Here is a 50,640-nt window from a genome sequence, read left to right as displayed (position 1 = left end):
GGGGTGCACTTGATCTCCTGCAGCGCGAGCACGTCGACGTCCTCGCGCACCAGCCAGTCGACCACGCGGCCTACGCGGGTGCGGATGGAATTGACGTTCCACGTCGCGACACGCATGGATACAGACTAGGGACATGGCATCCCTCCAGGTCGGCTACGCCGCCATGCTCGAGCAGTTCGCCCCGTCCGAGGCGGTCGCGCTCTCGGCGTATGCGGAGGAGAACGGATTCCGCGGGGTCATGGCCGCGGACCACTTCCAGCCCTGGGTGCCGCAGCAGGGCCAGGCCTCATTCGTCTGGAACGTGCTCGCCGCCCTCGGCGAGCGGACGACGGGCGACTTCGGGCCGGGGGTGACCGCACCGACGTTCCGCCAGCACCCGGCGATCGTCGCGCAGGCGTCCGCGACCCTCTCCGAGATGTACCCCGGCCGCCACTGGCTCGGGCTCGGCTCGGGCGAGGCGCTCAACGAGCACGTCGTCGGCGGCTACTGGCCCGAGGCGCCGGAGCGTATCAACCGCATGTTCGAGGCCATCGAGATCATCCAGAAGCTCTTCAAGTCGGGCCTCACCGGCAAGGACGTCAAGCACGACGGCAAGTACTACAAGCTCGAGTCGACGCGGCTCTGGTCCATCGGCGCGGCCGCGCCGGAGATCCTCGTCGCCACCGCGGGGCCCGTGACCGCGAAGCGTGCCGGCAGGACCGTCGACGGGCTCATCACCGTGGGCGCGCCCCTCGAGAAGATCGGCGGGCTGTTCGAGAAGTTCGACGAGGGCCAGCGCGAGGCGGGCAAGGATCCGGCGCTCGCGCCGCGCTTCCTCCAGCTGCATCTCTCGTGGGCGCCGACCGACGAGGAGGCCCTCGCCAACGCGATGCGCGAGTGGCCCAACGGCGGCATGAAGTTCCCCAAGGCCGACATCCGTTCGCCGTACGACTTCGAGCAGATGGCCAAGCTCGTGCGCGCGGAGGACTTCGAGGGCCGCATGGTGATCTCATCCGATCCCGACGTGCACCGCGCCGCCATCCAGCAGTTCGTCGACCTCGGCTTCGACAGGGTCTACCTCCACAACGTGGGCCGCAACCAGCGCGAGTGGATCGACGTCTTCGGCCGCGACGTGCTGCCGAAGCTGCACCGGTAGGGCGCCGGCCGTGGGTGCTTCGCGGGGGGCGGTGAGCGCGTGGGCGCTCGACGGGATCCCCGAGATCGTGCCCGGCGATGCGCTGGCCGCGGTCATCGGCGACGCGCTCGCCGCGTCGGCGGAGGGGGTCGCGGCGGGGGACATCCTCGTCATCACCTCGAAGATCGTCTCCAAGGCCGAGGGCCGCATCGTGCACGCCGGCACCCGCGAGGACGCCATCACGGCCGAGACCGTCCGCGTCGTGGCGACCCGGCCGGGACCGGACGGATCGCTCGTGCGCATCGTCGAGAACCGGCTCGGCATCGTCGGCGCGGCGGCGGGCGTGGACGCCTCGAACACCGCGGCCGGGACGGTGCTGCTCCTGCCCCTCGACCCCGACGCCTCGGCGCGGGCGCTGTGCGCCGCGCTGCGGGCCAGGTTCGGCGTGCCGCTCGGCGTCCTCGTCTCGGACACCCTCGGCCGGGCCTGGCGCATCGGTCAGACCGACATCGCCATCGGTGCGGCGGGGATGGCCGTCGTCGACGACCTGCGCGGCTCCGTCGACTCCGCGGGCCGCGAGCTGCAGGTGACGATCCCGGTCGTCGCCGACGAGATCGCCGGACTCGGCGATCTGGTGAAAGGCAAGGCTTCGGGGCATCCTGTTGCTGTGGTGCGCGGAATGGGACGGCTCGTGACCGCGGAGGTCGACACCCCCGGTGCGCGCGCGCTGCCGCGCACCGGCGAGGCGGACATGTTCCGGCTCGGCACGGACGAGGCGTACGCGGCCGGCTTCGACGACGGCCGGGCAGTCGCCGGAGGCGGCGCATCGCGGCCAGGGCCCGGTTCAAGGCCCGGTTCCGACGCGCACCCTGCGGGTGCCGCTCAGCCGGCGGGCGGGTCGCGATGAGCTGGGTCGTCGTCATCCCGTTCAAGGGCGCTCCCGACGCGAAGAGCCGCCTCGCCGGGGCGTTCGAGGACGATGTCCGGGCACGCCTCGCACTCGGCTTCCTCTTCGACACCATCAGCGCGGCCCGCGAAGTCCCCGACGTCGCCGCCATCCTCGTCGTGAGCAACGAGCCCGGCCTCGACCGGGCGCTCGGCTCGAGCGAATGCGTCGCGCCGCACTCGTCGCTCGCCGGGGTCGAGGTTCTGCCCGACCCGGGCGACGGCCTCAACGCGGCGATCGCGTACGGAATCGACGAGTACCGCTCCGGCCCCCATGCGGCAGGCCACATCGCCGCCCTGCTCGGCGACCTGCCCGGGCTCACCGTGACCGAGCTCGCCGAGGCGCTCGCCCAGGCCGAGGCGCACCCGATGTCCTATGTGCCCGATCGCGCCGGAACCGGCACGACGATGATCACGCTCGCGCCGGGGGTCGATGCGGGGCCGTTGTTCGGGCCGGGCTCGGCGGCCGCGCACGCGGCTGCAGGATTCACCGCGCTCGACATCCCCGACGAGTCGGGGCTGCGCAACGACGTCGACTCAGTCGAGCACCTCGACCACGTCACCCCCGGCCGCTACACGAAGCCTCTGCTGCGCAAAAACTGACGCGTCGAAGCCGGCGTTGCGCTCCCGGAACTCGGCCGCGGTGCCCGGCCAGAGCAGGGTGAGACGACCGTGGTCGGTGTACCAGCTCGCGCACTCGCCCTGCACCCAGACGGTCCGCTCGGCGGCCTCGTCCAGGAGCTCGGTATAGGCGGCCTCCGCCTCGGGGGTGACGTCGAGGACGGAATCCGGATGCCCGCCCAGCCAGTCGAGCGCGCCGAGCACGTAGTCGAGCTGCGCCTCGATGACCTCGATCGACGAGTTGTGGCCGAGGCCGGCGTTGGGCCCGTCGAGCACGAACAGGTTGGGGAAGCCGGTGACGACGGTGGACGCGTGGCTCGTCATGCCGTGCGCCCAGTGGCCGGCGAGCGTGCCGTGGCGGCCGGTGACGCGCGTCGCGAACGGCGGCCTGGTCGTCTCGAAGCCGGTGGCGAGCACGAGGGCGTCGAGGTCGTAGCGGGCACCGGATTCCGCCACCGCGGTGCTGCCGTCGACCGCGGCGAGCGCACTCGGCTCGAGCACGACGCCCGGGCGCTGCAGGGCGGGGAAGTAGTCGTCGGAGAACACCGCGCGCTTGCAGCCGATCTCGTAGTCGGGGGTGAGGGCGGCGCGGAGCGCCGGGTCGGCGACCGAGGAGGCGAGGTGCGCTTCGGCCCGCTCGCGCAGCGCGGCGATCTGCGGCGAGCCTGCGATGCGTGCCGGGAAGAGCGCCTCGGCCTCGTCGAAGAGCGCTTGGCGATAGCCGGGCGAATCGAGTCCGCGCCGCGGCCCGGTGTCGAGACCACGGTGACGCGAGGCCCCGCTGGACCCCCGCGCGAACGCGGCCTGCTCCGCCGGGGTGAAGGCGTGGTCCTGCCGCGGCAGCACCCACGCCGGGTGGCGCTGGAAGACGACGAGCCGGCCCGCGCGGCCCGCGAGCTCGGGCACGAGCTGCACGGCGCTCGCGCCGGTGCCGACGACGCCGACGTGTAAGCCCTCGAGGGATTCGTCCTGCCAGCGCGCCGAATGGAAGGCGCGGCCCGGGAACGCGTCGAGGCCGGGGATGCCGGGCACCTGCGGCTCGCTGAGGCGGCCGACGGCCATGACGAGGACCCGGGCGGTGATCGACCCGCCGGTCGAGTGCACGGTCCAGTTGCCTTCGGACTCGACCCAGGCGGCCTTCACCAGCTCGTCGTGGAACCGGATGTGCCGCAGCAGCCCCTCCTCGCGGGCGGCCTCGCGCAGGTAGTCCTGGATCTCGGCCCCCGGCGCGAAGACCCGCGACCAGTCCGGCTTCGGGCGGAACGAGTACGAGTAGAGATGGGAGGGGATGTCGCAGGCCACGCCCGGGTAGACGTTGTCGCGCCAGGTGCCGCCGACGTCGCCGGCCCGCTCGAGGATGACGAAGTCGTCGAACCCGGCCCGCTTGAGCCGGATGCCCAGGCCGAGCCCCGCGAAGCCGGCTCCGACGATGACGAGTTCAGGCATAGCGCGTCGTCCGTTGCCGGACGGGCCGGCCTGCGGCGGCGGCGATGGCCGCGAACTCGGCGGGCGACACCCGGCCGATCGTGCCGCCGAGGTCATCGGCTCCGGCCTCGAGCAGGGGGAGCGCCGCCTCGATCCCGAGGCGCGGCCAGGTCGCCTGGATGTGGTCGATGGCGCCCGCGAGCATGATGCGCGCCATCGCCGTGACCTCGCGCGCCAGGGCGAGGTCACCGGCGGCCGACGGCGCGGGGAGGGGAATGAACTCGGTGAAGCCGCCGGTCTCGGCCTGAATCGTTCGCAGCACGCCCAGGTGCGCGGCACGATCCGCGCGCGTCTCGCCGGCGCCGAAGACCATCGTCGCGGTCGAGCGCAGGCCCGCCCGGTGCGCGGCGGTGACGATTTCGCGCCAGCCCGCAGCGCGAGGGCGCGTGCCCGGGATCGTGTCGACGCCGGCGTCGATCATCCGCCGCAGGAACTTCGGTACCGAGGTGCCCGTCTCGTCGGCGCCGCGGGCGATGTCCTCAGGGTTGAAGGCGTGCACGTGGATGCCCGGCCGCGCGGCCTTGAGGGCGCGCACCGCAGCGAGCGAGACCTCGGCGCCGAGCGGGGAGAACCCCTGGATGCAGACCTCGGTCGTTGCGCGGTCTCCATCGGCCCGCTCGGCGAGCCACTCGGCCGGCGGAGTCCCCCAATCCCAGTTCTCGTTGACGACGTACGTCACGACCTCGCCGACCCGTTCGGCGCGCACGGCATCCGCCACCCGCGTCACGTCGACGACGTCGACGGCGGCGAGGCCGTCGGCCCCGGCAAGAGCGGTGAGCCGCGATCCGAGGTCGCCCGCGAACCAGTCGGCGCCGGCATCCCGCGCCTCCCGCACATAGTGCGGGTGCGCCGTCAACCGCTCGCGCAGCAGGAATCCGGACTCCGCCGTCAGCCGCGCGAGCTCGTCGAGCTGCGGCCACGGCCGCTCGGGGTTGACGTGGTCGGGGGTGAGCGGCGAGACGCCGCCCCAGTCGTCGATGCCGGCGCGCAGCAGCAGGGCCAGCTCGCCCGGATCGGTGAGGTTCGGCGGAGCCTGCACGCGCAGCCCCGGCCCGAGCAGCACGCGCGTCACGGCGATGGCCGCGGCGTACTCCTCGGTCTCGAGGTCGGGCGCGGCGAGCATCGCGGTCGCAGGCTTGGCGCGGAAGTTCTGCACGATGACCTCCTGCAGATTGCCGTGCCGCTCGGCGATCTCGCGCAGCGCCATGATCGTGTCGACGCGCTCCGGCACCGACTCGCCGATGCCGAGCAGCAGCCCCGAGGTGAACGGGATGGCGAGCCGCCCGGCATCCTCGAGCACCTGCAGCCTCACCGCAGGGTCTTTGTCCGGCGAACCGAAGTGCGCCTCGCCGCGGTCCTCGTAGAGCCGCCGCGAGGTGGTCTCGAGCATCATGCCCATCGACGGTCCGACCGGCTTCAACGCCGCGAGCTCGTCGTAGGACATGACCCCCGGGTTGAGATGCGGCAGCAGGCCGGTCTCGGCGAGGATGCGACGGGCCATGTCGCCGACGTACTCGAGGGTCGACGCGTAGCCGCGCTCGGCGAGCCACTCGCGGGCGATCGGCCAGCGGTCCTCCGGGCGGTCGCCGAGGGTGAGCAGCGCCTCCTTGCAGCCGAGCGCCGCGCCCTCGCGGGCGATGCGCAGCACCTCGTCGGGCTCCAGGAACGGCGAGATGCCCGCCGCGGCCAGCTTTCCCGGGGATTGCACGAACACGCAGTAGTGGCAGCGGTCCCGGCACAGGTGGGTGAGGGGCAGGAAGACCTTGCGCGAGTAGGTGATGACGCCCGGCCGGCCGGCGTCGAGCAATCCGTTGTCGCGGATGCGGCCCGCGACGGCCAGCAGCCGGTCGAGGTCGGCACCGCGCGCGTCGAGCAGCGCCTCGGCGGCCTCGCGCGTCACCGCCGCGCCGGAAGCCCCCGCCTCGATGCTCGCCAGCGCGTCGTCGAGCCCGGCCGGGCGCGCGGGTGCGGCGGCGGGGGTGCGAAGCAGGAGCGGAACGGCCATAGCGATGCCTCGGGGTCGAAGAGTTCACGACATTGCCGGGGTCCCGCGGCCAGTACGTCCGCGTTGCCTCGACGGCCCAAGTCCAGGCCGGAGCTACGCAATCACCCTACGTCCGATTGCGCGGTCCGCTGGTGGCGCCGGAACGAGAGGCCGCTTTCCGGCACTACTGGCGACCCGCGGCGTCGAGTGCGGCGCCGGCGAGTGCGGTCGACGTCGCGGCATCTCGCATCCAGAGGGGCACGGCGGCCGAGCGGATGCCGAGGGCGTGGACCTGCGGTACAGCGGCGGCGTCCTCCTCGGCGACGAGCCAGGCGTCGAGCACTCCGCCCGTCGAGCGCGCGCCGTAATGCCCGGCGACGCCGAGCGCCGAGGTCTCGACGCCGATGGCGGCGAGGCAGGAATCCGCCATGCCGCGCACCGCGGCCCCGGCGATGATCGGCGAGACGCCGACGATCGGCGCCGGCGCCGCCGCCAGCGCCTCGCGCATGCCCGGCACGCCGAGGATCGTCCCGATCGACACCACGGGATTCGACGGCGCGAGGAGCACGAGGTCGGCTGCGGCGACCGCCGCGAGCACCTCGGGCGTCGGGCGGGCCGATTCGACGCCGACCTGGACGAACTCCCGGGCGGGGATCCCGGCGCGCAACCGGACCCACCACTCCTCGAAGTGCAGGAGGGCGTCGTCGCCGTCGATCGTCACCCGCACGTGGGTCTCGACCGGATCGTCGCTCATGGGCAGGAGCGTCGCCGGAAGCCCGGCCCCGGCGTGCCAGCGCGCCCCCAGCCGAGCCGTCGCCTCGGTCAGGGTCAGCCCATCGCGCAGCAGCGCGGTGCGCGCGATATGCGTGCCGAGGTCGAGGTCGCCGAGCGTGAACCACGGCCAGCCGACGCCGTACGCCGCGAGCTCGCCCGAGACCCGTGACGATTCGCCGGCGCGCCCCCAGCCGCGCTCGGCATCGTTGACCCCGGCGAGCGCGTACATGATCGAGTCGAGGTCGGGGCAGACGCGCAGTCCGGTGAGCCACATGTCGTCGCCGGTGTTGACGATCACCTTCACCGCGGGGCGGTCCGACGCATCGGGATGGCGCCGGGCCAGCTCGCCCACCAGCCCGCCGACGAACTTCGCCCCGCCGACCCCGCCGGCCAGCACCACGATGCTCTGCACAACGAGCCAGCCTAACGAGGCGCGCTCAGCGTTCCGCCACGTCGGCGAGGGCGGCGATGTGCGAGGCGTCGAGCGCGGCCCCGCCGACGCTGAGGCGCACGGCGGCGGGCCCGCCGCCGAGGTGGAAGGCGGCCCCCGCGGCGACGCGGATTCCGGCTGCGGCGAGCTTCACGACCGCATCGCGCTCGTCGGTGACTGGAAGCCACGCGTTGATGCCATCGGCGGGCGCGATCCGCACTCCGTGCTCGGCGAGCGCCTCGCGCAGCGCGCGCTGCCGCTCGGCGTAGAGGTCGCGCGCCCGCGCGACCTGTGCGATCGAATCCGGATCGGTGAGCAGGTCGTAGAGGATCGTCTGCAGCAGCCGCGACGTCCAGCCCGGCCCGAGGATGCGCCGCGCGATGAGCCGCTCGACGATCGGGCGCGGACCGCCGACTGCCGCGATGCGCAGGTCCGGTCCGTGCGACTTCGAGAAGCTGCGCACGTGGACGACCTGCCCGGGCAGCCATGTCGCGAGCGTGACGTCGGCGGCGATGGAGATGAGGCCTGAGTGATCGTCCTCGATGACGACGAGTCGGGCGCCGTTGCGGTGCGCGCGGATGACGGCGGCAAGCGCCTCCGCGCGCTCCGCGGTGAGCGAGGCGCCGGTCGGGTTGTGCGCGCGGGGCTGGATGACGATGGCGGAGAGCCCGCGGCTCAGTGCCGCCGAGAGGGAGGCGGGCAGGACGCCGTTCTCGTCGAGCTCGAGCGGGACGCGCTCGATGCCGTGGACGTCGAGGAGGTCGAACAGCGGAGGGAACCCCGGGCTCTCGACGGCGATGCGGTCGCCGAAGCGCGCGATCTCGTCGAGCAGGCGCGACAGTGCGTCGAGCGCGCCGTCGACGACCGTGAGCGCCTCGGGCGCGACCGGCCAGGATTCCCGCAGCAGCGCGTCGAGCTCGGGGATGACCGGCGGCAGCTGATAGCTGTCGGTGTCGGCGTGCTGCGGCATCCGGGCGATCGTCGCATCGAGCGAGGGCAGCAGCGCGGGGTCGGGGGTGCCCCGCGAGAGGTCGATGGCGGAGGGCCCTCCGTAGCCGGCGAGCTGCTGCATGCTGCGCGGCAGCCAGTTCGAGGACTGCTGCCTGACGAAGCTGCCGGCGCGCCCGCGCGAGACGATCATGCCGGCGCCGGAGAGCGCCTGCCAGGCATGGCTCACCGTCGCGGGCGAGACGCCGAGCGCGGCGGCGAGCGCGCGCACCGTCGGCAGGCGTTCGCCGGGTTCGAGGGTGCCGGCCGTGATCTGGCGCGCGATCTCGGCCGCGATGCCCTGCGGCGTCGCATCGTCGATGATCTCGGCGAGATCGGTCATGCCACCTGTAACCACTGCGCAATCCGCGGAAACGATCGAGAAATGTTTACGGCAAATGATAACAAAACCGAGAGGAAAAGAGGTCCCGCCTATGACCATCGTCAGAGCAGCCATCAGCCAGACCACGTGGACGGGCGACACGGCGTCCATGCTCGACAAGCACGAGGGCTTCGCGCGGGATGCCGCGGCGCAGGGCGCCCAGGTGGTCTGCTTCCAGGAGCTCTTCTACGGGCCCTACTTCGGCATCACCCAGGACCAGAAGTACTACCGCTACGCGGAATCCGCCGACGGCCCCATCGTGCAGCGCTTCGCCGCCCTCGCGAAGGAGCTCGGGCTCGTCGCCGTGCTGCCCATCTACGAGGAGGCGCAGACCGGCGTCTACTACAACACCTCCGTGCTCGTCGACGCCGACGGAACCATCCTCGGCAAGTACCGCAAGAACCACATCCCGCACACCCCGAAGTTCTGGGAGAAGTTCTACTTCCGGCCCGGCAACCTCGGCTACCCGGTGTTCGAGACCGCCGTCGGCAAGGTCGGCATGTACATCTGCTACGACCGCCACTTCCCCGAAGGGTGGCGTGCCCTCGGCCTGAACGGGGCCGACATGGTCTTCAACCCCAATGCCACCAAGCCGGGCCTCTCCAATCGCCTCTGGGAGATCGAGCAGCCGGCGGCGGCCGTCGCCAACGGCTACTTCGTGCTCGCGCCGAACCGGGTCGGCCTCGAGGACAACGAGTACGGCGAGGAGGCGGTGTTCTTCTACGGCACCAGCCAGGTCGTCGACCCCCGCGGCAATCACGTCGGCGCGCTCGGCTCGAGCGAGCACGAGGAGCTGCTCGTGCGCGACCTCGACCTCGACCTCGTGCGCGAGATGCGCGACGACTGGCAGTTCTACCGCGACCGGCGCCCCGACACCTACGGCGACCTCGTCGCGCCGTAGCCGGCGCCGCACCGCCGAGATCCTTTCCCCGACACCTCACCCCCGGAGGCCCAGTTGCCCACCACCCTCATCACCGGCGGCACCGTCGTCTCGACGACCGGCCGCGCCGCCGCCGACGTCCTCATCGACGGCGAGACCGTCGTCGCCGTGCTCCAGCCGGGCTCCGAACTGCTCGGCGCCGACCTCGCTTCGGGCGCCGACACCGTCATCGATGCCACCGGCAAGTACCTCTTCCCCGGCGGCATCGACGCGCACACCCACATGGAGATGCCCTTCGGCGGCAGTTTCGCCTCCGACACCTTCGAGACGGGCACCCGGGCTGCGGCGTTCGGCGGCACGACGACGATCATCGACTTCGTCACCCAGTATCCCGACCAGAACGTGCTCGACCAGTACCACCTCTGGCACGAGAAGGCCGCGGGCAACTGCGCGATCGACTACGGCTTCCACCAGATCCTCTCCGACGTGCAGGATTCCTCCCTCACCGCCATGGACGAGCTCGTCGCGGAGGGCGTGACGAGCTTCAAGCTCTTCATGGCCTACAAGGGCGTGTTCCTCAGCGACGACGGTCAGATCTTCCGCGCCTTCCAGAAGGGCGCCGAGAACGGCGCGCTCATGATGATGCACGCCGAGAACGGCTCCGTCATCGACGTGCTCGTCCAGCAGGCGCTCGCCGCCGGCCACACCGATCCCCTCTACCACGGCCTCACCCGGCCCTGGCAGATGGAGGAGGAGGCGACCCACCGCGCCATCATGATCGCGAACGTCGCGGGCGCCCCGCTGTACTTCGTGCACGTCAGTGCCAAGCAGGCGGTCGAGCAGATCGCCGCCGCGCGCGACCGCGGCCAGAACGTCTTCGGCGAGACCTGCCCGCAGTACCTCTACCTCAACCTCGAGGATCAGCTCGGGGCGCCCGGCTTCGAGGGCGCGAAGTGGGTGGCGTCGCCGCCGCTGCGCTCCAAGCACGAGGGCCACCTCGAGGCGATGTGGCAGGCGCTGCGCAGCAACGACCTGCAGCTCGTCTCGACCGATCACTGCCCGTTCTGCATGAAGGATCAGAAGGAGCTCGGCCTCGGCAACTTCGCGAAGATCCCCAACGGCATCGGCACGGTCGAGCACCGCGTCGACCTGCTCTACCAGGCGGTCGCCACCGGCAGGATCAGCCTTGAGCGCTTCGTCGAGATCACCTCCACGACCCCGGCGCGCATGTTCGGCCTCTACGGCCGCAAGGGCGTCATCCAGCCCGGCGCGGATGCCGACATCGTCGTCTACGACCCGGCCGGCCACACCACGATCTCCGCGGCGACCCACCACATGAACCTGGACTACTCGGCGTGGGAGGGCTTCGAGATCGACGGGGCCGTCGCCACCGTGCTCTCGCGCGGCAAGGTCATCGTCGACGGCGGCCAGTACCTGGGCCGCAAGGGCGACGGCGTGTTCCTCAAGCGCGGCCTCAGTCAGTACCTGGTGTAACCGATGGACTTCGGCATCGTTCTTCAGACCGACCCGCCCGCCAGCCGCGTCGTCCATCTCGCGCAGCTCGCCGAGCAGTACGGGTTCTCCACGGCGTGGACCTTCGACTCCCACCTGCTCTGGGAGGAGCCGTACGTCATCCACAGCCAGATCCTCGCGACGACCCACCGCATCAAGGTCGGCCCGTTCGTGACGAATCCGGCCACCCGCGACTGGACGCTCACGGCATCCGTCTTCGCGACGCTCAACGAGATGTACGGCAACCGCACCATCTGCGGCATCGGCCGCGGCGACTCGGCCGTCCGGGTCACGAACGGCCGGCCCGCGTCGCTCGCAACGCTGCGCGAGTCCATCCACGTCATCCGCGAGCTCGCCAACAGCCGCTCCGTCGAGTACAACGGCTCGACGCTGCGCTTCCCGTGGAGCGAGGGCTCCGAGCTCGAGGTGTGGGTCGCGGCGTACGGGCCGCAGGCGCTCAAGCTCGCCGGCGAGGTCGGCGACGGGTTCATCCTGCAGCTCGCCGACCTCGATGTCGCCGAGTGGATGATCGGCGCGGTGCGCCAGGCGGCGGCCGACGCCGGGCGCGACCCTGCAGCGGTGAAGATCTGCGTCGCGGCGCCGATGTACATCGGCACCGACGTCGAGCACATGCGCGACCAGACCCGCTGGTTCGGCGGGATGGTCGGCAACCATGTCGCCGACATCGTCACCCGCTACGGCGACCAGGGCGGTGCCGTGCCGCGCGCCCTCACCGACTACATCGCCGGCCGGGAAGGCTACGACTACAACCAGCACGGCCGCGCCGGCAACGCGCATGCGGCGTTCGTGCCCGATGAGATCGTCGACAGGTTCTGCGTGCTCGGCACCGCCGAGCAGCACGTCGAGAAGCTCCTGGCTCTCAAGGCCCTCGGCGTCGACCAGTTCGCCGGCTACCTCCAGCACGACAACAAGGAGGAAACGCTGCGGGTCTACGGCGAGACCGTCATCCCCGCGGTATCCGCCCGTCAGGCTGCGAAGGTCTGAGATGACCCGTCGCGTGCTGCTCGCCTTCGCCGGGGTGCTGCTGCTCGGCGCGGTCTGGGAGCTCTACAAGGACCTCGGCCCCGCGACCGGCGTCAAGGTCGGCGAGCTCGCGATCCTGCCGCGCACGACCGATCTCGCGATGCCGCACCTCTGGACCATCCTCGACCGCCTCGGACAGCCGGTGTCGTCGCTGCCCGGCTCGCTGCCGCTCGTCGTCGCGGTCCTCCAGGCGTGCCTCGTCACCCTCGGCATCGCGGGTGCCGGCTGGGGACTCGGCGTGGTCTTCGGATTCCTCCTCGCGCTGCTCATGCAGGCGGTATCGCTCGCCGAGCGGGCCGTGCTGCCCTTCGTCATCCTCAGCCAGACGGTGCCCGTCATCGCCCTCGCCCCGCTCGTCGTCGGCTGGGGCGCTCAGCTGCCCGCCTGGCAGGAGTGGATGTCCGTCTCGCTCATCGCCGCCTACCTCGCCTTCTGCCCCATCGCGGTCGGCGTGCTGCGCGGGCTGAAATCCGCGGAGGCGACGCAGCTCGAGCTGCTGCACAGCTATGCCGCTGGCTGGTGGAGCACGCTCACCCGGCTGCGGCTGCCGGCGAGCGTCGCCTACCTGCTCCCCGCGCTCCGGCTCGGCGCCTCGAGCGCCGTCGTCGGCGCGGTCGTGGGCGAGGTGTCGACGGGCACCGAGGGCGGCATCGGGCGCGCGATCGTCGAATACGCCCAGGCTTCCGGCGGCGATCCGGCGAAGCCGTGGGCGGCGATCCTCGGCGCCGTCGCCATCGGATTGGTCGCCGTGGGCGTCGTCGCCCTTCTCGGCATCGCGCTGAGACGCTTCCGGAGATGGGAGGTCGCCGCGTGAGCGATGCGGTCGCGATCGCCGGTGTGACCCGTACCTTCGCCACCGGCCGGGGGCCGGCGGTGACGGCGCTGCAGGATGTCTCGCTCACGGTCGCGCCCGGCGAGTTCGTCTCCCTCATCGGCCCCAGCGGTTGTGGCAAGAGCACCCTGCTACGACTCATCGCCGACCTCGACCAGCCCACTTCCGGCATCGTCTCGGTGTTCGGCAAGAGCGCCCGGCAGGCGCGGCTCGACCAGGACTACGGCATCGCCTTCCAGCAGGCGGGCCTGCTGCCGTGGCGCACGGTCGCGGCGAACGTCGAGCTGCCGCTCGACCTGCACCGGGTGCCGGCGGCCGAGCGCAGGGCGCGCGTCGCCGAGCTGCTCGACTTCGTGGGCCTTGCCGACTTCGCCGGCAGCTACCCCGACCAGCTCTCCGGCGGGATGCAGCAGCGCGTCGCCATCGCTCGTGCATTCGCCGAGAAGCCCAGCCTGCTTCTCATGGACGAGCCCTTCGGCGCACTCGACGAGATGACCCGCGAGCGGATGCAGACCGAGCTGGTCCGCCTGTCGGCCGAGACCGGCGCGGCCGTCGTGTTCGTCACGCACTCGATTCCCGAGGCGGTGTTCCTCTCCGACCGCGTCGTCGTCATGAGCCCGCGCCCGGGACGCATCCGCGAAATAGTGCCGATCGGTCTCGGCCCGGGTCGGGAACGCGGCGAGGCGCTGCGTGAGAATCCGGCCTTCTACGCGGCCGTGACCGCCGTGCGCGAGGCGCTGCACGGCGATGGGGCCGTCCCGGTGGGGGTGGAGAACCGATGAGGGCCAGGATCGCCTCGCCCCTCGCCGTCGCCTGGCCGCCGGTGGCGCTCGCCGTCGTCGCCGTCGCGATCTGGCAAGGCGTCGTGGTGCTCGGCAAGGTCCCGGAGTTCCTCCTGCCGGCCCCCGGCGCCATCCTCGGCGACCTCCTCGCGCACCCCGGCCTCATCGGGAGCGCGACGCTCGTGACGGGCCTGAACGGCCTCGTCGGCCTCGTCGTCGGGGCCGTCGTCGCCGTCGTGCTCGCCGCGGTCGCCGCCGCGGTGCGCTTCTTCGACCGCATGAGCGCGCCGATCGTCGCGGCCGTCGCCGTCGTGCCCATCGTCTCGCTCGCACCGGTCTGCTACACGATGTTCGGTGCGGCATCCCAGCAGCCCCGGCAGTACATCGCCGCCGTCGCGGCCTTCGCCCCCGTCTTCCTCACCACGCTTCGCGGCCTGCGCCAGGTGCGCCCGGTGCACCGCGACCTCATGACCGCGTATGCGGCGTCCGGCTGGCAGGCGACCCGAACGGTCACCCTGCCGGGCGCGCTGCCCTATCTCTTCTCAGGGCTCAACGTCGCATCCTCCCTCGCGGTGATCTCCGCCCTGGTGACCGAGTACTTCGGCGGCCCCAGGGATGGACTCGGCTCGCTCATCACGTCCGCGGCTGCCACGAGCAACTACGCGACGGCATGGGCGTACGTCTTCGGCGCAATCGTCCTGGGCCTCGTGTTCTACCTGGTGACGCTTGCACTGGAGTGGTTCGCCTCCCGGCGAGCCTGAATCCCCCATCAACGCACCACCAAAACAAGGAGTACGGCATGAAGCACAGCACCCGCCGCGCCGCCATCGTCGGCGCGGCCGCCGTGACGGCGCTCGTGCTGGCCGGATGTTCGAGCAGCCCGTCACCGAGCAGCTCGTCGTCCGCCAGCACCGACACCACGTCATCCAGCGCCGCCGCCCTCACCCCGGTCAAGATCCAGCTGCAGTGGGCCGTTCAGGCCCAGTTCGCGGGCTACGTCGAGGCCGTGAAGCAGGGGTACTACAAGGATCTCGGACTCGACGTGACGCTCGTCCCGGCCGGCAGCGACACCGTTCCGCAGGACCAGCTCGCCAAGGGCCTGGTGGACTACGCGGTCGCCTGGGTTCCCAAGGCGCTCGCCTCCCGCGAGGCCGGCGCGAAGATCACCGACGTCGCGCAGTTCTTCCAGCGCTCGGGCACGACACAGATCTCGTTCAAGGACAAGGGCATCACGACGATCGCCGGCCTCAAGGGCAAGAATGTCGGCAGCTGGGGCTATGGCAACGAATTCGAGCTCTACGCGGGCATGACCGGCGCCGGCCTCGACCCGGCCACCGACGTCAAGGTCGTCACCCAGGCGTTCGACATGAACGGATTCCTCTCCGGCGACATCGATGCGGCACAGGCGATGACGTACAACGAGCTCGCCCAGGTGCTCGAGTCGACGAACCCGAAGACCGGCAAGCTCTACACGCTCGCCGACCTCAACGTCCTGGACTGGTCGAACCTCGGCTACGGCATGTACCAGGACGCCCTCTGGGCCGACACCGCCAAGCTGGCCGGCGACACGGCATACCAGGACACCACCACCAAGGTCGTCGAGGCGACGGCCGAGGGCTGGATCTACGCCCGTGACCATGTCGCCCAGACCGCGGCCGATGTCGTCGCCGCCGGTTCGCAGCTCGGCCTCAGCCACCAGGAGTGGCAGACCAACGAGGTCAACAAGCTGATCTGGCCCTCGCCGGACGGCCTCGGGGTCATCGTCAAAGCGCAGTGGGACAAGACGGTCCAGATCGCCAAGAGCACCAAGAACGGCTCGGGCGACACGGTCATCAAGAACACTCCCGATGCCGACGCGTACACGAACACCTACGTCGACAAGGCGCTCGCCGACCTCAAGGCCAAGGGCCTCGACGTCACCGGAGCGGCCTATCAGCCCATCACCGTCACGCTCAACGCGGGCGGCAAGTAGGCGATTCGGCGACGGATTCCGCAGAGAGGCGACTTTCTGCGGGATCCGTCGCCCCAACGTGGTTCCCTGACCGGAAACGCGAGAGAATTCCAGCCGATGATGCGAAATCCGTTGCATCCATCGAAACCAGCACCGCCAGAAAGCCGTCCTCCCGTGCCTGAGCTCAACCCCGCCGACCAGCAGCTGACCTACGACCTCGACCGCGCCAACGTCTTCCATTCCTGGAGCGCCCAGGGCGAGCTGAACCCCATCGTCTTCGCGGGCGGCTCCGGCGTCCGTCTCTGGGACTATGTCGGCAGGCAGTACCTCGACATGTCCAGCCAGCTCGTCAACGTCAACATCGGCTACCAGCACCCCAAGGTCGTCGCAGCGATCAAGGCGCAGGCCGACATCCTCACGACGATCGACCCCAAGCATGCGAACCTCGCGCGCGGCAGGGCGGCCGAGCTCATCAAGGAGAAGGCCAACCTCAAGGGCGCCGGCTTCAGCAAGGTCTTCTTCACCAACGGCGGCGCGGACGCCAACGAGAACGCGATCCGCCTCGCGCGCCTGCACACCGGCCGCGACACCGTGCTGTCGACCTACCGCTCGTACCACGGCAACACCGGCGCCGCGATCGTCGCGACCGGCGACTGGCGCCGCGGCCCGAACCAGTACGCGCGCGGCCACGCCCACTTCTTCGGCCCCTACCTCTACCGCAGCGAGTTCTGGGCGGAGACCCCGGCCGAGGAGGCCGAGCGCGCCCTGCACCACCTCGAGCGCGTCATCCAGGCCGAAGGCCCCGACACGATTGCGGCGCTGCTGCTCGAGGGCGTGCCCGGCACGGCCGGCATCCTCGTGCCGCCGGAGGGATACCTGCACGGGGTGCGCGAGCTCGCGACGAAGTACGGCATCGTGCTCATCATCGACGAGGTCATGTCGGGCTTCGGCCGCACCGGCGAATGGTTCTCGTTCCACGGCCACGGCATCACCCCCGACCTCGTGACCTTCGCCAAGGGCGTCAACTCGGGCTACGTGCCGCTCGGCGGCGTCCTCATCTCTCCTGAGATCGCGGCGGCATTCGACACCCGGGTGTTCCCCGGCGGCCTCACCTACAGCGGCCATCCGCTCGCCACCGCGTCGGCTGTCGCGACGATCGAGGCCATGACCGACGAGGGCATCGTCGAGAACGCCAGGAGCCTCGGCGAGACTGCGATCGGGCCGGCCCTCGAGGCCCTCCAGGCGAAGCATCCGACGCTCATCGGCGAGGTGCGCGGCCTCGGGGCGTTCTGGGCCATGGAGCTCGTGGCGGACGCCGCGACGCGCGAGCCGCTGCCCGACGCCACGATGGCGGGCATCAGGGCGGGGCTGCTGGAGCGGGGCATCCTGCCCTTCGTGCAGAACAACCGCATCCACGTCGTACCGCCGCTCGTCGCCACGCCGTCGGACATCGCCGAGGCGTTCGTCGCCTACGACGAGGTGCTCGCGGCGCTCTGACCGCGTCGACATCCCCCGAATCGACCCTTCCTCGTCCTGAGAGGTCGATTCGGGGGATCTCGGGCGAAGGAATCCTGCCAAATAGACTCGTTCTTATGTCGGCGCGCGACGAGCTCATCGGGTACATCAAGGACCTCGCGGTCTTCCACGGCGACTTCACGCTCACCAGCGGCGCGCAGGCGTCGTACTACGTCGACCTGCGCAAGGTGAGCCTCGACCACCGCGTCGCGCCGCTCATCGGCCAGGTCATGCTCGACCTCATCGCTGATGTCCCCGGCGTCGTCGCCGTCGGCGGGATGACGATGGGGGCCGACCCCATTGCGGCGGCCATCCTGCACCAGGGCGCGGCGCGCGGCCGCGCCTACGACGCTTTCGTCGTGCGCAAGGAGCCCAAGGACCACGGCCGCGGCCGGCAGGTGGAAGGCCCCGAGGTCGGGGGCAAGCGTGTCATCGTGCTCGAAGACACCTCGACGACCGGCGGATCGCCCCTGAAAGCCATCGAGGCGCTGAAGAAGGTCGGCGCCGAGATCGCGGGTGTTGCGGTCGTCGTCGACCGCGCTACCGGCGCGAAGGAGGCCATCGAGGCCGAGGGCTACCCGTACTTCGCCGCCATCGGCCTCGCGGACCTGGGGCTCGCGTAGTGGCTGACGAGCGCGACGGAGAGCAGCCGGAGGAATCGAAGGCCGGCTTCACCTGGGGCATCAGGCCCCGGCAGGTGCAGCCGCCTGCCCAGTCCTTCGACGAGCTGCTCGCCGAGACCGAGACGCCCGCTCCTGCCGCCCCCCGACTGGCGCCGGTGGCGGTGCCGCCCATCGTTCCGCCGGTCGTTCCTCCGGTCGTTCCTCCGGTCCTTCCTCCGGTTGCGGTGCCGGTCATGCCTTCCGCTCCGACCAAGGCGTTCCGGCCGGTGCCGGAGCCGGAGATCCATGAGGTGCCCACCCAGCCCGTGGCCTCCTACGACCTGCCGACGCAGGCGTTCACGCCGGTCGACATGGCCGAGCAGAGCGAGTGGGACGAGATCTCGAACCTGCTCGGCGGCGCGCAGCCGGTCGACGTGGGGGACTCCGCCGAGCACGTCTTCGCGCCCGTGGCGACGGCGGCGACGCAGGTCTACCGTCGTGCGGCGGGCTCCGCCGCCGGTGCGAGCCTGGTTGCGACCGCGCGCGGCGCGCGGCGGGTCCCCTCCGGCGGTGGCGGATTGCGCATCCTGCTCTATGTTGCGATCGGCCTCGTTCTGGCGCTCGTGGCCATCGCCGCGTTCGCCGCCGGCCGCGCGGTGACCGGCAGCGGGGCGACGCCGGTCGAGCCCGGCGCGCCGGCGACGACCAGCTCGGCGCCCGCGACCCCGGCGATCCCCGCGACCGGCCCGCTGCCGGCCGGGACCTACGCCTACGACACCATGCGCGGCGGGGAGTGCCTCAGCACGTTCACGAACGCCTGGCAGAGCCGGTACACGGTCGTGGACTGCGCCGTCCCGCACGCCGCCCAGCTTGTCCTCAAGGCTGTGCTGCCCGCCGGGCAGTACACCGCGGCGTATCCCGGCGCGGACGTCCTGGCGACGGCCGTCGGCAAGCTGTGCGCGCGCTCCGGCGTGCTGCGCATGAGCGCCGCGGGCGCGTATCCCGACGTTCAGTTCGAGACGGCGTTCCCGCCGGATTCCACCGCCTGGGCCGCGGGCGACCGCAGCTACTACTGCTACGCCGACCTCGCCGACGGCAGCCGCCTGCTCGCCAGCATCCAGGGCCCCGGGCCGAAGCCCTAGAGCCCGCTCCGACGATTCCACCGGAAGGCGAGCCGACTGAGCAGCCGGCCGACGATCAGCCCCCCGCCGACCGCGGCGCGCCTGCCCGGGGACGTGCGCAGGTAGCGTGGCACCGTGTCCGAGCCTGAACCGTCGATCGAACTGTCGACGCGCGGCGTCGGGCCGTGGCCCGGCGGGCCGGATGCCTGGCCGCAGGGCGAGCAGTACGACCCGGTTCTGCTCGCGAGCGGCGACTCGCGCAACGTCATCGACGGGTACCGCTACTGGCGGCTCGAGGCGATCGTCGCCGACCTCGATCGGCATCGCCACCCGTTCCACGTCGCCATCGAGAACTGGCAGCACGACCTCAACATCGGCTCGATCGTGCGCAGCGCGAACGCCTTCCTCGCCGATTCCGTCCACATCGTCGGTCGCCGACGCTGGAACAAGCGCGGCGCGATGGTCACCGACCGCTACCAGCACATCGTGCACCACGACACGATCGAGGACCTCGCCGGGTGGGCGGTGCAGCGCGGAATCCCCGTCGTCGCGATCGACAACGTGCCGGGCAGCGTGCCCATCGAGACCTTCGCCATGCCGCGCGAATGCGTTCTGCTTTTCGGGCAGGAGGGCCCGGGGCTCACGGATGCCGCTCTCGCGGCGGCATCCGCGGTGGTCGAGATCACGCAGTTCGGCTCGACCCGGTCGATCAACGCGTCGGCGGCCGCGGCCATCGCGATGCACGCGTGGGTCGTGCAGCACGGCGTCCGGGTGTAGTGCTCAGGGGCGCGGCGCCCCGAACGCCTCGGCGATCCGGAGGACCTCGAGCTCGTCCAGGTCGAAGAGCACCGTCCCGTCGTCGATGCCCTGACGCGCGGAGTAGCTCTGCGCGCGCGGCGGGTGGTCGCCGTCGACGACGACGGTGACGAATCCGCCGCCGGCGACGGCGCGCTCGTGCCCGGCCGGGGCGAGCGAGTCGGTCGTGTTGGCCACCCCTGGCGCCACGACGACGGGGATGCCGTGGAACCGCTGGAACACCGGGTGGTGGTAGTGCCCCGAGAGGATGAGCGCGACGTCGGTGCCGACGATCGCTGCGGCGAGAGCGTCGGGATTGCGCAGCTCGAGCGCCTGCAGCAGCGGGGTCGACGCGGGAACCGGCGGATGGTGCATGACCACGATGGTTCCGCGCTCTGCGGGCGTGCCCAGCTGCTCGCGCAGCCAGTCGAGCTGGCCCGCGTCGAGCTCGCCGTAGCCCTTCATCGCGACCGAGGTGTCGAGCACGATGATGCGCCAGCCGCCCACGGTGACCACCCGTCGCCTCGCGCCGAGAACCTCGTCGAAGCCGGGGCCGTCGTGGTTGCCGTAGGCGTAGACGACCTCCCGGGCGCCGAGCCGCCGCGCCCACGGTTCGATTGCGGCCTGAAGAGCCCGGTAGGACTCCGCCGTGCCGTCGTCGCTGAGGTCGCCGCTGAGCACGACGACGTCGATGGCCCCGAGGTCGTCGGCACGGGCCAGGACGTCGTCGAGGGCGGCCCGGACATCGACGCGGCCGTAGTGCCGCTCATCCGGCGAGGCGAAGAAATGCGTGTCGCTGAGGTGCAGGATTCTCACGGCGTGTTCTCTCGCCAGCGCAGCGCAGGGATCGAGTCGACGAGGCGGTTGGCGTCCTGCCAGCCGAGCCCTGCTATGCCGAGCGCCGCGAGCATGACCAGCCGGTGGGCCCGCTCGGCCGGCATGAAGGTGCGGGTCGCCTCCTCGAGCACGCTCATCACGGCACCCTCGACGAGACGCGCGAGCATGCCGGGGTCGATGTCCTGGCGGAGCACGCCCTCGGTGACGCCGTTCTCGCAGAGCGTGCGCAGGTGGCGCCGCAGCGGTTCAAGCGCGCGGGCGACGAGGTCGCGGTGGGGGCCGCGGACGGCGAGATGGGCGAGGACGCGGACGTTGTCGACCTCCGCCCAGATGCGGGCGGCGTAGAGCGCGATCTCGACGCGCGGGTCGAGCGCGCTGGCGGGCTGGACGATGCGGTTGAGGCGGGTGGCGCCGCGCACGAGCATCTCTTCGAGGAGCTGATCGCGGTTGGCGAAGTGGCCGTAGAGGGTGCGGCGTGACAGCCCGGCCTGCTGTGCGATCGCCTCGAGGGAGGCATCCATGTCGTAGTTGAGCACGACGGCGGCCGCGTCGAGAATCGCCTCGTGGTTCGCGAACGCGTCTTTTCGGCGGGGCCGACCAGTGTGGAGCGGCGCCTCAGCGGCCATGGCGACAGGCTACGTGCTGCACACAAATGTGCAAGTAAATTCTGCGAAACGGATTCCGGATGGCGCCGGCTACGCCGAGCGCTTGTCCGCCGTCTGCACGTGGTGGCGGATCACCTCGGCGACGACGAAGTTGAACCACTTCTCGGCGAACTCGGGGTCGAGGTGGGCCTCCGCGGCGAGGCGGCGCAGGCGTGCGATCTGCTGCCTCTCGCGCTCGGGGTCCGACGGCGGCATCCCGTGCTCGGCCTTGAGCTCGCCGACCTGCTGCGTGTAGGCGAAGCGCTCGGCGAGCATGTGCACCAGCGCCGCATCGATGTTGTCGATGCTCTGGCGGATGCGCAGCAGGTTGGCGTACGCCTCGTCCTCGGTCATCGGTTCAGTCAACCAGGTCGTGGCGCACGACGATGGCGTCGCGCGCGGGCCCCACGCCGATCGCCGAGATCCGTGCACCGCTGAGCCGCTCGAGCGCGAGGACGTAGTCCTGGGCGTTGCGCGGCAGCTCGTCGAAGGTGCGCGCGGCGGAGATGTCCTCGGTCCAGCCGGGGAACTCCTGGTAGATCGGCTTCGCGTGGTGGAAGTCGCTCTGCGAGGCCGGCATCTCGTCGAACCGCACCCCGTCGACGTCGTAGGCCACGCACACCGGAATCCGCTCGATGCCGGTGAGCACGTCGAGCTTGGTGAGCACGAAGTCGGTGACGCCGTTGATGCGGGATGCGTAGCGCGCGACCGGTGCGTCGTACCAGCCGGTGCGGCGCCGGCGGCCGGTCGTCGTGCCGAACTCTTGGCCGTTGTCGACGAGGAAGTCGCCCCACTCGTCGAAGAGCTCGGTCGGGAACGGGCCGGCGCCCACGCGGGTGGTGTACGCCTTGACGATCGCGATGACGCGCTCGATGCGACCGGGGCCGATGCCGCCGCCGGTGACGGCGCCGCCCGCCGTGGCCGATGACGAGGTCACGAAGGGGTAGGTGCCGTGGTCGACGTCGAGCATCGTCGCCTGGCCACCCTCGAAGAGCACGTGCTTGCCCGCGTCCAGCGCGCGATTGAGCAGCAGTGAGGTGTCCGTCACGAGGGGTCGCAGCCGTTCGGCGTACCCGAGCAGCTCGGCCACGATCTCGTCGACCGTGATGGCGCGGCGGTTGTAGACCTTGACGAGGAGCTGGTTCTTCTGGAAGAGCGAGCCCTCGACCTTCTGGCGGAGGATGTTCTCGTCGAAGAGGTCCTGGACGCGCAATCCGACGCGGTTGATCTTGTCGGCGTAGGCCGGGCCGATGCCGCGGCCGGTCGTGCCGATCTGGCGCTTGCCGAGGAAGCGTTCGGTGACCTTGTCGATCGTGCGGTGGTACGGGGCGATGAGGTGCGCGTTGGAGGAGATGACGAGCTTGCTCGTGTCGATGCCACGCGCCTCGAGGCCGTCGATCTCCTCGAAGAGCACCTCGAGGTCGACGACGACGCCGTTGCCGATGACCGGGACGACGCCCTCGGTGAGGATGCCGCTCGGCAGCAGGTGCAGGGCGTACTTCTCATCGCCGATGACGACGGTGTGGCCGGCGTTGTTGCCGCCGTTGAACTTGACGACGTAGTCGATGCGGCTGCCCAGCAGGTCGGTGGCTTTGCCTTTGCCTTCGTCGCCCCACTGGGCGCCGACGATCACGAGTGCGGGCACCGGCCCAGTCTACCGGCGCGCTCAGGTCGTCGAGCGAGGCACGAGACGCGCTGCGGCGGCGCCGCGGCGGCTCACCACCCGCACGATGAGCTTGCGCACCTCGTCCACCCAGAGCACCGCCGACGCCATTGCCGCGCACACCACCCAGTGCATGAGATCGAGCGACGCGGTGCCGAAGGCCGGCTGCAGGAACGGCAGCTCCACGACGGCGATCTGCAGCGCCACGCCGAGCGTCGTCGCCGCCCACAGCCACCGATTCGCGAACAGCCCGCGGAACGCGCTCGCCGTGGCCGACCGCGCCGTGAACGCGGTCAGGAGAGCCGCGAACACGAGCGTGGTGTATCCCGCGGTGCGGGCCGTGGCGAGGTCGTCCTCGCCTCCGGGGATGAGCCCGCCGGGCAGGAACAGGTCGATCGTCGCGAGCGTCGCGACGGCGATCGTCAGCCCGATGGTCGCGATGCCGAGCCACATGGACCGGTCCACGGCGCCCTCGTTGCGCCCGCGCGGCGGGCGCAGCATGACATCGTCGACTTCGGGGTCGACCCCCATCGCCAGGGCCGGGGCGGAGTCGGTGACCAGGTTCAGCCACAGGATCTGCGTGGCGAGCAGCGGAGCGGCGGTGCCGCCGGGGTCGGCGGCTGAGATGCCGAGGACTCCGGCCAGTACGACGCCGAGGAACACCGTGAGCACCTCGCCCACGTTCGAGAACAGCAGATAGCGCAGGAACTTGCGGATGTTCGAGAAGATCACGCGCCCTTCGCGCACCGCCGCCACGATCGTTGCGAAGTCGTCGTCGGCGAGGATCATGTCCGCCGCTTCCTTCGTCACCTCGGTTCCGGTGCGGCCCATCGCCACGCCGATGTCGGCCGCCCGGAGCGCCGGTGCGTCGTTCACGCCGTCTCCTGTCATCGCCACCACGTCGCCCTCGGATTGCAGCGCATTGACGATCCGCAGCTTGTCCTCCGGGCTCACCCGGGCGAAGACGGATGCCCGCCGCACCGTCTCGACGAGATCGGCGGCGCTGAGGCCCTCCAGTTCGGCACCGGTCACCGCCCGCTCGCCGGGCCTGCCGATGCCGAGGTCGTCGGCGATGCGTGACGCGGTCCCCGGGTGGTCGCCGGTGATCATGATGACGCGGATCCCCGCACCCACCGCCTGCGCCACGGCGCGGCGCGCCTCAGGGCGGGGCGGATCGACTATGCCGACAGTGCCGAGGTAGACGAGGTCGCGCTCGTCCTGCTCGGACAGCGCTGCTCCGCGCCCTCCGAGCTCGGGGGCGTCACGGCGGGCCACCCCGATGGTCCGATACGCCTGCGCCGAGAGCCGCTCGGCGTCGTCCAGCACCGCGGAGCGCTCTGCGGCGCCGAGCGGCACAGTGCCGTCGCCGCGCTGCAGCCGCGAGCACCGATCGAGCAGCGCGTCCGGCGCGCCCTTGGCCGCGATGCGCATGCGGCCGCTCGAGCCGCGCAGTGCGACGGACATCATCTTGCGCTCCGAGCTGAACGGCACCTCGCCGATACGGGTGTCTTCGTCGGAATCCGCCTCGCCCGCAGATCGAGCGGCGAGCACGAACGCGGCGTCCGTCGGATCGCCCGTCGCCTCAAGGGACGATCCCGTGCCGCGCAGTTGCGCGTCGCTCGCGAGCGCGCCGGTGGCGAGCAGGGATCGCGTCGCCGGGTCGAGAGCCTCCAGAGTCGAATCGTCATCGAGGCGGACCTCGCCCGTTGCGGTCGCGACGACAGCGATCGCCATCCGGTTCTGGGTCAGGGTGCCGGTCTTGTCGGTGCAGATCGCCGACGCGGATCCGAGCGTCTCGACGCTGGAGAGCCTCTTCACGACGGCATTGCGTCGCGCCATGCGCCGCACGCCGAGCGCGAGCACGACGGAGAGGATGGCGGGCAGACCCTCGGGCACCGCGGCGACCGCGAGCGACACTCCGAGGAGCAGGATGGCGACCCATTCCGTCGGGGTCTGCGGGCGCGAGACGGCCGCGAGCGTCGCCATCACCACCACGGCGATGCCGACGACGACGCGTCCGAGCAGGGAGCCGAGACGGCCGAGCTCGCGCTGCAGGGGAGTGCGCTCGACAACGGTGGTGTCGAGCAGTGCTGCGATCGCACCCATCTCCGTGCGCATCCCGGTCGCTGTGACGATGGCGCGTCCGGTCCCGCGGGTGACGGCGGTGCCCCTGAACACCATGTCGTCGCGGTCACCGAGCGGAACGATCCGATCGAGCCGTTCGGCGTGTTTCGACACGGGTGCGCTCTCGCCCGTGAGTGCCGCCTCGGCGACGCGGAGCACATGCGCCTCGACCAGGCGCGCATCGGCACCGACCTGATCGCCCTCCGCCAGCAGCAGCACGTCGCCTGGCACCAGCTCGTCGGACACGATCGTGAGTCTCATGGCGTCGCGCAGCACCGTGGAGCGCGCCCTGGTCATCGTCGCGAGCGCAGCGACCGCGTTCTCCGCTTGAGCCTCCTGCGCGAGGCCGAGAGCGGCGTTCGCGACGATGATGGCGGCGATCACGATGGCTTCGACGGGCAGCCCCTGCGCACCGTCGATCGCCCACGCCGCGACCGAGATCGCGACGGCGGCGAGCAGCAGCACGATCAGGGGATCGCTGAGCTGGGCGAGCACCCTCCGCCAGAACGGCGTTCCGGAGCTTTCGCGCAGAGCGTTGGGGCCGACGGCAGCGAGTCGCCCGCGCGCCTCCTCGGCGGTGAGGCCGCGTTGCGGGTCCACTCCCAGCTCGGCTGCAACCGCGCCGGCGTCGCTCAGCGACGGATCGTCCGGTAGCGCGTAGGCCGGTCGCTGAGCGGGGGGCATGGTGCGATCCTTCCCGTCATCGGAGGCAGCCTCCAGGGCGGGAGCAGGAGGACTGCGGGGCGATGTCGCGTATCGAGTGCTACTTCGTGACGTCCCAGAGATGGTGGATGGGGTCGTGCAGCGCATACTTCGCGAGCGATTCGACGGTGAAGGCGCTGCCGTCGCCGCGGAATCCCATCCGGCCGAGTTCGCCGGAGTGCACCTGCGCGAGCGTGTCGGCGAAGGCGATGCCGGCGGTGGCGAGCTCGTCGGCGACCACGGAGGGATCCTGCGCGTTGTAGTGCTGCTCGATCGCCGTGGCGTCCTGGTTCCAGTTCGGGAACTGCGGGTCGACGAGCACGAGCATGAGCTCGAGCCGGGCGAGCATGATGCGGTAGACGTCGCGCACATGAGCCGAGTACTCGAGCGGCGACCACGTCGAGTCATCCGGCCGCATCGTGAGGCCCTCGCCTGAGAGCACCTGGCGGAACGCGGCGACGTTCTCGCGGACGTATCCCGGGATCTCGTCGAACGCGGTCGCGGTGGAATCGTAGCCGCAGTCGGGGCAGGGCTTCTCGAGGACCCAGGTCCAATTCTTGGTGTCGGGGACGATCGGCATGCGGCGACTCTACTGCGCGGCCGACGCCTGGCTACTGCCCGACGACCGCGCCGAAGTGCTCGGCGAGGGTGGCGCGGCTGGTGGCGCGCAGCTCCTCGAGGCCGACGGTGAAGACGTCCTGCACCTCGAGCACCGGCTGCTCGCCGACGACCGCATCGGTGACGCCGATGCGCAGCACGGGGTAGTTCCGGCCATCGCACAGGCCGCGGAACTTCACGTCGTCCTCACGGGCGACCGAGACGAGCGCGCGCCCGGTGGATTCCGAGAACAGCGCCGTCGTGGCATCCACCTCGTCGCGCTCTACGATGCCGTCGAGCCACACCCTGGCGCCGACCCCGAAGCGCAGCACGCCCTCGGCGAGGGTCTGCGCGAGGCCGCCGTCGGAGAGGTCATGGGCGGACGTGATGATGCCCTCGACCGCCGCGTTGTGCAGCAGGTCGGCGAGGGCCTTCTCGCGCCCGAGATCGACGCGGGGCGGCAGCCCGCCGAGGTGACCGTGGATCGTGCCAGCCCACGCCGAGCCGTCGAGTTCGAGCGCGGTGGTGCCGAGCAGGTAGAGGTTCTCGCCCGCATCCTGCCAGCCGGAGGGCACGCGGCGCGCGACGTCGTCGATGACGCCGAGCACCCCCACGACCGGGGTCGGGAAGATCGGCGTCGAGCCGGTCTGGTTGTAGAACGAGACGTTGCCGCCGGTCACGGGGATGCCGAGCTCGAGGCAGGCATCCGACAGCCCTTCGACCGCCTGCGAGAACTGCCACATCACCTCGGGGTTCTCGGGACTGCCGAAGTTGAGGCAGTCGGTGACGGCCATCGGCACCGCGCCCGTCGCGGCGACGTTGCGGTACGCCTCGGCGAGCGCGAGCTTCGCGCCCTGGGCGGGGTCGAGCAGGCAGAACCGCCCGTTCGCGTCGGTCGCGACGGCGACGCCGAGACCGGACCCCTCGTCGACGCGGATCATCCCGGCATCGTCGGGGAACGACAAGGCGGTGTTGCCGCCGACGTAGTAGTCGTACTGGTTCGTCACCCAGCTCTTGTCGGCGAGGTTCGGCGAGCCGAGGAGGGCGAGGAACTGCTCGCGGAGTTCTGAGCGGTCGGCTTCCGTCGAGGCGTCCGACCGCGGCAGTGACGCAGCGGAATCCGCCCGCAGTGCGTCGAGCCACACCGGGTATGCGACGGGTCGGTCGTACACCGGGGAGTCGACGGCGACGGTGCGCGGGTCGACGTCGACGATGCGCTCGCCATGCCAGTCGATGACGAGGCGGCTGTCGCCGGTGACCTCGCCGAGCACGCTCGCCTCGACGTCCCACTTGGCGGTGACCGCGAGGAACCCGTCGAGCCTGTCGGGGTGCACGACCGCCATCATGCGCTCCTGCGACTCGCTCATGAGGATCTCCTCGGCGGTGAGCGTCGGATCGCGCAGCAGCACGTTGTCGAGCGAGATGGCCATGCCCCCGTCGCCGTTGGAGGCAAGCTCCGAGGTGGCGCACGAGATGCCGGCGGCGCCGAGATCCTGGATGCCCTCCACCAGGTGGTCCTGGAAGAGCTCGAGACAGCACTCGATGAGCACCTTCTCGGCGAAGGGGTCGCCGACCTGCACCGCGGGACGTTTCGTCGGACCGCCCGACGAGAACGAGTCGGAGGCGAGGATCGACGCCCCGCCGATGCCGTCGCCACCGGTGCGCGCCCCGAACAGCACCACGAGATTGCCCACGCCGGTGGCGTTGGCGAGATGGAGGTCGTCGTGGCGCAGCACGCCCACCGCGAGGGCGTTGACGAGCGGGTTGCCCTGGTACACGGCGTCGAACACCGTCTCGCCGCCGATGTTGGGAAGGCCGAGGCAGTTGCCGTAGAACGAGATGCCGCCGACGACGCCGTGGACCACGCGGGCGGTGTCGGGATCGTCGACCCGGCCGAAGCGCAGCTGGTCCATGACCGCGACCGGGCGCGCGCCCATCGAGATGATGTCGCGCACGATGCCGCCGACGCCGGTCGCGGCGCCCTGGAACGGCTCGATGAAGCTCGGGTGGTTGTGCGACTCGACCTTGAAGGTCACCGCCCAGCCCTCGCCGATGTCCACCACGCCCGCGTTCTGACCCATGCCGACCATGAGGTGCTTCGTCATCTCGGGGGTCACCTTCTGCCCGAACTGGCGCAGGTAGTTCTTCGAGGATTTGTACGAGCAGTGCTCGCTCCACATCACCGAGTACATGGCGAGCTCGGCGCTCGTCGGGCGCCGGCCGAGGATCTCGCGGATCTGCGCATACTCGTCGCCCTTGAGGCCGAGGGCCTCGTAGGGCTGCTCGCGCTCGGGAGTGGCGGCGGCGCTCGCGACCGTGTCGAGTGGAACGGTTGGAACGGCGATCGCCGCCGCGTCAGCAGTCACCTGTCGATTCTAGGAGACGCGTCCGCGCGGCTCCCCGCAGCCGGCCCGGCCCGCGGCGAACGGTCAGCTCGCGATGTCCTTCGTCGTGAAGCGGCCGTAGGCGAGCGCGCCGAAGACGGCCAGGTAGCCGAGCTGCAGCCAGAGGTTGCTCAGGAAGGAGCCCCACTCGACCGGCGACCGCAGGACATCGGCGATGCCGAGCCAGTAGTGCGAGAAGAGCCAGGGGTGGATCCAGTCGAGTTGCGGCAGTGCGTCGACGACTTGCGCCACGGCGGCGAGCACGATCGTGGCCGCCATGGCGCCCACCGGCACGCTCGTCAGAGTCGAGGCGAAGAGCCCGATCGCAGCGAGGCCCAGCAGCGACACCGTCTCGTAGAGCGCCAGCAGCAGGATGCGCCCGCTGAAGCCCCAGAAGCCGACCTGCGACCCGGACAGCAGCGTGACCGGCCCGATGTGGAACAGGATCGCGCCGATGAGGCATCCGAACAGGGCGACCGTCAGCGTCGCGGCGATCGCGAAGGCTGCGCACGCAGCGTACTTGACCAGCAGGATGCGCAGCCGACCGCTCGGCGCGACGAGAAGGTAGCGCAGCGTGCCGAGGCTCGCCTCGCCCGCGATCGTGTCGCCGGCGACGACGGCGAGCGTCATCGGCAGGAACACGGGAATCGACACGGCGATCGCCGTGAACGCGACGAAGAGCCCGTTGTCGGTGATCGCGCCGATGAACGCCGGCCCCCGGCCGCTGCCAGCGCCCGCGACGCGCACCGCTATGCCGATGAGGACGGGCACCGCCGCGAGGGCGGAGAGCATCGTGATCGTGCGCCAGCGCCGGAACAGCGTCGCGAGCTCCGAGCCGAGCAGGGCCAGCGGGCGCACTGCCGCGGCGGTCGGGCCCGCGGTCTCAGCCTGCGACATCGAAGCCCTCCCCGGTGAGCGCGACGAAGCGGTCTTCGAGGCTCTCGCCGGTCGCGGCGATGCCGCGCACCCGCACTCCGGCGGCCACGAGCGCGGCGGTGAGGTCCTCGACGGCGACGCCATCGGGCAGCGCGGCCTCGACCCGGTCGGCGGCGGGAATCGACGGGGAGAGTCCCCGGCCGCGCAGCACGGCGGCCGCGGCATCCGGGTCCGCGGTGGTCACCGTCACCTCGCGCACGGCCTGCGATCTCAGCTCGTCGAGCGTGCCCGATGCGACGAGGGTGCCGGCGCGCATCACGGCGGCGTGCGTGCAGAGCTGCTCGATCTCTCCGAGCAGGTGGCTCGAGACGAAGACGGTCGTCCCGTCGGCGGCGAGGGCTCTGATCAGCGAGCGCACCTCGCGGGTGCCCTGCGGGTCGAGGCCGTTGCTGGGCTCGTCGAGGATGAGCAGTTCGCGCGGGCGCAGCAGCGCGTTCGCGAGTCCCAGGCGCTGCTTCATCCCGAGCGAGTAGGCGTGCACCTTCTTGGTTGCCGCATGGGCGAGGCCGACGCGCTCGAGGGCTGTGTCGATGCGGGCGCGTCGCGTGGCTGGAGCCGAGCGCGTGTCGGCTGCGTCGAATCGCACGAGGTTGTCGCGGCCGCTGAGGAAGGGATAGAACGCGGGGCCTTCGACGAGCGCCCCCACTCGCGGCAGCACCCGCTGGGCCGCTCGCGGCATCGGCTCGCCGAGCAGCTCGACAGTCCCGCTGCTCGGCGAGATGAGGTTGAGCATCATCCGGATCGTCGTCGTCTTGCCCGAGCCGTTGGGGCCGAGGAAGCCGTAGATCGAACCGCGGGGAACGGCGAGGTCGAGTCCGTCGACGGCACGCTGCGCGCCGAAGAGCTTGGTCAGGCCGGTGGCCCGGATGGCCGCCGCGCTCAACCGGCGACCGTCACTTGGCTGCGGCCTCGAGGGCCGCAAGAGGCACCGCTCCGGCGAACAGGCGGCCATCCGCGGTGACGAGCACCGAGACCAGCGCGGTCTGCAGGCCCTCGCCGCCCGCGACAGGCGTGAGCAGGCTGCCCGCCAGCGACGAGACGTCGGGCGCGGCGGAGCGGGTACCGGTCGAGGCGCCGAGCAGGGCCGAGCCGGTGCCGGCGGGCAGCTCGACGATCGTCGCCCAATCCGAGCCGGTGATCTTCGGCTTCGGCGCGAACGCCCCGAGGCCCTTCGGAGGGGCGGATCCACCGAGCCCCGACAGCAGTTCCATCGGCGTCAGCTGCGACACCGTCGTGCCGGCGGGCGGGGTGAAGTCGAAGACGGACGCCGCCGGGGCGCCGTAGGAGATCGAGGTGAAGGCCGTCGTGAACGCCGGAGCCGACTGGCCGCGAGCGTAGACCGCCGCCGACAGCGGCAGCCCGGTGAAGGCGTCCACTGCGAGGGTCGTGTGGTCGACGAGCGTTGCCGAGGTCTTCGGCGTGAGGGTCAGCGAGTAGACGGCGCGGCCTGCGACTCGATCGCTCGTGGAGACCGTGAGCGTGGTCGACGGCGTGATCGCCGCGATCAGCTTCGCCGCCGCCTGCGCGGGCGTCAGGGCGGTGCCGCCGGGCAGGGCGTCGGGATGCGCAGCGGAGGAGGCATCCGACGAGAGCTGCAGATGCGCGGCCGAACCGGCCTGCGAGTCGTACTCCCAGAGGCTGGTGCCGTTGTGGATGAGGTCGGTCTCGGCCCACGAGCCGAGCAGCTGGAGGCGCTGCTTCTCCGGGCCGTCGACGAAGACGCGGGCGGTGTGCGACGCGGTGAGGAACGATGCCCACGAGCTCAGCGACGAGCCGCCCAGCGAGATGCCGGTCGCCGATTGAAGCGAGCCGAGATCGGGCAGCCCGAGGTCGGAGGACTCCTGCACGGTTCCCGAATAGGCCGCATGCTGGCTGCCGCCGATGAGGGCGATCAGCTGGGCGGGCGTCTTCGACGGCAGAGTCGGGTCGGCATTCGCCATTGCGGGAATCGTCACGGCGGCCGCGATCATGACGGGCGCGACCATGGCCGGCAGCCAGCGTAGGACCTTGTTCATGCGCCCCAGGCTAGACGCGGTTGCTGGGGGCGGAGCCGGAAATACTCCGAGAGGATGACGAGCATCGTCCGGGAAGAGGCGGACGTCCGCTCGCCGGGTCGGGCTACGCGGCGAGTACCGCTCGCAGCGCGCTCTCGAAGAAGACGAGGCCGTCGACGCCGGAGCGCATCCGCTCGTCGGTGTCGGGGCCGAAGCCGGGCTCGGTGGCGTGCTCGGGGTGCGGCATGAGGCCGACGATGTTGCCGCGCTCGTTGGTGAGGCCGGCGATGTCGTGGAAGGAGCCGTTCGGGTTGAGGCCCGCGTAGCGGAAGGCGACGAGCCCCTCGCCCTCGATGCGCTTCAGGGTCTCCTCGTCGGCGATGAAGCCGCCGTCGGCGTTCTTGATCGGGATGACGATCTCCTGGCCCGTGACGAAACCGTTCGTCCAGGCGGTGTCGACGTTCTCGACGACGATGTGCTGGTCGCGGCGGATGAAGGAGCCGTGGTCGTTGCGGATGAGGCCGCCGGGCAGCAGGTGCGCCTCCACGAGCACCTGGAAGCCGTTGCAGATGCCGAGCACCGGCATCCCGGAATCCGCGGCCTGGACGACCTCGGTCATGATCGGCGCCATGGCGGCGATGGCACCGGCGCGGAGGTAGTCGCCGTAGGAGAAGCCGCCGGGCAGCACGAGCGCGTCGACGCCGCGCAGGTCGTGGTCGGCATGCCAGAGCGCAACGGCCTCGGCGCCGGCGCGGCGCACCGCCCGCTGGGCATCCCGGTCGTCGAGCGAGCCGGGGAAGGTGATGACGCCGATGCGCATCAGGCGGTCACGCCCGCCGCGACGCGCACACCGACGACGTCCTCGATGACGCCGTTGCTCAGCACATCGGCGGCGATCGAGCGCACGCTCTCGAGCAGCTCCGGGGTGACCTCGCCGTCGACGGCGAGCTCGAAGCGCTTGCCCTGCCTGACCTGGAACTCGCCGCGGCCGGCGCGGCGCAGGGCGCCGGCGATGGCCTTGCCCTGCGGATCGAGCAGCTCGGCCTTCGGCATGACTTCGACGACGATCACGGACACGCTGCGCTCCTTGCGGCGATGGGGCGAGGGGATTCCTCGAGTCTACCGGCCGCGACGGATCCGCCCCGGGTTGCCGCTGGGGAGGGCTTCGCGCGTTGCGCAGGGCGCGGCGATCGGCACTCTCGTCACCTCGGAGCGAAGCCCTGCGCGAGGAAAGTTCCGTGACGTTCAGGCGCCGTTAACCCCGGGGCCCGCTTCCGGTTCAAGGCCGCCCCATAGCGTGTCGGCATTAACCCCGGGGAGGACCGTGTCGCCGCGCACTGTCGAACTCGCGCCTGAGCATGCGCGAGGCGTCAGCGTATTCCCGGCGGCGACGGCGATGGTGTGGCCCGGCGCCGGGGCGAGCACCGCGGTGGCGGTGCCAGGGGTGCGCCTTGCGCCGGGCGATGTGCTCGTGCGCGTCGAGCTCTCGACGGTGTGCCCCATCGACGTGCGGATGGCGCAGGGCGGGGAGTCCGCCGCGCCGCCGCTCGTCCTCGGCCACGAGGCGGTCGGTGTCATCGAGGCGTTCGGCGAAGGCGGCGCGCGCTCCTCGGCCGGCAAGAAGCTCTCGCTCGGGCAGCGCGTGGTCTGGGCCCGGGAGGTGCCGTGCCGGCACTGCGCGCAGTGCCGCCGGGGCGATCCGGGTGCCTGCGTCGCCGCGGTGCGGTACGGGCACGAGCGGATGCGCCGTGGCTTCGAGCTCAGCGGCGTGTTCGCCTCGCACATCCACCTGCGCGCCGGCACGGCGATCGTTCCCGTCCCGCGCGATGCGCCCGCGGCGGTGCTGGCGCCCGCGAACTGCACCGGCGCGCTCGCGATAGCGGCACTCGAGGCGACCGCCGAGACCGGCCCGATCGCGGGCGCCATCCTCGTCGTCGACGGCGCCGATCTGCTCGCGCTCACGGCCCTCGCGATGGCGAAGGACGCCGGCGCGACGGTGATCGCGCGCTCGACCGACGCCGAAGCCCGTGTCCGGGCGCTCAACTGGGGTGCCGACGCCGCGGCCGTGCCGGGCGCCCACCCGGACTCGCCGCTATCGCTGGAGTGGGCGATCCGCGGACTCGCCCGGCGCAGCGCCGACCACCGCGTGCTTGCGCTCGACGAGCACGGCCACGCCCTGCCGCGCCACCTCGAACTGGCCGCCGGCTATCTCGCGGATTCCTGGCACCGCCACCCCTTCGGAGCCGTCGTCGCGGAGCCGCTGCCCCTGGCTCAGGTCGATCGCGCCGTCGCGCTCGCCGCGACCCCGGATGCCCCGCTGCGTGTCGCCGTGACCCCGTGAACGTCGCACCCGCTGAGTGAGCGCGCGGCGTCACGCAGCCGCACGAGTCCATCGCCCGCCGACGCGGTCGCAGCCTCAGCCTGCTGGAGACCTATGCGGTGAGCCGCTCGACGAGCTCGCGGTATTTCGCCGCCGTCTGCGCGACGATCTCGGCGGGCAGCTCGGGCGGGGTTCCCCGGTTGTCCCAGTGGGCGGAGAGCCAATCGCGCACGATCTGCTTGTCGAAGCTCGCCATGCGCGCCTGGGGGGTGGCGGCGGTCTCCCAGACGAGGCCGTCCCAGTACCGGCTCGAATCGCTGGTGAGCACCTCGTCGGCAAGGGTCACCGTGCCGTCGGCATCCGTGCCGAACTCGAATTTCGTGTCGGCGATGATGAGCCCCTTGGATTCCGCCAGCGCGGCGGCCTTCCCGTAGATCCGCAGTGAGAGCGCGCGAAGCCGGTCGGCGGCCTCGGGGCCGATGTGATCGACGAGCTGCTCGAAGGAGATGTTCTCGTCGTGCTTGCCCTGCGGCGCCTTCCAGGCCGGGGTGAAGATCGGTCCGGGCAGTCGATCGCCATTGCCGAGACCGGCGGGCAGCGCGACGCCGCACACGCTCTGCGAGGCCTGGTACTCGGCCCAGCCGCTGCCGGCGAGGTAGCCGCGCACCACGCACTCGACGGGGAACATCTCGAGCGGCGTGACGATCATGGCGCGGCCCTTGACCGCGTCGGGCACCCGGTCGAGCCCGCCGGGCACGAGGTGGTTGGGGATGTCCTCGAGCTGTTCGAACCACCACAGCGAGAGCCGGGTGAGGAGTTCGCCCTTGCCGGGGATCCCCGGCGAGAGGATGTGGTCGAACGCGCTCACCCGATCGCTCGCCACGATGAGCAGTTCCGGGGCATCGGCGGTCGTCGAACCCGCCGGGATGTAGAGCTCGCGCACCTTGCCCGAGTAGACGTGCGTCCAGCCGTCGATCGCCGCGGTCATGTCGCCACCTTCTTCGCGATGTCGGTGCGGTACTGGCCGCCCTCGAGCCCGATCCTACCCATCGCCTCGTACGCGCGCGCGCGGGCCTCGGCGAAGTCGGACCCCAGCGCGACGACGTTGAGGACGCGGCCGCCGGTGGCCACCAGCGCCTCGGTCGCCCACGAGTCGCCGACGGTCCCGCGCACGGTGGCGATGTCGGTCGCCGCATGCAGGATGCTCACCTCGGGGACCGCGGTGGCGGCATCCAGCCCGGTCACGGGCCGCCCGGTGACGGGCGCCTCTGGATACCCCTCGCTCGCGAGCACGACCGCGACGGCGACGTCGAGGGCGAAGTCAGGGCGCGGCACGTCGCCGAGACGGCCCGTCGCTGCGGCGTAGAGCAGTCCCGAGAGGGGCGTGACGAGTCGGGCGAGCACCACCTGAGTCTCCGGGTCGCCGAAACGCGCGTTGAACTCGATGACGCGCACCCCGTTCGGGGTGATGACGAGGCCGCAGTAGAGCAGGCCGATGAACGGCGTCTGCTCGGCGGCGAGCCGGCGCACGGTGGGCAGTGCCACGTCGCGGACGATCTCGTCGACGAAGGTCTCGGGCAACCACGGCAGCGGGGAGTAGGCGCCCATGCCGCCGGTGTTGGGCCCCGCGTCGCCGTCGAGCAGACGCTTGTAGTCCTGCGCGGGGCTCAGCGGCAGCACGTCGTGGCCGTCGCTGAGCAGGAAAAGCGACACCTCGGGGCCGTCAAGGTACTCTTCGACGAGCACCGGGCCGTACTCGAGCCAGCGCCTGGCATGGGCGACTGCGGCGGCGCGGTCGGCGGTGACCATGACCCCCTTGCCGGCGGCGAGGCCGTCGGCCTTGACGACGTAGGGCGCACCGAACTCGTCGAGGGCGGCGATCGCCTCGTCGAGCCGGTCGGCTTCGGTTGAGCGCCCGGTCGGCACCCCCGCCTCGGCCATGATCCGCTTCGCGAACGCCTTCGACCCCTCGAGCGCGGCAGCCGCCTTGCCGGGGCCGAACACGGCGATGCCGCGCTCGCGCAGGGCATCCGCGACGCCAGCGACGAGCGGCGCCTCGGGCCCGACCACGACGAGGTCGACGCTCTGGTGGATCGCGTATTCGACGACCGCGGCGGGGTCGGTCGCGTCGAGTGGGACGCACCGCACCTCGCGGCCGATGCCGGCGTTGCCGGGGGCTGCGACGATGTCATGATTCTCGTCTTCGCCGAGCAGCGACCTGACGATCGCGTGCTCGCGTGCTCCCGAACCGAGGACGAGGATCTTCACTCGTTCCACAATAGAGGCATGGCAAAGGCGCGCATCGGCGACGAAATCGGAATCCCCGCGGTGCGCGCGGCGGTCGACGGCGGCGCGCCGCGCGAGACCGTGGCGCTTGCGGTGCGCTACCTGCTGCAGCTCCTCGCCGAACGCGCGCCGGGCCACACCCTCGAGGTGCGCGTGCCGCCCTACGGCGCCGTGCAGTGCATCGAGGGGCCGCGGCACACTCGCGGCACGCCGCCGAACGTCGTCGAGACGGATCCCGCGACCTGGCTCGCGCTCGCCACCGGCGCGCGATCGTGGGGTGCCGCGCTCGCGGCGGGAGCGGTGCAGGCGTCCGGCGCTCGCGCCGACCTCACGGGGCTCGTGCCCGTCTTCAGGCTGCGCGACTGACCCTGTTGCCGAACCGTCGGGTCGGCACGGTGCAGGGCGGCGCCACTATGCGGAATCGTCGTCTCGAGCGCGCGCGACGATGTGCTCGGCGGCGACGACCCGCGCACCGCGCGTCGAGCGCTCCGCCACGGCGGCGGCGAGCCCGCCGATGCCGACGCCGAATGCGAGCGCGAAGAGCAGCACGAACCCGAACACGACGTTCCGGTCGTAGCCGGCGGTGTCGGGGTCGTAGGGCACCGAGTAGGTGGCGACGGCGGCGGCGATGCCGAAGACAGCGCCGCCGAGCGCCATCCAGCGGCCGACCTTGGGCATCCGGCGCACCCGCACCTGCTCCTCGGTCACCGTCTCGACGTACTCGGCCTCGACGTCCTCCGCTTCTACGTCGATGATCTCGTCGCTCTCCTCTGCCACGGTGACATTGTCCCTTCGTAAGGTGTGCACCCGCTCAGCCAGCCGCGAAGCGGCGACGTGCTCGCCGCCCCCGCCGCCGGAGGCGGGCGGCGCAGCAGCGGCGGAGATCAACTGAGCTGAGTGGCCTCTACCCACTCGAGGTACTCGGGGGTCACCGTGCCGGTGATGTATTCGCCGGTGAAGCAGCTCATCTCGAGGTCGGTGACCTGCGACTGGCCTTCGAGGATCGCCGCCTTCATGTCCTCGACCTCTTGGTAGATCATGTTGTCCGCGCCGATCTCGCGGGCGACCTCGGGGATGGAGCGGCCCGAGGCGACGAGCTCCTTCCGCGACGGCATGTTGATGCCGTAGACGTGCGGGTAGCGCACCGGCGGCGCGGCCGAGGTGAAGGTGACCTGGTGGGCGCCGGCGGCGCGAGCCATCTCGACGATCTCGCGCGCGGTGGTGCCGCGCACGATCGAGTCGTCGACGATGAGGATGTTCTTGCCCTTGAACTCGCTCGACATCGTGTTGAGCTTCTGGCGGACGCTCTTCTTGCGCTGCGCCTGCCCCGGCATGATGAAGGTGCGCCCGATGTAGCGGTTCTTGTAGAACCCTTCGCGGTATTCGATGCCGAGCTTCCGGGCGACCTGCATCGCGGCAGGGCGGGAGGAATCCGGGATCGGCATGACGACGTCGATGTCGCCGATCGGCGCGTACTTCTCGACGGTCGACGCAAGGCGGTCGCCGAGGCGCAGCCGCGCCTCGTAGACCGAGATGCCGTTCATGACCGAGTCGGGGCGCGCGAGGTAGACGTACTCGAACGAGCAGGGGATGAGGCGCGGATTGCGCGCGCACTGCTTGGAGTAGAACTCGCCGCCCTGCGTGATGAAGATCGCTTCGCCCGGGTCGACGTCGCGCACGACCTCGTAGCCGGCGGCCTCGAGCACGAGCGATTCGCTCGTGACGACCCAGTCGACGCGGCCGCGCTTGCCCTCGCGGCGGCCGATGATGAGCGGGCGGATGCCGAACGGGTCGCGGAACGCGAGCAGTCCGTGGCCGGCGATCATGGCGATCGCCGCATACGAGCCCTCGACGCGCTCGTGCACCTGGCCGACGGCGTCGAAGACCTGGTCAGGGGTGAGCTCGAGGCCGCGGATCTGGCCTTCGAGCTCGGTGGCGAGCACGTTGACGAGCATCTCGGTGTCGCTGGAGGAGTTCATGTGGCGGCGGTCGATGTGGAAGAGGTCGTCGGAAAGCTCGCGCACGTTGGTGAGGTTGCCGTTGTGGACGAGCGTGATGCCGTACGGGGCGTTGACGTAGAACGGCTGCGACTCGCGCTCGTTGGCGGCGTCGCCCTTCGTCGTGTAGCGGACGTGGCCGATTCCGACGTTGCCCAGCAGCGACCGCATGTCGCGAGTGCGAAACGCCTCGCGCACCATGCCGCGGGCCTTGTGCATGTGGAACGTGGCGTCGTCGGCGGTGGCGATGCCCGTCGAATCCTGGCCGCGATGCTGAAGAAGAAGCAGGCTGTCGTACACCTGCTGGTTAGCCGGTTCGGCTGAGACGATCCCGACGATTCCGCACATCGCGCCCAGTCTTTCACACCCGTGCTGAACGGATGTCCGCCCGGTTCGGCAGCCTACGCCAAATAGGATTGCCCCATGGCTGACGGCACCTCGACCTACCGCGCGGCGGGCGTCGACACCGCAGCGGGCGACCTCGCCGTCGAGCTCATGAAGGCGGCGGTCGGCCGCACGCACGGTCCCGAGGTCATCGGAGGAGTGGGCGGCTTCGCGGGGCTCTTCGACGTCTCGTTCCTGCGTTCCTACGCCAAGCCGCTGCTCGCCACCTCGACCGACGGGGTCGGCACGAAGGTTGCGATCGCGCAGGCTCTCGACAAGCACGACAGCATCGGCCAGGACCTCGTCGGCATGGTCGTCGACGACATCGTCGTGGTCGGCGCGACGCCGCTCTTCATGACCGACTACATCGCCTGCGGCAAGGTCGTGCCCGCGCGCGTCGCCGACATCGTCGCCGGCATCGCCCGCGCCTGCTCGGCGACGGGCACCGCGCTCATCGGCGGCGAGACCGCGGAGCACCCGGGGCTGCTCGGCCCCGACGACTACGACGTCGCGGGTGCCGCTGTCGGCGCGGTGGAATCCGGCGCCGTGCTCGGCGCGCACCTCGTCGAAGACGGCGATGCCGTTCTCGCGCTCGGCTCGTCGGGCCTGCACTCCAACGGCTATTCACTCGTGCGGCACATCCTCGCGGGCGCGGGCATCGGCTATACCGAGCGATCGGATGCCTTCGGCGGGGTCGTCGGCGAGGTCCTGCTCGAGCCCACGCGGCTCTACGCCGCGCCGCTGCTGCGGCTGCTCGCCGACCCGCAGCTCGGAGCCGGCATCCACGCGCTCTCGCATGTCACCGGCGGCGGCATCGCCGCGAACCTGGCCCGCGTGCTGCCGCGCACCTCGTGGGTCGAGGTCGACCGTGCGACCTGGTCGCCGAGCCGCGTCTTCCGGGTGCTCTCCGACATCGCGGGAACGAGCCTCGAGAGCGCGGAGGGCACCTGGAACCTCGGCATCGGGTTCTTCGCCGTCGTGGCCGGGCCGGTTGCGGCGGATGTCGTGAACAGGCTCGCCCGTGACGGCATCCCGGCATGGCAGGTCGGCACGGTGACCATCGGCGCGCGCGACATCAGCGGGTTCGAGCAGGGCGCGAAGGGGGTCGACGGCGGCGCCGTGCGTCTCGTCGGCGCCTATCAGAACTAGGCGCTGTGCGCCTGTCCAGGTACGGGATCCTCGTCCCGGCCGCACGGCCTAGCCGGACGACGACGGAGCCTCAGGCGCCCTTCGGCGCTTTCTCTTCGTCCTCTTCGTCCTGCGACTCGCTGTCGGGGTCGTAGTCGGCCCACGCCGCGTACTGGTCGTCGACCGAGTGCTCGTGCGCGGTGAGTTCGCGCTCGAGGGCGGCGTAATCGACATCGGGGCTGAACGACTTCAGCTCACGAGCGATTTTCGTGTGCTTCGCCTTCTGACGGCCGCGACCCATGCGCAGGCCCCCTTTACAGCCTCGGGCCGGGGTGCATCCGTGTTCGGTGAGGGCACGCTTCCGGCAATACGGGGAACGAAAAACTAGCGATCAGCTTAGCACTTGGGGTTTTTCGGGCTCCTCGTGGCCGTCGTCTTCTCCCTGGGGGGTTCCGTCCTCGCGGACTTCCGCCTCGATCTGGGCGTTGACGGCCGCGGCGGCTGCCGCGCCGACGGCGGCCTTGCCCTTCTTATGGGACGCCGCGGTGTGACGGTGGAGCGTGCGCGCCTCGAGGCTGAGCGCGTCGCCGCGCCGGTCCTGACCCGGCAGCGGGCGCGATCGACGACCGTAGACGAGCTCGGTCGAGTCGAGGCGCCACGGCACGAGAGCGATCATGACGCCGTGCATGAGCATGAGATCGTGGCTGAGCCGTCGGGCCCGGTGGTTGTGCAGCAGCGTCTCCCACCAATGGCCGACGATGTACTGCGGCAGGTAGACGGTGATGACCTCGGCGCCGGCATACTCGCGACGCTTCTCGATGTAGAGCGCGAGCGGATGCCCGTATTCGCGGTACGGCGACTCGATGACGGTGAGCGGCACGTCGATGCGATTGTCGATCCACTGCTGCTTGAGCAGCGCCGTGGTCTCCTCGTCGATGCTGATGTGGACGGCCTCGAGCGAGTCGTGGTCGCCGGCGATGGCGTAGTCGAGTGCCTTGAGGGCGGGCTTCTGCAGATTGCCCACGAGGACGATGGCGTGGTCGCCGCGCGAGCCGAACTTGACGTCGGCATCGAGCGCGACCTCCTTCTCGACATCGCGGTAGTAGCGGTTCACGCCGAGCATGAGGAACCAGAGGATCGGCATCATGATGAACACGATCCAGGCGCCGTGGGTGAACTTCGTGATCGTGACGACGACGAGCACGGCCAAGGTGAGGAAGGCGCCGAAGGCGTTGATGCACAGCGATCGGATGATCGTGCTGCGGCGCATGAGCTCGCCGTCCTCGGTGCGGAAGCCCTCGTCGGTGCCGCCCGAGCGCAGCAGCCGGATCCAGTGCCGGACCATGCCGCTCTGCCCCAGCGTGAACGAGACGAACACGCCGATGATGTAGAGCTGGATGAGGTTCGTGAGGTTCGCGCCGTAGATCGCGAGCAGGATGATCGCCGCGAGCGCCAGCGCGATGACGCCGTTCGAGAAGACGAGGCGGTCGCCGCGGGTCGAGAGGGCCTTGGGCGCGTAGGAGTTCTTCGCGAGGACGAAGGCGAGCAGGGGGAATCCGTTGAACGCCGTGTTCGCCGCGAGCAGCAGGATCGCCGCCGTCACCGCCTGGATGACGAAGAACGGCAGCGAGTTGTTGCCGAACGTCGCCGAGGCGAGCTGGGCGATGAGGGAGCGCTGCGGCGAGGTCGCGCACTGCGCCCATCCCTGGAGGTCGCAGGGGTTCTCGGCATAGTGCACCCGGGTGATGAGCGCCATCGCGACCAGGCCGGCGAAGAGCACCGCGGCGATGCCGCCGAGGAGGAGGAGCGTGGTGCGCGCGTTGCGGATCTTCGGCCGCCGGAACGCCTGAACGCCGTTCGCGATCGCCTCGACGCCGGTGAGCGCCGAGCAGCCCGAGGAGAACGCGCGCAGCAGGAGCAGCACGACCGCCGCCTGAGTCGCGTCCGTGGAGTGCACGCTGAACCCCGCCGACTCGGCGATCGGGGGGTCGCCCAGCCAGGTGCGGATGAGGGCCGTGCCGACCATGATCGCGATCGACCCGGCGAAGATGTACGTCGGGAGCGCGAACGCCTTGCTCGCCTCGCGCACGCCGCGCAGGTTGACGGCGGCGATGAGGACGACGAATCCGATCGCCATCCACACCCGCCCGGGGGCGAGGGCCGGCAGCGCCGAGATGATGTTGTCGACGCCGGATGCCACCGACACGGCCACGGTGAGGACGTAGTCGACGAGCAGCGCCGAAGCGACGATGAGCCCGGCCTTCTCGCCGAGGTTCTTGTGCGCGACCTCGAAGTCGCCGCCGCCCGACGGGTACGCCTTGACGAGCTGGCGGTAGGAGGCGACGACGGTGACGAGGAGGAGGACGACGGCGGCCGCGACCCACGGCGCGAACGAGAGGAAGGCGAGCCCGCCGATGAGCAGGATCATCATCAGCTCCTGCGGGGCGTAGGCCACGGAGGAGAGCGCGTCGGACGCGAAAATGGGTAGCGCGAGGTGCTTCGGGAGGAGCTGCCCCTCGAGCTTTTCGCTCGCGAGGGGTTCCCCGAGAAGGATGCGTTTGGCAGATCGGGGCTCGCCCGGCTTGCCCTTACCCTCGGTGGACACGACGCGCGACACTATCACCGCCGCGCGCGCGGCTCAAAGTTCGAACGCCCGGAGTTCGGCACGAATCCGTGCGACGTGCTCGACGCGGCCCGCGGCGGTGATCTCGCAGACGGTCCTGCGCCCGTCGGCGGTCGTCGCGACTGCAACGCGGTACACCGCGATTCGCAACACGCACTCAGGTTCGCACGAAGCGCGGCGTCCATAATCGCGAGTGCCGCGGTGTCGCGGCGGCCGTCTCCGAGACCGAGGAGAACCGTTGCACCGCCTTGCCGTCCTGAGCATGAAGAACCGAGCGCTCATCGCGCTCATCACCATCTGCGTCGGAGCGTTCGGGTTCGTGTCGCTCTCGAACCTCAAGCAGGAGCTCATTCCGTCCATCTCGCTGCCCGAGCTCGTGGTGATGACGCAGTACCCCGGTGCGAGCCCCGAGGTCGTCAACAACGACGTCAGCAGCCCCATCGAGCAGGCGCTCCAGTCGATTCCGAACCTGGATTCCACGACCGCCGTCTCAAGCACGAACCTCTCGCTCATCACCGCGACCTTCACCTACGGCAGCGACATGACGACGGCGGCGCAGAAGGTCGAGCGGGCTATCAGCCAGATCTCGAGCAGGCTGCCGGCCGCGGTCTCGCCGCAGGTGGTCACCGCGAGCCTCGACGACCTCCCCGTGCTGCGGATCGCCGCGACCGGCCCCGTCTCGGAGGCCGTGCTCGGCGGTGATCTCGCCCGCCTCACTGTTCCCGAGATCAACAAGGTCGCCGGCGTCAACGATGCTCAGATCGTCGGCCTCTCCGGGCAGCGCGTCTCCATCACCCCCGACAAGGCCAGGCTCGCCGCCCACGGTCTTACCGCGCAGGCGATCTCCCAGGCGCTCTCAGCCAACGGCATCCTGTTGCCCGGCGGTTCGATCACCTCGGGAGATCAGACCCTCAGCGTGCAGTCCGGCGCGAAGCTCACCTCGGTCGACCAGCTCAAGGCGCTGCCCCTCATCGCGGCGCAGACCGCGACCGCGACCGGCGGCACCGCCATCCCGGGCTCGGCGAAGGCCCCGACGGTCGGCGACGTCGCGACCGTCAAGCTCGACACCGACCCGACGACCTCGCTCTCGCGCGTCAACGGCAAGCCGGCGCTCACGATCGGCATCACCAAGCTGCCGAGCGCCAACACCGTCGACGTCTCGAACGGCGTCAAGGCGCTGCTGCCGAAGCTTCAGGCCGAGCTGCCCGCGGGCACCCAGCTCACCGTGGTCTTCGACCAGGCGCCGTTCATCACGCAGTCGATCTCATCGCTCGCCGAGGAGGGCGCGCTCGGCCTCGGGTTCGCCATCATCGTCATCCTGCTGTTCCTGCTGTCCATCCGGGCGACGATCGTGACGGCCATCTCGATCCCGACGAGCGTGCTCATCACCTTCATCGCGATGTGGCTCTCGGGCTACACGCTCAACATCATCACGCTGGCCGGCCTCACCATCGCGATCGGGCGCGTGGTGGATGACTCCATCGTCGTCATCGAGAACATCAAACGACATCTCGATCGTGCAGGGCGCTCAGGGGCGGGGGACCGCGCCGCAATCGTGGTCGCCGCGGTGCGCGAGGTCGCCGGCGCCATCACCGCGTCGACGATCACGACCGTCGCGGTGTTCCTCCCCCTCGCGTTCGTCGGCAACCAGACGGGCGAGCTGTTCCGCCCCTTCGCGGTGACCGTGGCGATCGCGCTGGTCGCCTCGCTGTTCGTCGCGCTCACGATCGTGCCGGTGCTGGCCTACTGGTTCCTCAGGGCGCGTTCGAGCGCCGCCGCCGGCCCCGCGCCGGAGTCCGAGGACGACCTGGCCCGACCGACGTGGCTGCAGCGCGGTTATCTTCCGATCCTGCGCTGGACACTCCGGCACTCGATGCCGACTCTTCTCATCGCCGTGCTCGTGCTCGGCGGAACGGTCTTCTCGGCGCGCTTCCTCACCACGAACTTCCTCGGTTCGAGCGGCCAGAACACCCTCTCGGTCTCGCAGACCCTGCCTGCCGGGACGAGCCTGTCGGCGAAGGACGCCGCCGCCAAGAAGGTCGAGGAGGCAGTGCTCGGCACACCGGGCGTCACGATCGTCCAGTCCTCGATCGGCGCGAGCGGGTCGGCGCTCGCCGACGCGTTCCTCGGCGGGGGCGGCAGCACGACGTTCTCCATCACGACGGATCCCTCCTACGATCAGACCGCCCTCGAGGCCGATATCGAGTCGCGGCTCAAGACGGTGACCGGCGCGGGCGATATCGCGGTCTCCGCGCAGAGCGGCTTCGGGTCGAGCAACAGCGTCGAGATCGATGTCACCGCGCCCGATGAGAAGACGCTGCAGCAGGCATCCGACGCGGTCGTCGCAAAGCTCACGACGTTCTCAGCGGTGAAGCAGGTCGCGAGCAATCTCAGCTCGACGCTGCCGTATATCGCCGTCGACGTCGACCGCGCCACGGCGGCGCAGTACGGTCTCACCGAGGTCGCACTCGGCCAGATCGTCTCGCAGGCCATGCAGCCGACGCAGATCGGCACGATCGCAATCAACTCGTCGACGTTGAAGATCTACCTGGACAACTCGTCCGCGCCCACGACGGTCGCGCAGCTCAAGGCGCTCCAGATCCCGACCCCCGTCGGCTATCTCCCGCTCAGCCGGCTCGCTGACGTGCACGAGGCGCAGGGTCCGGCGACGGTGAGCACGACCCATGCCCTGCGCAGCGCGAAGATCACCGCCGTGCCGGTCGGCGCCGACCTCACGGGTGCGAATGCCGCCGTGAGCGCGACGATCAAGGATGCCGTCCTGCCCGCCGGTGCGACCGCGAAGGTGGGTGGCGTCGGCTCCGATCAGGCGAGCGCATTCCAGCAGCTCGGTCTGGCGCTGCTCGCGGCGATCCTCATCGTCTACATCGTCATGGTGGCGACGTTCCGGTCGCTCCGGCAGCCGCTGCTGCTGCTCGTCTCGGTGCCGTTCGCGGCGACCGGTGCGATCCTGCTGCAGCTCGCCACCGGAATCCCGCTCGGCGTCGCCTCCCTCGTCGGCGTGCTCATGCTCATCGGCATCGTCGTGACGAACGCCATCGTGCTCGTCGACCTCGTCAACCAGTACCGCGCGCGCGGACTCGCGGTGCCGGACGCCCTCGTGCACGGCGCCGCGCGGCGCCTGCGCCCGATCCTCATGACCGCGCTCGCGACGATCTTCGCGCTCCTGCCGATGGCGTTGGGGCTGACCGGTCACGGCAGCTTCATCTCGCAGCCGCTCGCGCTTGTCGTCATCGGCGGTCTGGTGTCGTCGACGGTGCTCACGCTCATCGTGCTGCCGACCCTCTACAACCTCGTCGAGGGTGCACAGGATCGTCGAGCAGCGAAGCGCGCTGCCCGGGCCGTGGTTTCTGGCGGGTAGGGGTTCACGCGGAGTGCGGGGCCGCTCGGCGTGGCGGGGGGTGAATCCCTGCACGTCGTCCTCCCGCCGGAGTAGCAGGTAGACTGAATGTCGTCGGCTTCTGACGTGTGCGTCCATCTGGGACGTGAAGTGTGTGTCAGGCGGGCCGTCAGCGGAGCAGTGGGCTCCGCGCTTCCATTCGATGTGTGAACGGCCCCCAGCACTTCTGGGGTTCTCAGGCTGCTTGCGAGCGCCTGCCATGCAATCCCCTTTTGTCAGGAGCTGTTTCCATGCCCAAGAATGCCAAGCGATCCAGCGGCGGCACCCCAAAGAACTTCGACCCGAACGCGCGTCACGGCGCGGCTTCCGGCTCGCGCAGCCCGGGTCACCGCGGCTACCGCCCCGACGAGCAGGGCGCCGGCCAGGCCGGCGCCAAGAAGCCGCGCTGGAGTTCCGACGAGCGCGTCGCCCGGGGCCGCAGCGAAGATCGTCGCGGTGCCGGTTCGACCGAGCGCGCTGCGCGTCCGGCATCGGGTCGCGACGACCGCGACGGCGCAGCACCGCGTCGCTTCGAGCGGGACGACCGTGCCCCGCGCCGCTTCGAGGTCGACGGTCCTGCGCGTCCGCGTCAGGACGACCGCCCCGCTTTCGGCGGCGGCCGACGCGAGTCGGCTCCCCGGGCCGACTCCTCCGAGCGCCAGCCGCGTCGCTTCGACCGTGACGACCGTGCCCCGCGCCGGTTCGAGGGCGACCGCCCCGCTCGCCCGGCCTATGGTCGCGACGACCGTGCCCCGCGTCGTTTCGAGGGCGACCGCCCCGCTCGCCCGGCCTATGGTCGCGACGACCGTGCCCCGCGTCGTTTCGAGCGTGACGACCGTCCCCGCCGTGTCGAGGACGATCGTCCCCAGCGCAGGGAATCCAAGTTCTACGGCGACAGCCAGCAGAAGCGTGTCTTCACCGACGCCGATGACCGCGTGCTCGAGAAGCTCCAGGCGGAGGCCACCGAGGCGTCCGACGTCGACGGCGTAACCTTCGACGAGCTCGGCCTGGGCCGCAACATCGTCGCGGCGGTCGCCGAGCTCGGCGCCGCTCGCCCGTTCCCCATTCAGGCGGCAACGATCCCCGACGTGCTCGCGGGCCGCGACGTCCTCGGCCGGGGCCGCACCGGCAGCGGCAAGACCATCGCCTTCGCGGCGCCGCTCGTCGAGCGCCTCGCACACTCGGGCAGCGCCGAGATCGCGTCCGGCTCCCGCAGCAAGCGCCAGTTCGGCCGTGCTCCGCGCGCGCTGATCCTCGCCCCGACCCGGGAGCTCGCCCTGCAGATCGACCGCACCGTGCAGCCCATCGCCCGCTCAGTCGGCCTCTTCACGACCCAGATCTACGGCGGCGTGCCGCAGCGCGCGCAGGTCATGGCGCTCGAGCGCGGCGTCGACATCGTCATCGGCACGCCCGGTCGCATCGAAGACCTCATCGAGCAGGGTCGACTCGACCTCTCGCACGTCCAGATCACGGTGCTCGACGAGGCTGACCACATGTGCGACCTCGGATTCCTCGAGCCGGTGCAGCGCATCCTGCGCCTCACCTCCACCGGCGGCCAGAAGCTGCTCTTCTCCGCGACGCTCGACGCCGCGGTCGCCGGTCTCATCGACGAGTTCTTCGACAACCCGGCCGTGCACGAGGTCGCCGGCGAGGACCAGGCGTCCAGCGACATCGAACACCGCGTCTACCTCATCGACCACCGCGAGAAGGTGCAGATCATCGAGCGCCTCGTGCGCGAGAACGAGGCCAAGACCCTCGTCTTCGCCCGCACCCGCGCCTACGCCGAGGACCTCGCCGACATGCTCGTCGAGGAGGGCGTCCCCGCCACGAGCCTCCACGGCGACCTCAACCAGGCCAAGCGCACCCGCAACCTCGAGCGCCTCACCCAGGGCAAGGTCCGCGTGCTCGTCGCGACGGACGTCGCGGCCCGCGGTATCCACGTCGATGACATCGATCTCGTCATCCAGGCGGATCCGCCCGACGAGTACAAGACCTACCTGCACCGCAGCGGTCGCACCGGCCGCGCCGGCAAGAAGGGCGTCGTCGTCACGCTCGTCTCGCGCAACCGCCGCCGCAAGATGGAGGACATGCTCGATCGCGCCGAGATCGTGGCCGAGTGGAGCGACTACCCCGCACGCTGACGCTCGGCGCCGTCAGCTGGTCGGCAGGCCCGCGGATGCCGCGGCCTCGAGCGAGCCGAGTGCGGCCTCGAGCGCCTCGCGCTGCGCGGGGCTCAGCTCGACGAGCAGCGCGGCGAGGTACTCGGCGCGCTCGAAGCGCGCCTGGCTGACCGCCTCGACGCCGGCAGTGGTTGCCTGCACCCAGAACGAGCGGCCATCCTCCGAATCGGGCACGCGCTCGACGAAGCCGCGCGCCTCAAGGTCGGCGATGACCCGGGTCACCGTCGGCGCCGCGACGGCCTCGATGCGGGCGAGCTCGCTCGGGCGCAGCCTGCCGTGCCGCACGATCGACGACAGCGCCGAGATCACGCCGTGGCTGGCGCCATGGCTGGGGCCGTCGCTGCTGGCTCGGATGCGGCGGTTGATCCGGCCGATCGCGACCGCGAGCCGGGCGGCGACGTCGTCGTCGGCCGACGCGGTCCGCGGGGCTGTGCGCTCGTCGTCGGCGCGCATGGCTAGATCCGCTCGGACTCGGACTCGTCGACGACGACGGGCTCGGCCAGTGCCACGGTCTCCTGGTGGGCGTAGTTGCGGCCGCGGATCAGCGACGCGACGGCCGCGACGACCGTCAGCCCCGCCGCGACCGCGAACACCACGATGAGACCCTGGTGGAACGGATCGCTGATGAGCGTCGGGAAGAAATTGGTGCCGGTGAGTGTGGCCTGATCGCCGGCCGACAGGGACTGAAGCACGTTGAGACCGTTCGACCCGAGCAGCGTCTGGATCGGGTTGAAGCCGAGGAAGGTCGCGAATACCGTGCTCACCGGTGGCAGGCCCGAGACGACGGTCGCCGCCGGAGACGGGACGCCGTTCGCCGTGAGGCCGGCGAAGAGCGTCTGCGGCAGCGTGGCGCTGAGACCGACGATGAGCAGCGAGAAGAAGAGGCCCATCGACAGCGAGGAGCCCGCGTTCTGCATCGTGCCGGCCATGCCCGACGCGGCGCCGCGCTGACTGGCGGGAACGGCCCCCATGATCGCCGAACGGTTCGGGGCCCCGAACATTCCGCTGCCGACGCCGTTGAGGAAGATGATGATCGCGAACGCCCAGTAGTTGAAGTTCATCGGCAGGACGAGCAGGCCGAGGAACGTCGCCGCATTGAGGAAGAGGCCCACCGAACCGAGCACACGGGGGCCGAGGCGATCGGACAGTGCGCCGGAGATCGGACCCGCGATGAGGAATCCGACGGTGAGCGGCAGCAGGTAGATGCCTGCCCAGAACGGAGTGTCCTCGAACTTGAAGCCGTGCAGCGGCAGCCAGATGCCCTGCAGCCAGATGATGAGCATGAACTGCATGCCGCCGCGCCCGATCGACGCGAGGAGGCCGGCGAGGATGCCCATCGCGAACGCGCGGATCTTGAAGAGCCGCATCTCGAACATGGGGTATTTCTGATTGAGTTCGACGAATACCCAGACGATGAGGACGGCGAGGCCCCCGCCGAGGCCGCCGAGCACCCACGGGTTCGTCCAGCCCGTCGAATCCGAACCGTAGGGCTGGATGCCGTAGGTGATGGCCGTGAGCAGGGAGGCGAGCCCGGCGGCGAAGAGGACGTTGCCCCACCAGTCCATCGAGCCCTCGGCCTTGACGCCGATTTCGCGAAGCGAGAGGTACGACCAGATCGTGCCGATGATGCCGATCGGCGCTGAGACCAGAAACACCCATTCCACGTCGAACGGGCCGATGTGGTACGAGATGTTGGCGAGCAGGCCGCCGATGAGAAGGCCGATGAACGAGCCCGCGATGGCGACGACCTGGTTGATGCCCATGGCGAAGCCGCGGCGATTGGCGGGGAATGCGTCGGTGATGATCGCCGTCGAGTTGGCGAAGAGCATCGCCGCACCGATGCCTTGCACGAAGCGCCAGATGACGAGCCACATCGCGCCGGATGAGCCCTCGAGTGGGTTGAACGACAGCGCGACCGATCCGATCGTGAAGACGACGAACCCGAGGTTGTAGATGCGCACCCGACCGAAGAGGTCGCCGAGCCGCCCGAAGGTCACGACGAGCACGGCCGTGACGAGCATGAAGCCCATCAGGATCCACAACAGGTAGTTGATGTTGCTCGGGTCGAGCGGATTGATCTTGATGCCCTTGAAGATCGCGGGCAGTGAGATGAGCACGATCGACGAGTTGATCGTCGCCATGAGCATGCCGAGGGTGGTGTTGCTGAGGGCGACCCACTTGTAACGCGGGTGATCCTTGTCGAACAGAGTGGTGGACACGAGGCTCCGGTGCGGCTGCGGTTAGGTACTTAACAATCGCTAACCACTTTACTACCGAAGCCTCGTGTGCACCCCCTTTCAGTGTCGCCGGTTCCGCCGGATGACGACGATGGTGATGATCGCCGCGACGATGACCGCTGCGCCGCCGAGGCCGATGCCGACGAACGTGCCCGGAGCATGCGAAGCGACACCGACCGCGTCACCGGTGCTCGCGCTCGGCGTCGAGGTCGTGCTCGGCGTCGACGTCCCAGACAGGCTGCTCGGCGCTGCTGACGAGCGCCCGGGCACACCCGGGGCGACGGAGGCCAGCTTCACGGTGAACACGATCGGCGGCCACTCCGTGTCGATTGCGGTCGAGACCGGGTGGCCGTCGTCCGCGACGATCCGGTAGTTGATCGTGAAGGTGCCATCGGTCGTGATGTCGACGGCCTGGCGGACATCGAGCCCGTCGACGGCGGCTGTGCCGGTT

The 50,640-nt window shown here is 70.6% G+C and carries 46 protein-coding genes; 19 read left to right on the top strand and 27 right to left on the bottom strand.

Translation table 11 applies throughout. The annotated features are described in order from the left end of the window. The coding region (locus tag M7D61_RS06505; protein ID WP_298228757.1) for an endonuclease/exonuclease/phosphatase family protein at window positions 1-116 on the bottom strand (116 nt) is incomplete at its 3' end. Window positions 117-133: 17 nt separating this feature from the next. Between M7D61_RS06505 and M7D61_RS06500 the strand changes: the two genes are divergently transcribed. Genes M7D61_RS06500 through cofC form a run of 3 tightly spaced genes read left to right on the top strand, consistent with a single transcriptional unit; the run spans window position 134 to window position 2,662 of the window. Next, window positions 134-1,135, top strand: coding sequence for a TIGR03557 family F420-dependent LLM class oxidoreductase (locus M7D61_RS06500; protein ID WP_298228756.1), 1,002 nt, complete (start codon window positions 134-136; stop codon window positions 1,133-1,135). Window positions 1,136-1,145: 10 nt separating this feature from the next. Continuing rightward, a complete protein-coding gene (gene cofE, locus M7D61_RS06495; protein ID WP_298228754.1) occupies window positions 1,146-2,021 on the top strand; it encodes a coenzyme F420-0:L-glutamate ligase in 876 nt (291 codons plus the stop codon). After that, the gene (gene cofC / locus M7D61_RS06490) at window positions 2,018-2,662 is read left to right on the top strand and encodes a 2-phospho-L-lactate guanylyltransferase (protein WP_298228752.1); all 645 of its coding nucleotides are present in this window, start codon (window positions 2,018-2,020) and stop codon (window positions 2,660-2,662) included. Before cofE ends, cofC begins: the two co-directional genes overlap by 4 nt. Here cofC and M7D61_RS06485 read toward each other — a convergent pair. From M7D61_RS06485 to M7D61_RS06470, 4 genes are all read right to left on the bottom strand, one after another. Next, on the bottom strand, window positions 2,597-4,126 hold the full coding sequence (locus M7D61_RS06485) for an NAD(P)/FAD-dependent oxidoreductase (protein WP_298228750.1): 1,530 nt from the start codon (window positions 4,124-4,126) through the stop codon (window positions 2,597-2,599). The genes cofC and M7D61_RS06485 overlap by 66 nt on opposite strands. Continuing rightward, on the bottom strand, window positions 4,119-6,170 hold the full coding sequence (gene cofG, locus M7D61_RS06480; protein ID WP_298228748.1) for a 7,8-didemethyl-8-hydroxy-5-deazariboflavin synthase CofG: 2,052 nt from the start codon (window positions 6,168-6,170) through the stop codon (window positions 4,119-4,121). Before cofG ends, M7D61_RS06485 begins: the two co-directional genes overlap by 8 nt. A gap of 163 nt (window positions 6,171-6,333) precedes the next feature. Continuing rightward, window positions 6,334-7,335: a 2-phospho-L-lactate transferase gene (gene cofD / locus M7D61_RS06475; RefSeq protein ID WP_298228747.1), complete on the bottom strand. Its 1,002-nt coding sequence runs from the start codon at window positions 7,333-7,335 to the stop codon at window positions 6,334-6,336. Between the two features lie 25 nt (window positions 7,336-7,360). After that, complete coding sequence (locus M7D61_RS06470) at window positions 7,361-8,683, bottom strand: aminotransferase class I/II-fold pyridoxal phosphate-dependent enzyme (RefSeq protein WP_298228745.1); 1,323 nt, start codon at window positions 8,681-8,683, stop codon at window positions 7,361-7,363. Between the two features lie 91 nt (window positions 8,684-8,774). Here M7D61_RS06470 and M7D61_RS06465 point away from each other — a divergent pair, with 91 nt between their 5' ends. From M7D61_RS06465 to M7D61_RS06415, 11 genes are all read left to right on the top strand, one after another. Beyond that, window positions 8,775-9,623, top strand: a complete 849-nt coding sequence (locus M7D61_RS06465) for a nitrilase-related carbon-nitrogen hydrolase (RefSeq protein ID WP_298228743.1) — start codon at window positions 8,775-8,777, stop codon at window positions 9,621-9,623. Window positions 9,624-9,677: 54 nt separating this feature from the next. Next, window positions 9,678-11,096: a dihydropyrimidinase gene (gene hydA, locus M7D61_RS06460; RefSeq protein WP_298228741.1), complete on the top strand. Its 1,419-nt coding sequence runs from the start codon at window positions 9,678-9,680 to the stop codon at window positions 11,094-11,096. Window positions 11,097-11,099: 3 nt separating this feature from the next. After that, a complete protein-coding gene (locus tag M7D61_RS06455) occupies window positions 11,100-12,119 on the top strand; it encodes a TIGR03842 family LLM class F420-dependent oxidoreductase (protein ID WP_298228739.1) in 1,020 nt (339 codons plus the stop codon). A 1-nt stretch (window position 12,120) separates the two neighbouring features. Next, complete coding sequence (locus M7D61_RS06450) at window positions 12,121-12,972, top strand: ABC transporter permease subunit (RefSeq protein ID WP_298228737.1); 852 nt, start codon at window positions 12,121-12,123, stop codon at window positions 12,970-12,972. Then, window positions 12,969-13,772 carry an ABC transporter ATP-binding protein gene (locus M7D61_RS06445; protein ID WP_298228736.1) on the top strand — a complete coding sequence of 268 codons (804 nt, stop codon included), beginning with the start codon at window positions 12,969-12,971 and terminating at the stop codon, window positions 13,770-13,772. The genes M7D61_RS06450 and M7D61_RS06445 overlap by 4 nt, the downstream gene beginning before the upstream one ends. Further along, entirely contained in the window at window positions 13,769-14,533 is a 765-nt protein-coding gene (locus tag M7D61_RS06440; RefSeq protein WP_298228734.1) for an ABC transporter permease subunit, read from the top strand. Before M7D61_RS06445 ends, M7D61_RS06440 begins: the two co-directional genes overlap by 4 nt. A 38-nt stretch (window positions 14,534-14,571) precedes the next feature. Continuing rightward, window positions 14,572-15,744 (top strand): ABC transporter substrate-binding protein, encoded by a 1,173-nt coding sequence (locus tag M7D61_RS06435; protein WP_298228732.1) that lies wholly within the window; start codon window positions 14,572-14,574, stop codon window positions 15,742-15,744. A gap of 153 nt (window positions 15,745-15,897) precedes the next feature. Then, window positions 15,898-17,220, top strand: coding sequence for an aspartate aminotransferase family protein (locus M7D61_RS06430; RefSeq protein ID WP_298228730.1), 1,323 nt, complete (start codon window positions 15,898-15,900; stop codon window positions 17,218-17,220). 95 nt (window positions 17,221-17,315) lie between these two features. After that, window positions 17,316-17,861 carry an orotate phosphoribosyltransferase gene (gene pyrE / locus M7D61_RS06425; RefSeq protein WP_298228728.1) on the top strand — a complete coding sequence of 182 codons (546 nt, stop codon included), beginning with the start codon at window positions 17,316-17,318 and terminating at the stop codon, window positions 17,859-17,861. Beyond that, complete coding sequence (locus M7D61_RS06420) at window positions 17,861-18,982, top strand: septum formation family protein (RefSeq protein WP_298228726.1); 1,122 nt, start codon at window positions 17,861-17,863, stop codon at window positions 18,980-18,982. The genes pyrE and M7D61_RS06420 overlap by 1 nt, the downstream gene beginning before the upstream one ends. A 114-nt stretch (window positions 18,983-19,096) precedes the next feature. Further along, complete coding sequence (locus M7D61_RS06415) at window positions 19,097-19,738, top strand: TrmH family RNA methyltransferase (RefSeq protein ID WP_298228724.1); 642 nt, start codon at window positions 19,097-19,099, stop codon at window positions 19,736-19,738. Window positions 19,739-19,741: 3 nt separating this feature from the next. Here the strand turns inward: M7D61_RS06415 and M7D61_RS06410 are convergent, their stop codons facing one another. The 12 genes from M7D61_RS06410 to M7D61_RS06355 form a co-directional block, all read right to left on the bottom strand. Beyond that, on the bottom strand, window positions 19,742-20,572 hold the full coding sequence (locus M7D61_RS06410) for a metallophosphoesterase (protein WP_298228722.1): 831 nt from the start codon (window positions 20,570-20,572) through the stop codon (window positions 19,742-19,744). Continuing rightward, window positions 20,569-21,219 carry a TetR/AcrR family transcriptional regulator gene (locus tag M7D61_RS06405; RefSeq protein WP_298228721.1) on the bottom strand — a complete coding sequence of 217 codons (651 nt, stop codon included), beginning with the start codon at window positions 21,217-21,219 and terminating at the stop codon, window positions 20,569-20,571. The genes M7D61_RS06410 and M7D61_RS06405 overlap by 4 nt, the downstream gene beginning before the upstream one ends. 69 nt (window positions 21,220-21,288) lie before the next feature. Continuing rightward, on the bottom strand, window positions 21,289-21,591 hold the full coding sequence (locus M7D61_RS06400; RefSeq protein WP_298228719.1) for a chorismate mutase: 303 nt from the start codon (window positions 21,589-21,591) through the stop codon (window positions 21,289-21,291). A gap of 4 nt (window positions 21,592-21,595) precedes the next feature. Then, on the bottom strand, window positions 21,596-22,882 hold the full coding sequence (locus M7D61_RS06395; protein ID WP_298228717.1) for an adenylosuccinate synthase: 1,287 nt from the start codon (window positions 22,880-22,882) through the stop codon (window positions 21,596-21,598). Window positions 22,883-22,903: 21 nt separating this feature from the next. Then, on the bottom strand, window positions 22,904-25,708 hold the full coding sequence (locus M7D61_RS06390) for a cation-translocating P-type ATPase (RefSeq protein WP_298228715.1): 2,805 nt from the start codon (window positions 25,706-25,708) through the stop codon (window positions 22,904-22,906). Between the two features lie 79 nt (window positions 25,709-25,787). Continuing rightward, window positions 25,788-26,306, bottom strand: coding sequence for a DinB family protein (locus tag M7D61_RS06385; protein ID WP_298228713.1), 519 nt, complete (start codon window positions 26,304-26,306; stop codon window positions 25,788-25,790). A 31-nt stretch (window positions 26,307-26,337) separates the two neighbouring features. Next, window positions 26,338-28,689 (bottom strand): phosphoribosylformylglycinamidine synthase subunit PurL, encoded by a 2,352-nt coding sequence (purL, locus tag M7D61_RS06380; RefSeq protein ID WP_298228712.1) that lies wholly within the window; start codon window positions 28,687-28,689, stop codon window positions 26,338-26,340. 63 nt (window positions 28,690-28,752) lie between these two features. After that, the gene (locus M7D61_RS06375) at window positions 28,753-29,604 is read right to left on the bottom strand and encodes an ABC transporter permease subunit (protein WP_298228710.1); all 852 of its coding nucleotides are present in this window, start codon (window positions 29,602-29,604) and stop codon (window positions 28,753-28,755) included. Further along, complete coding sequence (locus M7D61_RS06370) at window positions 29,591-30,526, bottom strand: ABC transporter ATP-binding protein (protein ID WP_298228708.1); 936 nt, start codon at window positions 30,524-30,526, stop codon at window positions 29,591-29,593. The genes M7D61_RS06375 and M7D61_RS06370 overlap by 14 nt, the downstream gene beginning before the upstream one ends. A 10-nt stretch (window positions 30,527-30,536) precedes the next feature. Next, window positions 30,537-31,658, bottom strand: a complete 1,122-nt coding sequence (locus tag M7D61_RS06365; protein WP_298228706.1) for a DUF2092 domain-containing protein — start codon at window positions 31,656-31,658, stop codon at window positions 30,537-30,539. A gap of 103 nt (window positions 31,659-31,761) precedes the next feature. After that, window positions 31,762-32,457 carry a phosphoribosylformylglycinamidine synthase subunit PurQ gene (gene purQ / locus M7D61_RS06360; RefSeq protein WP_298228704.1) on the bottom strand — a complete coding sequence of 232 codons (696 nt, stop codon included), beginning with the start codon at window positions 32,455-32,457 and terminating at the stop codon, window positions 31,762-31,764. After that, window positions 32,457-32,714 carry a phosphoribosylformylglycinamidine synthase subunit PurS gene (locus M7D61_RS06355; RefSeq protein ID WP_298228702.1) on the bottom strand — a complete coding sequence of 86 codons (258 nt, stop codon included), beginning with the start codon at window positions 32,712-32,714 and terminating at the stop codon, window positions 32,457-32,459. The genes purQ and M7D61_RS06355 overlap by 1 nt, the downstream gene beginning before the upstream one ends. 247 nt (window positions 32,715-32,961) lie before the next feature. Here M7D61_RS06355 and M7D61_RS06350 point away from each other — a divergent pair, with 247 nt between their 5' ends. Then, entirely contained in the window at window positions 32,962-33,978 is a 1,017-nt protein-coding gene (locus tag M7D61_RS06350) for an alcohol dehydrogenase catalytic domain-containing protein (RefSeq protein ID WP_298228701.1), read from the top strand. Window positions 33,979-34,069: 91 nt separating this feature from the next. Here M7D61_RS06350 and M7D61_RS06345 read toward each other — a convergent pair whose 3' ends face one another. Next, a complete protein-coding gene (locus tag M7D61_RS06345) occupies window positions 34,070-34,945 on the bottom strand; it encodes a phosphoribosylaminoimidazolesuccinocarboxamide synthase (protein ID WP_298228699.1) in 876 nt (291 codons plus the stop codon). Further along, the gene (purD, locus tag M7D61_RS06340; protein ID WP_298228697.1) at window positions 34,942-36,225 is read right to left on the bottom strand and encodes a phosphoribosylamine--glycine ligase; all 1,284 of its coding nucleotides are present in this window, start codon (window positions 36,223-36,225) and stop codon (window positions 34,942-34,944) included. Before purD ends, M7D61_RS06345 begins: the two co-directional genes overlap by 4 nt. 18 nt (window positions 36,226-36,243) lie before the next feature. On the opposite strand from purD, the gene M7D61_RS06335 reads away from it, so the two are divergent. Further along, window positions 36,244-36,609, top strand: a complete 366-nt coding sequence (locus tag M7D61_RS06335) for a sterol carrier family protein (protein WP_298228695.1) — start codon at window positions 36,244-36,246, stop codon at window positions 36,607-36,609. 45 nt (window positions 36,610-36,654) lie between these two features. On the opposite strand, the gene M7D61_RS06330 is transcribed toward M7D61_RS06335, so the two are convergent. Then, a complete protein-coding gene (locus M7D61_RS06330) occupies window positions 36,655-37,020 on the bottom strand; it encodes a hypothetical protein (protein ID WP_298228693.1) in 366 nt (121 codons plus the stop codon). Window positions 37,021-37,127: 107 nt separating this feature from the next. Further along, complete coding sequence (gene purF / locus M7D61_RS06325) at window positions 37,128-38,588, bottom strand: amidophosphoribosyltransferase (RefSeq protein WP_298228691.1); 1,461 nt, start codon at window positions 38,586-38,588, stop codon at window positions 37,128-37,130. 75 nt (window positions 38,589-38,663) lie between these two features. On the opposite strand from purF, the gene purM reads away from it, so the two are divergent. Then, the gene (gene purM, locus M7D61_RS06320) at window positions 38,664-39,773 is read left to right on the top strand and encodes a phosphoribosylformylglycinamidine cyclo-ligase (RefSeq protein ID WP_298228689.1); all 1,110 of its coding nucleotides are present in this window, start codon (window positions 38,664-38,666) and stop codon (window positions 39,771-39,773) included. 70 nt (window positions 39,774-39,843) lie between these two features. Here the strand turns inward: purM and M7D61_RS06315 are convergent, their stop codons facing one another. The 3 genes from M7D61_RS06315 to M7D61_RS06305 all read right to left on the bottom strand — a co-directional run bounded on the left by M7D61_RS06315 (window position 39,844) and on the right by M7D61_RS06305 (window position 42,528). Further along, on the bottom strand, window positions 39,844-40,053 hold the full coding sequence (locus M7D61_RS06315; protein ID WP_298228687.1) for a DUF3073 domain-containing protein: 210 nt from the start codon (window positions 40,051-40,053) through the stop codon (window positions 39,844-39,846). Between the two features lie 90 nt (window positions 40,054-40,143). Continuing rightward, window positions 40,144-42,357: an APC family permease gene (locus M7D61_RS06310; RefSeq protein WP_298228685.1), complete on the bottom strand. Its 2,214-nt coding sequence runs from the start codon at window positions 42,355-42,357 to the stop codon at window positions 40,144-40,146. Between the two features lie 33 nt (window positions 42,358-42,390). Then, a complete protein-coding gene (locus tag M7D61_RS06305; RefSeq protein WP_298228682.1) occupies window positions 42,391-42,528 on the bottom strand; it encodes a hypothetical protein in 138 nt (45 codons plus the stop codon). Between the two features lie 85 nt (window positions 42,529-42,613). Here M7D61_RS06305 and M7D61_RS06300 point away from each other — a divergent pair, with 85 nt between their 5' ends. Together M7D61_RS06300 and M7D61_RS06295 are read left to right on the top strand one after the other, a co-directional pair. Then, window positions 42,614-45,754, top strand: coding sequence for an efflux RND transporter permease subunit (locus M7D61_RS06300; protein ID WP_298228680.1), 3,141 nt, complete (start codon window positions 42,614-42,616; stop codon window positions 45,752-45,754). Window positions 45,755-46,023: 269 nt separating this feature from the next. Further along, on the top strand, window positions 46,024-47,913 hold the full coding sequence (locus tag M7D61_RS06295; protein ID WP_298228679.1) for a DEAD/DEAH box helicase: 1,890 nt from the start codon (window positions 46,024-46,026) through the stop codon (window positions 47,911-47,913). A 12-nt stretch (window positions 47,914-47,925) separates the two neighbouring features. Here M7D61_RS06295 and M7D61_RS06290 read toward each other — a convergent pair whose 3' ends face one another. The 3 genes from M7D61_RS06290 to M7D61_RS06280 all read right to left on the bottom strand — a co-directional run. After that, window positions 47,926-48,405 carry a MarR family transcriptional regulator gene (locus M7D61_RS06290; RefSeq protein ID WP_298228677.1) on the bottom strand — a complete coding sequence of 160 codons (480 nt, stop codon included), beginning with the start codon at window positions 48,403-48,405 and terminating at the stop codon, window positions 47,926-47,928. Window positions 48,406-48,407: 2 nt separating this feature from the next. After that, entirely contained in the window at window positions 48,408-50,171 is a 1,764-nt protein-coding gene (locus tag M7D61_RS06285) for an MFS transporter (RefSeq protein WP_298228675.1), read from the bottom strand. 78 nt (window positions 50,172-50,249) lie between these two features. After that, on the bottom strand, window positions 50,250-50,640 hold a 391-nt coding region (locus M7D61_RS06280; protein WP_298228673.1), incomplete at its 5' end, for a copper resistance protein CopC.

The sequence above is a fragment of the Gryllotalpicola sp. genome, assembly GCF_027352875.1.
Lineage (GTDB): Bacteria > Actinomycetota > Actinomycetes > Actinomycetales > Microbacteriaceae > Gryllotalpicola.
Note: the sequence above shows the minus strand (reverse complement) of the source record. Positions and strands in the feature narration are given on the sequence as shown.

Bases quoted from the DNA above. Each gene is read 5' to 3' on its own strand.
- M7D61_RS06290 (WP_298228677.1), bottom strand. From the start codon at position 48,405: ATGCGCGCCGACGACGAGCGCACAGCCCCGCGGACCGCGTCGGCCGAC.
- M7D61_RS06455 (WP_298228739.1), top strand. From the start codon at position 11,100: ATGGACTTCGGCATCGTTCTTCAGACCGACCCGCCCGCCAGCCGCGTC.
- M7D61_RS06385 (WP_298228713.1), bottom strand. From the start codon at position 26,306: ATGCCGATCGTCCCCGACACCAAGAATTGGACCTGGGTCCTCGAGAAG.
- cofC (WP_298228752.1), top strand. From the start codon at position 2,018: ATGAGCTGGGTCGTCGTCATCCCGTTCAAGGGCGCTCCCGACGCGAAG.
- M7D61_RS06450 (WP_298228737.1), top strand. From the start codon at position 12,121: ATGACCCGTCGCGTGCTGCTCGCCTTCGCCGGGGTGCTGCTGCTCGGC.
- M7D61_RS06365 (WP_298228706.1), bottom strand. From the start codon at position 31,658: ATGAACAAGGTCCTACGCTGGCTGCCGGCCATGGTCGCGCCCGTCATG.
- M7D61_RS06375 (WP_298228710.1), bottom strand. From the start codon at position 29,604: ATGTCGCAGGCTGAGACCGCGGGCCCGACCGCCGCGGCAGTGCGCCCG.
- M7D61_RS06315 (WP_298228687.1), bottom strand. From the start codon at position 40,053: ATGGGTCGCGGCCGTCAGAAGGCGAAGCACACGAAAATCGCTCGTGAG.
- M7D61_RS06435 (WP_298228732.1), top strand. From the start codon at position 14,572: ATGAAGCACAGCACCCGCCGCGCCGCCATCGTCGGCGCGGCCGCCGTG.
- M7D61_RS06500 (WP_298228756.1), top strand. From the start codon at position 134: ATGGCATCCCTCCAGGTCGGCTACGCCGCCATGCTCGAGCAGTTCGCC.
- pyrE (WP_298228728.1), top strand. From the start codon at position 17,316: ATGTCGGCGCGCGACGAGCTCATCGGGTACATCAAGGACCTCGCGGTC.
- M7D61_RS06295 (WP_298228679.1), top strand. From the start codon at position 46,024: ATGCCCAAGAATGCCAAGCGATCCAGCGGCGGCACCCCAAAGAACTTC.
- M7D61_RS06470 (WP_298228745.1), bottom strand. From the start codon at position 8,683: ATGACCGATCTCGCCGAGATCATCGACGATGCGACGCCGCAGGGCATC.
- M7D61_RS06345 (WP_298228699.1), bottom strand. From the start codon at position 34,945: ATGACCGCGGCGATCGACGGCTGGACGCACGTCTACTCGGGCAAGGTG.
- M7D61_RS06390 (WP_298228715.1), bottom strand. From the start codon at position 25,708: ATGCCCCCCGCTCAGCGACCGGCCTACGCGCTACCGGACGATCCGTCG.
- purQ (WP_298228704.1), bottom strand. From the start codon at position 32,457: ATGCGCATCGGCGTCATCACCTTCCCCGGCTCGCTCGACGACCGGGAT.
- M7D61_RS06400 (WP_298228719.1), bottom strand. From the start codon at position 21,591: ATGACCGAGGACGAGGCGTACGCCAACCTGCTGCGCATCCGCCAGAGC.
- M7D61_RS06440 (WP_298228734.1), top strand. From the start codon at position 13,769: ATGAGGGCCAGGATCGCCTCGCCCCTCGCCGTCGCCTGGCCGCCGGTG.
- M7D61_RS06485 (WP_298228750.1), bottom strand. From the start codon at position 4,126: ATGCCTGAACTCGTCATCGTCGGAGCCGGCTTCGCGGGGCTCGGCCTG.
- M7D61_RS06465 (WP_298228743.1), top strand. From the start codon at position 8,775: ATGACCATCGTCAGAGCAGCCATCAGCCAGACCACGTGGACGGGCGAC.
- purF (WP_298228691.1), bottom strand. From the start codon at position 38,588: ATGTGCGGAATCGTCGGGATCGTCTCAGCCGAACCGGCTAACCAGCAG.
- M7D61_RS06335 (WP_298228695.1), top strand. From the start codon at position 36,244: ATGGCAAAGGCGCGCATCGGCGACGAAATCGGAATCCCCGCGGTGCGC.
- cofG (WP_298228748.1), bottom strand. From the start codon at position 6,170: ATGGCCGTTCCGCTCCTGCTTCGCACCCCCGCCGCCGCACCCGCGCGC.
- purM (WP_298228689.1), top strand. From the start codon at position 38,664: ATGGCTGACGGCACCTCGACCTACCGCGCGGCGGGCGTCGACACCGCA.
- M7D61_RS06405 (WP_298228721.1), bottom strand. From the start codon at position 21,219: ATGGCCGCTGAGGCGCCGCTCCACACTGGTCGGCCCCGCCGAAAAGAC.